The organism is Rhodococcus indonesiensis (assembly GCF_047782815.1).
Classification (GTDB): domain Bacteria; phylum Actinomycetota; class Actinomycetes; order Mycobacteriales; family Mycobacteriaceae; genus Rhodococcus; species Rhodococcus indonesiensis.
Window position 1 is genome coordinate 3,983,719 of record NZ_CP180630.1, and the last position, 55,598, is coordinate 4,039,316.

The window sequence follows — 55,598 nt, forward strand, 5'->3', positions numbered from 1 at the left end:
GACGAGGGTGACCTGCCCATCTCGAAGACGGACATCGCGGTTCTGATCACGAAGATCACCAACGAGATGCCGCTCGAAGAGGACATCGATCGGGTGCGCCGGCACCTCGAGACCGGAGGGTGGCCGCTCACCGGCCCCGCCTCGTGAACCTCGAGGTGTTGCCCGTCCCCTCCGGCGACGCGGTGCCGGAGGTGCTGCCCGCACTCCGTCGCATGCTCGACGGCGACGGACCGGCCCTGCTCCCGGTGCCGGCCGCCGACGACCGGGAGATCCGGCGACTGACCGGGGCCCTGCACCCCGGCGAACCCGTCGACGACGGCATCGGCCTCGTCGTGGCCACCTCGGGGACCACGGGCACCCCGAAGGGTGCCCAGTTGACCGCCGCAGCGTTGCGGGCCAGCGGTGACGCCACGCACGAACGTCTCGGCGGGCCCGGCTCGTGGCTGCTGGCGCTGCCCGCCCACCACATCGCCGGCATGCAGGTGTTGCTGCGAGGCCTGCTGGCGGGAACCGGACCCGTGGTGATCGACGTCGCCGACGGCTTCGATCCGGGCCGGTTGCCCGAGGCTGTCTCCGCGATGCCCGCCGGGCGGCGCTACACGTCGCTGGTGCCCACCCAGCTGATCAAGGCCCTCGATCACCCGGCTGCCGTCGCGGCCCTCGCCGACCTGGATGCGATCCTGCTGGGCGGTGCCGCCACTCCCGCCCCGGTCCTGCGCCGGGCGCAGGACGCCGGCATCACGGTGGTCCGCACCTACGGGATGAGCGAGACGTGCGGCGGGTGCGTGTACGACGGAGTCCCGCTGGCCGGGACGACGGTCCGGGTCGACGCGCAGTCCCGGGTGTGGCTCGGCGGGGCCACCCTCGCCCGCGGCTACCGCGGTCTGCCCGACCATCCGGCGTTCGCGGAGCCCGGCTGGTTCCGCACGGACGACGCGGGCGAACTCACCGACGGGGTCCTGCGTATCCTGGGGCGCCTGGACGAGGCCGTCACCACCGGCGGTCTCACCGTCGTGCCGCAGGTCGTCGAGGCCGTCCTGCTCGAGCACCCCGCGGTCCGCGAGTGCGCCGTGATCGGCCTGCCCGATCCCCGGCTCGGGCAGCGGGTGGCGGTCGTCGTCGTTCCGGAGGCCGGCGCCTCCCCCACGCTGGACGAACTGCGAACCTGGACGAGCGCATCGCTGGACGTCACCGCGGCACCGCGGGCGCTGTACGTCGTCCCCGCCCTGCCGTTGCGCGGCCCCGGCAAGGTGGACCGGCGGGCGCTGGTGGCCCGGTTCTCGTAGGTCGGCCCGTCGCGGCCGGGCGAGTGGATCGGTCATCTCCTCGGCCCGACGGGAGGGCACATTCGCTCGATGGCAGGATCGACGCATGGCAACCGCTGGTCAATGGCTCGAAGGCGCCCGTCCGCGCACACTTCCCAACGCGATCGCCCCGGTCGTCGCCGGCACCGGCGCCGCGGCCGCGCTCGACGGCGTGGTGTGGTGGAAGGCCCTCCTGGCGTTGGTGGTTGCCCTCGCGCTGATCGTCGGGGTCAACTACGCCAACGACTACTCCGACGGCATCCGCGGGACCGACGACGACCGGGTCGGCCCGCTGCGGCTGGTCGGCTCGGGCGCGGCGGCGCCGGCGGCGGTCAAGCGGGCCGCGTTCGCATGCTTCGGTGTGGGCGCGACCGCCGGGATCGTGCTGGCGATCACGAGCGCCTGGTGGCTGCTGCTGGTGGGTGCGGTGTGCATCGCCGGTGCCTGGTACTACACCGGGGGCCGGAGCCCCTACGGCTACAGCGGGTTCGGCGAGGTCGCGGTGTTCGTGTTCTTCGGGCTCGTCGCCGTGCTGGGCACGCAGTTCGTGCAGGCCGGCCGGATCGACTGGGTCGGGCTGGCGTGCGCAGTGGCGGTGGGCTCGTTCTCGAGTGCGGTGCTGGTGGCCAACAATCTGCGCGACATCCCCACCGACACCGTCTCGGGCAAGCGCACGCTTGCGGTGCGACTGGGCGATCCGCGGACCCGGACGCTGCACCTGATCCTGCTGGCCGTGCCGTTCGTGGCGTCGCTGGCCCTGGTGGCGCGCACGCCGTGGGCACTGGCGGGCCTGCTCGCGCTGCCGCTCGCGGTGCGCGCCCACGCACCCGTGCGGTCCGGTGGGCTCGGCATGCACCTGATCCCGGCGCTGCGGGATTCGGGTGTAGCGATGCTGGCGTGGGCCGTCGCGACCGCGGCGGCGCTGTTCGTCGCGTGAGCGGTCGTGCCCGGGAACGTCACTTCCGGTCGGGCACCAGCAGGCCGAGCGCCCAGTTGACGATCGAGATGATCAGGGCGCCCCAGAACGCGGTCCAGAAGCCCTCGACGGTCAGACCGTAGTCGGTGAACTCGCTCAGCCATGCGGTGAGCATGAGCATCAGCGCGTTCACGACGAGGGTGAACAGGCCCAGCGTCAGGATGAGCAGCGGGAGAGACAGCAGCTGCACCAGCGGCTTGACGAAGGCGTTGACGACGGTGAAGACGAGCGCGATCACCAGCAGCGCGATGATCTCGTTGGTGGCACCGGTGCCGGACCCCGTGAAGTCGATGCCGGAGACCCACTGGGCCGCCAGCCAGATGGCGACGGCGTTGAGGACCAGCCGGACCAGGAAGTTGATCATGCCGACACTGTTCCACATCCGGCTCCCGCGGCGCGGTCGCAGACTCGGACGTCAGGCCGCCCGGCCCCGGTAGTCGCGCAGACGGTCGCGCAGGACCTTGCGAGAGACGTGGGACTCGACCAGGGTGCAGGCACGTTCGTCGTCGGAACGCAGGATCCCGAGCAGCAGGTGCTCGCAGCCGATGACGCGGTCCCGGCGCGCGAGAGCTTCCCGCAGGGCGAGCTGCAAGGACTTCTTCGCGGCCGGATCGAACGGCATGTGCCGCGCGAACGGCCCCCGCCGGCCCCCGCCGGGTCCGCGGTCGAGGACGCCCTCGCCGAAGCTCTCCTCCAGTCTGGCCCGGACGGAATCGAGGTCGATACCGATGGCACCGAGGGCGGCGGCGTCCTCGTCGCCGAGCATCCCGGCGTCCCGCGCCAGTTCGCTGCGCACGGTCCCGGCGGTGAGCCCCAGGTCGGCGAGCAGGTCACGGAGCGTCACGTCCGCGGTGCCGAGGACGCCGAGCAGCAGGTGGGCCGGCGTGATTCGTCGGGCGTCCAGCTCCCGGGCCTCCTCCTGCGCGGTGACGACGGCGGCTCGCGCGCCGGCGGTGAATCGTTCGAACACGGCGGATCACCCACGCTTCCGGTTGTACTTCTGGTGGACGGCCTGCCTGCTCACCTCGAGTGCGTCGGCGATCGCCTGCCACGACCAGCCCTGTCGGCGGGCGTTGTCGACCTGGATCGCCTCGAGCCGCTCGAGCAACCGTCGCAGGGCGCGCACGGCCCGCAGCCCCTCTGCGGGGTCGGGGCTTCCGGCGGCGGCGGCGAGTGTGGTGGCCTCGGTCATGACGTCAATTTACGTTGACATCCGACGAACGTCAACAGAAGTTGACAGGCCGGGTCCGGCCGAGCTGATCAGTACCGTGCGACGGCAGCGTCCACGGCACGCTGCAGTTCGTCCTGCACCAGGCGCGTGACGTCGCGGACCTTGCCGTCGAGGTCGGTGACCGGGTCGGTGAGGAACACACTCGCCGGGCGCGACGGGTCCTTGCCCGGCCCGTACCCGATCCCGACGCACACCAGGGCGGGTCGCGCCCCCAGATCGCGCGCCCGGCGGACGATGTGGCCGATGCCGGTCCCGAGCGGCTGCAACCGCGTCGGGTCGCCCTCGTTGCAGGTGCCCTCCGGGAAGATCGCGACGCTGTCGCCGTGATGCAGCCGGGCGGCGGAGACGTCCATCATCCGGCGTCCGGCGTCGGAGACCGCCCGCAGGCCGTGATTCTTGGCCCGGAAGACCGGGATCCCGCCCATCATGTCGATCTTGCGGCGCTGCGACTCGTCGGCGAACAGCTCGTCCTTCGCCAGCACCCGCGTCCTGCCGATCACCGGGCGCAGCGGCGAGCGCCACGCCGTCGCCGCGAGGACGTACTGATCGCTGTGCGTCAGATGGTTGGCGACGATCAGGAGGGGCGTCCGAGCCCGGATGAGTTCCCGGAGGCGATCGCGGACGTCCCGGGCGTAGTGCACCCGGGGGCGATACCGGGCGGCGAGCAGGGCGTAGGCGGCCTGGGCGACGGGCCGGTTCTGCCGGTGCCCGAGGTAGAAGTCGTAGACGGCTTCGTAGTTGTCCAGGGACACGGCGGGACGTTCCATGTCCTCACGATACCGAACCTACGCAACCGTAGGCTACGGGCTCGTAAGGTCCGGATCGCGGGGTCACGCCCGCCATCTGCCGGTGGCCGTGAACTCCTCGAGCGTCGCAGCGGGGCCCGCCAGGTCCAGACCCTCCCCGGCCACCCAGTCGTCGTCGAAATAGGTGCCCGCGTAGCGCTCCCCGCCGTCGCACAGCAGGGTGACGACGCTGCCGCGCCGGCCGTCGGCGATCATCGCCGCGATCAGACCGAACGCACCCCAGAGATTGGTCCCGGTCGAGCCCCCGACGCGGCGGCCCAGGGCCTCGCTCGCGTGCCGCATCGCGGCGATCGACGCGGCGTCCGGCACCCGGATCATCCGATCCACCACCTGACCGACGAACGACGGCTCCACCCGGGGCCGGCCGATGCCCTCGATACGCGACGGCATGCCCGTCGTGTAGTCCACCGAGCCCGTCTCGTACCCGCCGTAGAACGCGGAATTCTCGGGGTCGACGACGGCCAGCCGGGTACGGTGCCGGCGATACCGGATGTACCGGCCGACCGTGGCGCTGGTGCCGCCGGTGCCGGCGCCGACGACGATCCACTCCGGGATCGGATGCTCCTCGAGCTGCAGCTGGGTGAAGATCGATTCGGCGATGTTGTTGTTGCCGCGCCAGTCGGTGGCTCGTTCCGCGTGCGTGAACTGGTCCATGTAGTGACCGCCCAGTTCGGCGGCGAGACGGCGCGCCTCGGTATAGATCTCCGGCGGCCGGTCGACGAAGTGGCACCGTCCACCCTGCGCCTCGATGAGTGCGACCTTCGCCGGGCTGGTACTCCGCGGCATCACCGCGACGAAGTCGAGGCCGAGCAGCTTGGCGAAGTACGCCTCGCTGACGGCAGTCGAGCCGGAAGATGCCTCGATGATCGGGGTGTCCGCGCGCACCCAGCCGTTGCAGATGGCGTAGAGGAACAGCGATCGCGCGAGCCGGTGCTTCAAGCTGCCGGTGATGTGCGTGGACTCGTCCTTGAGGTACAGCTGCACCCCCCACTCGGGGGGCAGCGGATAACGCAGGAGATGCGTGTCGGCGCTGCGCTGGGAGTCGGCTTCGATCAGCTGGACGGCACGATCCACCCACTCCCGCGACGCACTGCGGTCGACGACGCCTTCACTCACCTACGATCCTCGCCGCGCAGCCGGGACTGGAGGTCGGCCCGGTCGGCGCGGCGACGCGCGTCGACGGACGCGATGCCCGCGTTCACCCGGCGGCGCAGGGGCGCGAACACGACGAGCGAGAGCGGCAGCGCGATCAGCACCGCGAAGAGCGCAGCGACCAGCAGGGGGATCTCCACCCCGAACAGACGGGGAAGGTAGAGGATCACCACGGCGAGCACGAGGACGAGGAGCAGGCGGGCCAGCGAATAGAGGGCGACGTCCCGGGCCAAGGTGCCTCTGTCGGTGCCGGGATTTCCGGGCCGGCCGGGATTTCCGGGCTGGTCAGGGCGGTTCTGCGATGCTTCACTCACCTGTCCAGGGTAACCGCCGCGGGCAGCGGTCCATCTGGTCGACCGTCCGTTTTGTCTATTACTTCCGCTTTACCAACGGTAGACCGTTCGAGCAACCAGGGTATTCGGTGTCAACATGGCCACGACGATCCGAACGAGACGAAACACCCGGAAGGACCATCGATGAGCGCACCCGCATTCAACGGCGCGAAGGAATCCCTGCTGACCCCCGGCCAGGTCGCGGCCCTGTTCCACGTGGACCCGAAGACGGTCACCCGCTGGGCTCACGCCGGCCGGCTCGGCTCGCTGCGTACCCCGGGCGGTCATCGCCGCTTCCGGGAGTCCGAGGTGCTGGCGCTGCTGCGCTCCCTCACCACCGAAGCCACCACCCGCTGACCGGGCCGCACTCCTGATCGGGGACCGGGGGCGCACCGACACCCTCGCCGCTACGAATAGACTGAAAGAGCAGGCCCGGCCGGCCACGGAAAGGCCGGCAGACTGCTCGCGGCGAGGAGGTGCGTGGTGCTCTACCTGTTGGCCATAGTCGGTGCCCTCACGATTGCGGTGCTGCTGTGGAAGGCGTTCGGTCCCGGACTTCGCTCCCAGCCGACCCGCGTGATCGGCCCCGACGACGACCCGGACTTCCTGTGGGAGGTCGACCGGCAGTTCCGTCGCAATTCCACCGACGGCACCCCCGGCCCCGAGCAGGACCCCGGAGACTGACCCTCGGACCGCGGTGCCCGCTCCGTCGCTGCGCTCGCGGCGGAGCGAACCCGTCGCTGCGCTCGCCTGCGGTTTCGCTCCCGTCGCTGCGCTCGCCTGCGGTTCTCTCCCGTCGCTGCGCTCGCCTGCGGTTTCTCTCCCGTCGCTGCGCTCGCCCGGGGGTCATCTCCCGTCGCTGCGCTCGCCTGCGGTTTCTCTCCCGTCGCTGCGCTCGCCCGGGGGTCATCTCCCGCCGGCGGGCCGGCCCAGGTCACCTCGGCGCGGAAAGTCGGCGGCGACTCCCGCCGCCAGTTCCAGCAGCGCCCGCCGGGTGCGTGGCTGCAGCCGGGCCAGGTCGACCTCCGCGCCCTCCTCGAGGTGCGGATCGAACGGTAGTACGTGGACGCCGCGGCAGCGCCGGGCGAAGTGCTCGACCAGCCGGTCCACGTCCACCTTGCCGGACCGGGGCCGCACGGCGTTGACCACCGCCACCGAGCGGGCCACCAGGTCCCGGTAGCCGTGCGCGTCGAGCCAGTCCAGCGTCGCCGAGGCACTGCGCGCCCCGTCCACCGATCCGGAACTGACCACCACCAGCGTGTCCGCGTTCTCGAGGATCGCCCGCATCGCCGAGTGCATCAGTCCCGTGCCGCAGTCGGTGAGCACGATGGTGTGGAACCGTTCGAGGACGGCCAGCGTCCGCTCGTAGTCCCGCGCACTGAACGCTTCCGAGACGGCCGGATCGCTGTCCGAGGCCAGCACCTCGAGCCGGTGCCGATTCTGTGACGTATGGGCCCGCACATCGCTGTAGCGACGGATGCGCGCCTCGTCGCGCAGCAGGGTACGCACGGTTCCCGAGGCCCGGTCGGCGACCTTCTGGCTGAGCGTCCCCCGGTCGGGATTGGCGTCCACCGCGACCACCCGGTCGCCCCGCAGGGACGCGAATGTGGATCCGAGCGTGACCGTGACGGTGGTCTTTCCCACCCCGCCCTTCAGGCTCAGCAGCGCGATCCGGTAGCAGCCCCGGAGCGGTCCGCGCACCTGCTCTGTCAACTCACGCCGCTGACGGTCCCGTCGGCCGTCGCCGGGATCGATGCGCCCGCCGGTGCCGCGGTACACGGCCCGGCGCCACCCCCGCGCGGGCGCCGACTGCACCCGGTTCACGAGCAGCGACGCGTCCAGATCCCGCGCCGACGGTTGTGCTGTCCCCGCCCGCTCGCTCTCCTGCGGCACCACGCTGTCGTCCCCCGTCCCCGGTCCCCCACGGCCCGGCCGACGCGGACGATAACAGATCAGTTCAGGCCGGCGTACGAATGCAGACCGGAGACGACCATGTTGATGATGAAGAGGTTGAACAGCATGGCGACGAACCCGGCGACGTTGATCCAGGCCGCACGGGTGTTGCGCCAGCCCGACGTCGCACGGGCGTGCAGGTACGCCGCGTAGATCACCCAGGTGATGAAGGAGACGGTCTCCTTGGGATCCCAGCCCCAGAACCGGCCCCACGCGGCCTCGGCCCAGATCGCCCCCAGGATGATGCCGGCACCGAACAGCGGGAACCCGATGATGGTGGTGCGGTAGGCGAGACGGTCCAAAGTCTGCGCGTCGGGCAGGCGTTCGGCGATCCGGCCGAACACGCCGCGGCCTTCCTCGCCCTTCGGGAACCGGATGCGCAGCAGGAACAGCAGGCTGGCGACGCCGGAGACCAGGAAGATGCCGCTGCCGACGCTGATGATGGTCACGTGGATGGGCAGCCAGAACGACTGCAGGGCGGGCACGACGGGGGCGGCGTCGGCGTACAGCACGGTCGCCGCGAGGAACATCAGGATCAGCACCGGCACGAGCAGGTAGACCCACATGATCCGGTAGGCCGGCTTGCGCAGCACCACCAGCCCGAACAGCACCGCCGCGGCGGATGCCATGGCCACGAACTCGTACATGTTGCCGAGCGGGAAGCGCTCGGTGGACAGCCCGCGCAGCACGATCGACGTCACCTGCAGGGCAGCCACCACGACGACGAGCGCACGCCCCATGTTGCCGAGACGCTCGGACAGCGTCCGGCCCTGCACCTCCGCCACCCGGCCCGGTCCGGCCGGCTCCGACGGCGATTCGGCAGCGCCCACGGCGACGAGCTTGCGCTCGCGCTCGGCGACGAGGTCGGCCCGGTGCGACGCGTACTCGGCGATCAGCAGCACCAGCGCCAGCACCAGCACCGCGAACGCCGATTCGAACGCCCAGTCGCTGTACTGCGCGAGGGTCTCGTTGAGGGTCATGCCTTCTTCTCCTGTGCTGCCTTCGCACGTGCGGTCGTGTCGTCGCCGAGCAGTCGGCCGGTCAGACGCTCGAACTCGTCACCCCATCCGGCCTGATCGGTCCGGGCGAGACCACCGAGTTCTACTACGGTACGTCGTTCCCCGTCGGCCACTGTACCGGCCGGGTAGACCCGCACCCAGATCCGGCGGCGCTTGATCACCAGCGACACCAGCAGCCCCGCCATCATCGTGACGGCCGACAGCAGCACCCACGTCTGCGCCGGGTCGTGGGAGACCTGCAGGTTCACGAAGTCGGTCGCGCCGTCGAACCGGATCTGCGTCCCGTCGGCGAGCGTCACGCTCTCCCCCGCATACAGGTTCACACGGTCCTGCTTGACGAGCCGGCCCTGGTTGATCAGCTCGCCGTTCAGGGAGAACAGCGACTGCGGGGTGCCGGTGTCGAGACCCGTGTCGCCCTTGTAGATGTCGATCGCGACGGCGGGATCGGTCAGCGCCGGGTAGCCGGAGGACAACAGGTTGCCGTGGAACACCGCCGTGGGGGCGAACAGTCCCTCGATCGCGATCTGGTTGCGCCGCCGCTCGTCGGCATCCGGGTACATCCCGCCCGGCGGATCGAAGCGCATCGCGCCACTGCTGAGGAAGGTGGTCGCGTCGTCCGGTCGCCACTGCAGCTTCTCGGTGCGGGTCTCGCCGTCGGGCCATGTCACCGTGAAGGACGGCGCGAAGCCGTGGCCCTGCAGGTAGACGCGGTCGCTGCCGACCCGCAGCGGATGGTTCACCTTCAGCTGGGCCTCGCGCCAGGTGTTCGTCGCCAGGTCGGCCCCCGCCTGGTAGTCGATGTTCGAGGTGAACATCTCGGCCTGGCCGTTGTCGAGATAGTCCGCGGAGAAGTCCTTCACGCGGATGCACATCGGAGTCAGGCCCGTGCCGTCGAGGGTGTTGCCCGCGCGGAAGGAGTCGAACGCCGCCGGCGAGCTGGTGCAGAACTCCTCGCCGTCGGCGACCAGGATGCGCTGGCCCTCGTAGCCGAACAGCTTGCCCACCGCGACGGCGGCGAGCAGCCCCACCAGCGCGAGGTGGAACAGCAGGTTGCCGGCCTCGCGCAGGTATCCCTTCTCCGCCGAGAGGGTGAGTTCCCCGTCGCGCGCGCCGCGGCGGGCGCCCGGCTCGTCGCCGCGCTCGGCGATGCGCCAGCCCCGCAGCTGACCCCGTACCCGGGCGAGCACCTCCTCCGGGGTGCCGTCGACCGTGGCCTCGAGGTGGTGCGGCAGTCGCGACAGGTTGCGCGGCGCCGGCACGGGCCGGGTGCGCAGCGCCCGGTAGTACTCGGTGCAGCGCGGCAGGATGCAGCCGATCAGGGAGACGAACAGCAGCACGTAGATCGCGGTGAACCAGAAGCTGCCGAACACGTCGAACAGCTCCAGCCGGTCCATCAGCGGCCCGAGGGTCGGGCGCGCGGCGATGTACTCGTCGACCTTGCCGGCGTTGAGGCTGCGCTGCGGCAGCAGCGCGCCGGGGATCGCGGCCAGCGCGAGCAGGAACAGCAGCACCAGCGCGGTGCGCATCGACGTCAGGCCGCGCCAGGTGTTGCGGACGAACGCCGCGGCGCGGCCGGCCGGGCCCTGCCGCGGCGGGGTCGGTGACGGTGGGGCGGTGGGTGTGTCGGTGGCCGTCATATCGGGAGCGTGACCTCGGAGATGAAGGCGTCCCGGATCCAGGAGACGAACACGTCCCAGGCGCCGGTGACGAGGGCGATTCCGACGGCCACGAGCATGAAGCCGCCGACGAGCTGGACGGTGCGGGCGTGGGCGCGCAACCAGCCCACCCCGCGCAGGGCCCGGGCGGAGCCCAGCGCGAGAACGACGAAGGGCAGCCCGAGACCGAGGCAGTACGCCACGATGAGCGCGACGCCCCGGGCGGCGGTGGTGCCCTCGGTGCCGGCGGCCAGGGAGATCACCCCGGCGAGGGTGGGGCCGAGGCACGGCGTCCATCCCAGGGCGAAGACGCCGCCGAGCAGCGGCGCGCCGGCCAGCCCGGAGATTCGCCGGGGTTCGGGGCGGGTGTCGCGCTGCAGGGCCGGGATCAGGCCGACGAACACCAGCCCCATCACGATGGTGACCACCCCGCCGATCCGCATCAGCAGCTCGCGGTTGACGGAGAGCGCGGAGATCGCCCCGAACACCGACGCGGTGGCGAGGACGAACACCACCGTGAATCCGGCGACGAACAGCGCGGCGGCCCCGGCGACGCGTAGCCGGCCGTCGTCGCGGACGGTGGTGGTGCGTCCCCGCGCCTCGGCGGCGGTGACCGCCGGGGCCTCGGCGCCCACGACCCCGGCCAGATAGGACAGGTAGCCGGGCACGAGCGGCACCACGCAGGGCGAGGCGAAGGACACGAGCCCGGCCAGCAGGCACGCTCCGAGGGCCAGCAGCAGCGGGCCGGACGAGGCGACCGACTGGAAGGTGTCCCCGATGCCCGCGGCGAGGACGGCCTCGCTCACGAGCGGACTACTGCTCACGACTGCACCACCCATGTCACTGCTCGGCGGGGGTTTCCGCGGCGATCCGCTCGACGACCGGCTGCAGATCGCTCGCGAGCAGTTCGGTGAGGAAGACCGCCGCGACGCGATGGTCACGATCGAGGACGACCGTGGTGGGGACGACCGACGTCGGGTAGTTCGCCCCGAGCGCCAGCAGCGAGCGCATCGACGGGTCGTAGATCGACGGGTAACCGACCCGGTTGTCGACGACGAAGTCCTGGGCCTTGTCGCGCTGGTTGTCGCGGACGTTGATGCCGAGGAACTGCACGCCCTGGTCCTCGGTGGCCTCGTAGACCTGTTCGAGGTCGTCGGCCTCACTACGGCACGGGGCACACCACTGGCCCCACACGTTGAGCACCACCACCTGGCCGGCGTAGTCGTCGAGCGAGATCGTCTCACCCTCGTTCATCAGGTCCTCGCCCGTGAGCGTCCCGAGGGTGCCGCGTTCGGCGGGCGGGTCGTAGAAGATCCGGGTCTGACCGCCCGGCGAGACGAAGTCGAAGGTGCCGCCGGTGGCGACGGCGTCGTCGCCGGTCGCGCACGAGGTGAGGACGACACTACAGGCCAGCGCCGTCGCCGCCAGCGCCGCCCGTCGCGTGGCCCGGCGTCTCATGCGCCGTGGACGGTCGGGTCCGAGGCCCCGGCCGGTTCGGAGTAGACGATGTCGACGAGGGTGTCGCCCTGGTACACCAGCGAGGTCAGCGACGCCAGGCTGCACTGGCGGTGCTGCGGGTTGTGCCACAGCCGTTCCCCTTCGAGGAAGCGGCGCAGGGTCCACACCGGAAGCTGGTGGCTCACGCACACGGCTTCGCGTCCCACGGCTGCGACACGAGCGGCGTTGACCGCGGCCAGCATGCGGTGCGCGATCTGCAGGTAGGGCTCACCCCACGACGGGGTGAAGGGGTCGCGCAGCTTCCACCAGTGCCGCGGGCGGCGCAGCGCCCCGTCGCCGACGGCCACTCGCAGGCCCTCGAACTGGTTGCCCGCCTCGACGAGGTTCTCGTCCGTCGCCACGGGCAGGCCGTGCTTGTCCGCGATGGGCTGGGCGGTCTGCTGGGCCCGCTCGAGCGGGGAGGCGACGATGTGCGCGATGTCGTGGTCGGCGAGGGCCGAGGCCACCGACCGGGCCTGCGCCTCCCCGGTCACGGACAGCCGGAAACCGGGCAGCCGGCCGTAGAGGATGCCACTGGGGTTGTGCACCTCGCCGTGCCGGAGCACGTGCACGATGGTGCGGGTCTCGGACGGGGCAGGTTCGGTCACGTGGGAGTTCCTCGGGTGTGCGGCGGGTGTGGACGGCCTGGAAGAGGCGCGCTCAGGCGGTGGCGGCTGCCGCGGCCTTCGCGGCGTGCGGCAGTGCGTCGGCGATGCGGGAGAACGCGTCGTCGTCGAGCGCGGACGAGACGAACCACGTCTCGAACGCGCTCGGCGGGGCGTAGACGCCGTGGTCGAGCAGGGCATGGAAGAACGCGGGGAACCGCCACGTCTGCGCGGCCTTGGCCTGCGCGTAGTCGGTGACCGGCTCCTCGGTGAAGAACACGCTGAGCATGGTGCCGGCGAACTGGACCCGGTGGGCCACGCCCTCCGCCGTCAGTGCCTCACCGATCATCCGTCCGAGGGTGGTGGCGTTGCGGTCGAGCGCGGCGTAGGCGTCGCTGTCGGCGGCGCGCAGGCTGGCGAGGCCGGCCGCGACGGCGACCGGATTGCCCGACAGGGTGCCGGCCTGGTACACGGGCCCGGCCGGCGCGAGATGAGCCATCACGTCGGCGCGGCCACCGAATGCGGCCGCGGGCAGTCCGCCGCTCATCACCTTGCCGAACGTCATGAGGTCACCGGCGACGCCGTCGATGCCGTACCACCCGGCCGGTCCCGCCCGGAACCCGGTCATCACCTCGTCCATGATCAGCAGCGCGCCGTGCTCGCGGGTCAGCTCGCGCAGACCGGCGTTGAAGCCGGGCACCGGCGGGACGGTGCCCATGTTGCCGGCAGCGGCTTCGGTGATCACCGCCGCGATCTTCCCCGGTTCGGCCGCGAACGCCGCGCGCACCGCCTCGAGGTCGTTGTACGGCAGGACGATCGTGTCCTCGGCCTGAGCGCCCGTCACCCCCGGCGACGTCGGCAGCCCGAAGGTGGCGACGCCGGATCCGGCGTCGGCGAGCAGGGCGTCGACGTGACCGTGATAACAGCCCGCGAACTTGACGATCTTGGTCCGGCCGGTGAATCCGCGCGCCAGCCGCACCGCGCTCATCGTCGCCTCGGTACCGGAATTGACGAGCCGGACCTGCTCGACGGGCTCGACGCGGGCCACGATCTCCTCCGCGAGTTCCACCTCGCCGGCGGTCGGCGCGCCGAACGACAGTCCCGTCGTGGCGGCACTGCGCACCGCGTCGACGACGGCCGGGTGCGCATGGCCGAGGATCATCGGCCCCCACGAACACACCAGGTCGACATACGAATTGCCATCGACGTCGGTCAGCGTGCAGCCCGATGCGGAGGCGACGAAGCGCGGGGTGCCGCCGACCGATCCGAATGCGCGGACCGGAGAGTTCACACCCCCGGGAATCACCTTCGACGCCCGGTCGAACAGTGCGGTGGATACGGAGTCGCGGGCGCGAGATGCATCGGGGGTCGCAGTCACGACCTCCAGTGTCCCAGTTTCGCGGGATTTGCCAAAAGGCGCGGCCCCTGCAACGGCGGTCGTTGCGGTAGGAATGTGACCATGGTCTCGTTCGACGACGTCCGTACCGCCCTCGCCGACCGGTTCCGGGTCGTCACCGCCGCGTTGTCCGCCGACGGACGTGAGGTACTTCTCACCGGACCGGTGGACGTCGGCCTGGAGGTCGGCGGATTCGCGGTCGTCGAACTCGACGACGAGCGCCCTCTCGCCGTGCAGGTCCGCAGCGCGCGCATCGTCGAGCGCGAGGGCGCAGACGTCGACGTCGACGTGGACCAACCGGGTCTGCCGGTGCGCTCCGTGCGCGGCCGCGCCATGGTGCGGACGCTGGCGGGGTCCGCGAGTGTGCTCGGCGTGTTCGGCGACGGCCGGTTCGCCGCCACGCCGGAAGTCGCACCGTTCCCCGAGCGGCATGTGCGGCCGGCCACCGCGGCCGAGACCGCGACGCTCGCGGCCGCCCTGACCGGCACCCTCGACGTCGGCACCCTGCTGCACACCCCGGCCGTGGCCGCGCGGCTGCACCCGGCGGGCTTCGCCCGGCACACCTTCATGTGCGGCCAGTCCGGCTCCGGCAAGACGTACACCACCGGGGCGGTCCTCGAGCGGCTGCTCGCCGCGACGACCCTGCCGATCGTGGTGCTCGATCCCAACTCCGACCACGTGCACCTCGGCCGGCTGCGGGATCCGGAGGACGAGTCCCCCGTCGCGCAGCGGCATCGCCGGGCCGCCGCCGGCGTGCGGGTGGTACGGGCCCGCGGCACCGGCGCCGACCACCTGCTGTGCCTGGATCTGAGCGACCTCCCCCTCGTCGCGCAGGCCCTGCTGCTGCGTCTGGACCCGGTGCACGACCTCGACGAGTACTCGGCGCTGCGCCGCGTCACCGCCGCCCTCGACGCCCCCTACTCCGTCGCGGACGTGCGGTCCGCGGCGGCCGCGGACCCTGAGACGGGGCGTCTGGCGACCCGCATCGACAATCTGGGGATCGCGTCGTGGGATCTGTGGCGGCGGGGGGAGGAACGCTCGGCCGCCGAACTCGACGTGAGCGCGGGCCGGTGCTTCGTGATCGATCTCGGCAGCCTGAACACCCCCGGGGAGCGGGCCGCGGTGTCGCTCGGGCTGCTGGGCCGGGTGTGGATGCTGCGACGGCGCCGCCTGCCCATGCTCCTCGTGGTGGACGAGGCCCACAACATCCTGCCGTCGGTCACGGCGGATCCGTTGTTGTCGAGCACCGCGGACCTGGGGGTGCTCATCGCCGGTGAGGGACGCAAGTTCGGGCTGCACCTGTTCGTGGCGACGCAGCGTCCGGGGAAGGTGCATCCGAACGTCGTCTCCCAGTGCGACAACCTGCTCCTGATGCGCATGAACGGCAGCACCGACATCGAGGAGCTGTCCCACCTGTTCTCCCACGTCCCCCCGGCGATGCTGCGCCGCGCCACGACCTTCGGGCTCGGTCAGGCCCTGTTCGCCGGGCCGATCGCCCCGACTCCGCTGCTCGCGCGCGTGGGTACCCGGGTCAGTCCGGAAGGGGGCGCGGACGTCCCGACGGACTGGGCGCATGCCGCAGCCGATACCGACGTTCTCACATACCCACACGAAGGGCCCGAATCGTCCTAGTGTCGTTTCATGACGACCGCAGCTGAGCACATCCGCATCACCCTGGACGGCGCGTGGCGGCAGGCGCGCGAGCGGGCACGCACGGACCTGGACCGGCCCGAGTTCGCCCCGCACTACACCCCGGACCTGGACGAGGCCCGGGCGATCACGCTGAAGCAGATGCGGATGCTCGCGGAATCCGGCTACGCCCGGGCGGGCTTCGCGAAGGCGGTGGGCGGCGGCGGCGACGCCGGCGGCGCGGTGGCGTCGATCGAGATACTCGCCATGTCGGACCTGTCCCTGATGGTCAAGGCCGGGGTGCAGTGGGGCCTGTTCGGCGGCGCGATCGAGAATCTCGGCACGGCCCGCCACCACGACCGCTACATCAACCCCCTCATCGACCTCGACCTGCTCGGCTGCTTCGCGATGACCGAGACCGGCCACGGCTCCGACGTCCAGTCGCTCGAGACGACGGCCTCGTACGACCCGGGCACCGAGGAGTTCGTCATCCACTCCCCGACGCCGTCCTCGCGCAAGGACTACATCGGCGGGGCGGCGCAGCACGCGACGGTCGCCGCGGTGTTCGCACAGCTGATCACCGGGGGCAAGTCCCAGGGCGTGCACTGCTTCGTCGTGCCGATCCGCGACGAGAACGGCGACGACCTGCCCGGCGTCACCACCTCCGACTGCGGCCACAAGGGCGGCCTGCCGGGCGTGGACAACGGCCGGATCATGTTCGACCACGTGCGGATTCCGCGGGAGAACCTGCTCAACCGGTACGCCGACGTCGAGGCCGACGGCACCTACGTCTCGGCGATCGAGAATCCGAACCGCCGCTTCTTCACCATGGTGGGCACGCTCGTGCGGGGCCGGGTCACCGTCGGCGGCTCGGCGGGTGCCGCGGCCCGCGTCGCGCTGTCCGTCGCCACGCGATATGCGCTGCAGCGCCGCCAGTTCAGCGCTCCCGGTGACGAGAAGGAAGTGCTGCTGATGGACTATCTGGTTCATCAGCGTCGCCTGCTGCCGCTCATCGCCAGGTCGTACGCGCTGACCTTCGCGCAGAACGAGCTGATCTCCACCATGGACCGGATCCAGACCACGCCCGTCGAGGAGGTGGATCCGCAGGAGCAGCGTGAGCTCGAGGGTCGCGCGGCCGGGCTGAAGGTCGCCAACACCGCCCATGCGACGCGCGCCATCCAGGAGTGCCGTGAGGCCTGCGGCGGCGCCGGGTACATGGCCGAGAACCGGCTCACCGCGCTGAAGGCGGACACGGACGTGTTCACCACGTTCGAGGGCGACAACCACGTGCTGACCCAGCTCGTCGCCAAGGAACTGCTCACCGCCTACGCGGACGAGGTCCGTGGCATGAGCCCGGTGGAATGGATGAAGTTCGCCGCCGTCACGGTGTCGGACATCGTCAAGAAGCGCACCGCCGCGCAGCAGATCATCCAGACGCTCGTCGACACCCGGAAGGACAACGAGGAGGACGGCAGCCTCTTCGACCGGGGCACGCAGATGACGATGTTCGAGGACCGGGAACAGTACCTGCTCTCGACGGCGGCGCGGCGACTGCAGGCCGCGTCGAACCGCGAGGAGAACCTGTTCGACGCCTTCAACTTCGTGCAGGACCACGTGCTGCACGCGGCGCGTGCCCACATCGACCGGGTCGTGCTCGAGGCGTTCGTCGCCGGGATCGAGTCGTGTCCCGACGCGGAGGCCCGCGAGCTGCTGTCGGACCTGTGCGACCTCTACGCGCTCAGCGTCATCGACGAGGACAAGGCCTGGTACATGGAGCACCGGCAGCTGTCGGTGGAACGGGCGAAGGCGGTGCTGCGCGGCATCAACGAGCGCTGCCGGACCCTGCGTCCCCACGTGCCGGCCCTCGTCGAGGGCCTCGGCGTGCCGGAGCATCTGCTCGGGTCGGCGATGCTCGACGCCACGGACGCCGGTCGCCTCGGCTGACCGTGTCGGGCCGGGTGCCGGATTCAGACCAGCGCCAGTACCCGGCACGGCCCACCGGTGCCGCCGGCGTGCTTGGGCGCGCCGACGACGACGGTCGCGCCGCGCGGCGGCACGGTGGCGAGGTTCGCCATCGCCTCGATGCCGTAGCGGCCCGCGCCGAGCAGCTCCACGTGGGCGCCGACGTCGCCCGCCCGGTCGAGGCTCAGGGTGTCGACGCCGAGTCCCACGACGTTCCGTTCGTGCACGAGCATGCGCACCGCATCGCGGTCGAAGCCCGGTGCGTGCGGGATGCGGAGTGCGTCGGCGTTGACGAAGCGGGCGGGGTCGGCGAGGCGGGCCTCCCACCCCGAGTGCATCACGACGAGGGCGCCCGGCGGGATCGGGCCGTGTTGCCGTTCCCATGCCGCCACGTCGTCGACGGTGACCACCGCGTCGTCGTCCTGCGCGGCCTTGCCGGCGATGTCGACGACGGCGAGCGGGGCTACGAAGTCCCGCACCGGCAGCGCCTCGACGGTGGCGCCGCCGCGCACGATGTGGGCCGGGGCGTCGAGGTGGGTGCCGGTGTGCTCCCACAGCGACATCGCGTTGACGGCGAATCGCCCGGTGTCGAACGTGGCCACGGGACGCATCGCGAACTGTTCGTTGCCGGGCCATACCGGGAACTGCGGGGTCAGCGTGTGGGTCAGGTCGATCACCGTGTCGGCCCGCACGGCGGCGGTGTCCCCACCGGCTCGTGCCGGCGCCGCGGCGGCGGTCGCAGCGCCCAGACCCGCGGCGCTCACGCCGAGACCCGCGGCGCTCGCGCCGAGACCCGCGGCGCTCGCGCCGAGGGCCGCGAGGAAGGACCGGCGGCCGAATCGCGCCCGGCCGTCCTCGATTTCGCGGTACGCCCGGTCCAGCACGGCCGGTGAGCACATTCGTCTCGCCCTCTCAGTCGGCGGCGGGTTCCACCAGCAGGACCCGGTCGTCGCGGCCGTTGTCCGTCGTGACGAGCAGCGCGCCGTCGGGCCGTGCGGTCACCGACCGCAGCCTGCCGAACTGCCCTTCGAGCGCGGTCGCGGTCTCGTCCACCGACCGCCCGTCGGCGGTCAGTTCGAGGAACAGGAGTTTCTCCTGCTGCTGGCTCGTGATCACCAGCGCGCCGTCCCAGCCCTGCCAGCCGGCACCGGTGACGAAGGTGCCGCCGGGAGTCGCGAGGGTGGGGGCACCGGAACTCCACACGGCCCCGATCGCTCCCGGAACGCGGGCCGGATCGGTCATGGGCACCGACTCGTCGTAGACGAACGGGAAGCGGTCGGGGCGGTAGCCGTAGTTGCCGCCGGGCTGCAGGAGATTCACCTCGTCGTCGCGGACGGTGCCCTGTTCGACGGCATAGAGCTCGCCCGTACCGGGACGCAGCGCCAGCCCCTGCACGTTGCGGTGGCCGAAAGTGAACACGGGACTGTCCGGGTCGGGGTTTCCCGCCGCCGGGGTGCCGTCCGGATCGATGTGGAGCACCTTGCCGCCCAGGCTGTTCCGGTCCTGAGGCACCTGGGGGTGGGCGGTGTCGCCCGTCCCGACGAACAGCGACCCGTCGGGATGGGCGAACAGCCGGCACCCGCCGTGACGGCCGCCCTGCCCGACCGGGATGCCGGCGAGCACGGTGGCGCCACGGGTCAGTTCCGTCCATCCGGGATCGACCGTCCAGGACTGCACCCGAATGTCGGTGCCGTCGGGACCGCGGTGGCCCTGACAGCTGTAGAGGGTCCGGCTCGTCCTGAAATCCGCCGCCAGCGCCAGACCCATCAGGCCGGTCTCGCCCTCGGCGTACAGGTCGGACAGGTCGGCGCGCACCTCCCGGACGGCACCGTTCGGATCCCGGACCACGAAGCGGCCCCGGCGTTCTCCGGTGAGGATCGTGCCGTCCGGAGCGGCGACGACGTCCCACGGCTTGCTCAGCCCCTCCATCAGCGGCGTCACGGTCAGCTCGGGTAGCGCGCCGGCCTCGGGTGGCGCCGCATGGGCGCTCGACGTCCCGGCCGCGAGCAGGCCGACTGCGATCGCCGCCGCGCAGCTCCCCGAGATTCGCACGCGCATCTCCTCTTCGCCGGATCCCGGGGATGCTACGGACACGGGCCGCGCCGGACGGTGACGACACGCGCGGCGGCGTCAGATTCGTTCGGGTTCCGCTGCGGAAGCGTCCGCGGGTGCCGACCGGAGCCGCTCGCCGCGCGCCGGAACCGCCCGGCGGGCGGCGAGCATGCCGAGCACCGCCACGGCGGCGAACCCGAACAGCAGCAGCCGCGCCGAACGCACGCCGGACGGTTGTCCCGCGTTGACCAGGACTCCGGCCAGTGCTGCGCCGAACGCGTTCGCGATCAACTGGACGGTGTTGATCGCAGCGGACGCCTTGCCGCTCTCGCGCGGGTCGGGGACGGCGTTCATCGCGGCGACCGCAAGGTGCGGCCACGCGATGCCGATGCCCGCGCCCGTGACGACCAGTCCCGTGACCCACGCCGCGACTGCAGCCGGTCCGGCCTCGTCACGCACGGCGGCCGCCATGAGCGCGAGGCCGAGGCCGACGAGCACCGGAGCACTCACTACGATGCGGCGCACGGTCCGGGGCGCGGACGCCGAGGCGCTCGGCATCTCACCGAGCGTCCACCCCACCGCGAGGGTGGCACCGAGGAAGCCGGCGGCCAGCGGCGCGAGGCCGGCGAGGCGCTGCCCGAACAACGGAACGAACGTCTCGGCGGTCGAGACGACCGCCAGCCCTGCGATCGTCAGGTACACCCAGCGCAGCCTGGCGGTGGTGAATGTCGCCGCCGGCAGGATGCCGTGGGGGCTGCGACGGTCGACGGCGACGAACGCGACCACGGCAGCGGACGCGACCGCGAGCAGGGCGATCGTGGACGCACCGCCGGTCACGACGGCGGCCACGCTGACCGCCAGGGTCGCGGCGGTGAGGAGGGCCAGCGAACCGAGCGGAATCCTGCCGGCAGCGCGCGATCCGCGGGCGTGCGCCGCCAGGGTGAAGGGCACCGCGGTTGCGACCGCGAGCGTGCAGACCAGCAACGCGCCGAACGCCCATCGCCAGGCGTGGAACTGGGCGAACACGCCGCCGACGGCGGGTCCCGCGAAGGTCCCCACACCCCACATCGCCGACACGAGCGCCGCGCCGCGGCTCCAGAGGCGTTCGGGCAGAGCACTGTTCAGGACTGCGTAGCCGAGTCCGGCGAGCAGGCCGCCGCCGAGTCCTTGGACCGCCCGGCCCGCCAGCAGCGTCTCCATGGACGGGGCGAGCGCGCACACGAGGGTGCCGGCCGCGAAAGCCCCCAGCCCCAGGAGGTAGGCGCCCCGGGGTCCGCGTACGGCGAGGATCCGGGCCACGGTCGTCGAGGAGACCACCGAAGCGAGGAGGAACACCGTCGCCGTCCACGCGTAGTAGGCGTGACCGCCGATCTCCTCGACTGCGGTCGGCAGCAGGCTCGCGGTGAGGTACACGTTGGTGGCATAGAGGGCAACTCCACCAGCGAGAACCGCTGCCGTACCGAGGTATTCGCGCCCGAGAAGTTCCGACCAGGTGCCGGGACGAGTCGTGGATCCTTGCATGACGGTGACTGTAGAGTCTCAAGTGCACTCGAGATCAAGAGCGGGGAACGGAGTCGTGACGAGCCGCACGAGCGAAGAACTGCTGGCAATCGGTGAGGTCTCCCGGCGCACGGGAGCTGCCGTGTCTGCGATTCGCTACTACGAGTCGCTGGGACTCGTGACGGCACACCGCACCGCAGGCGGCACACGCCGCTTCCCCCGGCACACGATCCGGCGAATCTCGATCATCCAGTTGGCGACCCGCTTCGGCATTCCGCTGGTCGAGGTGGCCGAGGTGTTCTCGGCGTTGCCGGCCGAACGGCCCCCGACCCGGCGGGACTGGATGCGCATCTCGCGGGCATGGCACGAGCGACTCGAGGAACGCAAGCAGGCGATCGACCGGATGCAGCGCGAGCTGGCGGGGTGCATCGGCTGCGGCTGTCTGTCGCTGCAGGCCTGCACACTGTTCAATCCGGGTGATCGGCTGGGCGAGGACGGCGCGGGCGCGCGGCGCGTCGACCCGGGGGCGCGTTAGACGGGGGCGACCTGCAGCACCCTGTCGTCGGAGCCGTTGTCGGTGGTGACGAGGAGCGAACCGTCGGGCAGTGGGGTGAGCGACCGCAGGCGCCCGTACTCCCCCTCGAGCAGTTCGGCCGATTCGGTCACGCTGCGGCCGTCGTCGGACAGGCGCAGCAGCAGCAGCTTCTCGCCCTGCTGGCTGCTGACGACGAGTGCACCGGACCACGGGCCCCACTGCGGTCCGGCCGCGAACGCCAGCCCGGGGGTGGCGATGGTGGGCGATCCGGAACTCCACACCGCCGGGATCGCTCCGGGGACGCGCTCGGGATCGGTCATCGGCACCGACTCGTCGTACGTGCCGGGTTCCCGGTCGGGGCGCCAGCCGTAGTTGCCGCCCGGCACGAGCAGGTTGACCTCGTCGTCGCGGCTGCTGCCCTGCTCGACCGAGTAGAGCCGGCCGGTGCCGGGCTGCAGCGCCAGCCCCTGCACGTTGCGGTGGCCGAGGGTGAACACGACGCTGCCCGGGTCCGGGTTGCCGGGCGCCGGCGTCCCGTCGGGGTTCAGGTGCAGCACCTTGCCGCCGAGGCTGCCGGGATCCTGCGGCGCCGTCGGGCGGGTGGCGTCGCCCGTGCCGATGTACAGGGTGCCGTCGGGGTGCACGAGGATGCGGCAGCCGGCGTGGCGGCCGCCGCGGGCGACCGGCAGCCCCTCGACGACGGTGCGCTGCCGCGTCATGGTGGTCCAGCCGGGATCGACGGTCCAGGCGTAGACGCGGACGTCGTCGGGGTCGCGGTGCCCCTGGCACGTGTACACGGTGCGGCTGTCCTCGAAATCGAGGGCGAGCGCGACGCCCATGAGCCCGGTCTCCCCCACCGCGTACAGGTCCGACAGGTCGGCGCGCAGCTCCTCGACGCGCCCGTCGGGCCGGCGGACGACGAACCGGCCCGAGCGTTCACCGGTCAGCAACGTCCCGTCGGGGGCCTGCACCACGTCCCACGGATGGTCGAGACCGTCGACGACGGTGGTGACGGTGACCCGCGGCGGGGTTCCCGCGTCGGGGACCGGGGCGGGCGCGCCCGAGCGCACGGTCCGCGCGGGCTCCTCGGACGTACATGCGGTCAGGACGCAGGCCAGCGCCGCAGCGCACAGTGCGTGGGCGATCCGCATGCCGGTCGGGCTCCTCGGTGGTCAGGGTTTGAGGACGAGGCGCGCTATGGCGTCCGAGGCCTCCTGGATCTTCGCGTCGGCCTCCGGTCCGCCCTGCCGGGCGGCGTCGACGACGCAGCCGGCCAGGTGCGCGTCGAGCAGCTTGAGCGAGACCGTCTGCAGGGCCTTGGTGACGGCAGAGACCTGGGTCAGGACGTCGATGCAGTAGCGGTCGTCTTCGATCATCCGGGCGATGCCCGCTACCTGCCCCTCGATGCGGCGCAGGCGCTTGAGCAGGTCCTCCTGGTGCGGGGTGTATCCGGCCATACTCGTATCGTACCCCTAGGGGGTATTAGGGCAAGGGGGATCGGTGCGCTCGGCCAGCAAGGCCTCGAGTTCGGACCGTAGCCGCTCGTCGTCCCTGGCCCACGCCCGCACCAGAGCGCCACCCCGCAACCGCAGGCCGACGGCCGTCCGGCCCCGCGGCACGTTCGACAGCTCCCCCAGCGGCCGCGCGGTCTCCCAGCGCTCGGGATCCAGGGCCCGGGGATCGGCCGCGGGCAGCACCGCATCGATCTCCTCGACCGGCAGTTCCTCGGTCCCGAGGCGCAGCGTCTTCGCGGTCAGCTCCACGCTCACGTGCCGTCGGGCCGCGACGACCATCACGTACGCGAAGCCACTGAGCACCAGAGCGATCACCGGCAGCGCGACCCAGTGCACCACCGGCCCGGTCGCCAGTTCCACGACGAGCGCGACGGCGCACAGCACCGGCCCGAATGCCACGGTGCGCCAACGGGCACCGGGTTCGTGGAAGCGGGGCTCGGTCGGCTCGTTCACGTCGCGGTCAGGCGCTGAGCATGCCCGGAACGACGACCAGCACCAGCGTCACCACGCCCAGGACGGCGATGAGGCCGATCAGGACCAGCTCGCGACGACGACCGTACGGCCGGGGCTCCACCTGCATGAAAGTCCTCTTCGCTCGTCGGAAACGACCGCGCGGGCCGTGGGTCGTCAGACACCGTACTCCGTGCGCCCGTCGGGTCAGCTCGGGGGCAACCGGAGGAAGTACAGATTCGACTCGCGGCGGTGCATGAGCACGATCGCCCCGACGGAACACACCCCCTGCAGGATGCTCACCAGACCGATCACGAGGCCGGCACCGCCGCCCAGCGCACCCACGCCGAACACCGTCGGGATCGCCGTGACGGTCAGGAAGACACCGATCATCGTGAGCAGCATGCGCGCCCAGTTCCGGCCGCGGCGCATCGCGAAGGCCACGAGCAGGAACAGGCCGGTGAACACCAGACCCAGGACGGCGGTGATGCCGAATCCCAACGGCAGCAACGACTCCACCGTCTCCCGCGGCATGTCCACCGGGGGTGTCTGCCGGGCCAGTTCCGCCGTCATCTGATCGACGAACTCGTCCCTGCGCTCCCACATCAGCAGCACACTCGCGCCGAGGTACACCAACCCCAGGACCGCGACCGCGCACCACAACTGGAACGCGGTCTCGACGTCCACGGGCGTGGGGCGCCGCTGCGCCGGTGCCGGACCGGGCGGAGTGTCCGGCGGCCCGGGCCACTGCGACGGTTCGGGCGTGCTCACGAGAGCCGGCCCGCGACCTCGGCCGCCCAGTACGTGAGCACGATGTCGGCACCGGCGCGACGGATGCTCGTCAGCGACTCCAGGATCGCCGCGTCCCGGTCGATCCAGCCGTTCTGCGCGGCGGCGGTGATCATCGCGTACTCGCCCGAGATCTGATACGCCGCGACGGGCACGTCCGAACGGTCGGCGACCTCGCGCAGCACGTCGAGATACGCCATCGCGGGCTTGACCATCACCACGTCGGCGCCTTCGGCGAGGTCGAGATCGACCTCGCGCAGCGCCTCCCGGCGATTCGCCGGATCCTGCTGGTAGGTGCGCCGATCGCCCTCGAGCGAGGACCCCACCGCGTCCCGGAACGGTCCGTAGAACGCGGAGGCGTACTTCGCGGAATACGCGATCTGCCCCACGTCCTGATGCCCCGCGGCGTCGAGCGCCGCGCGGATGGACGCGACCTGACCGTCCATCATCCCGCTCGGACCGAGCAGATGCGCGCCGGCCTCGGCCTGGGCGACGGCCATCTCCGCGTACCGCTCGAGGGTGGCGTCGTTGTCCACCTCACCCGAGGCGCCCAGGACGCCGCAGTGACCGTGGTCGGTGAACTCGTCGAGGCACGTGTCGGCCATCAGGACCGTCGCATCGCCGAGTTCGGCGCGCAGGTCCCGCAGCGCACGGTTGAGCACGCCGTCCGGGTCGGTGCCGCCCGATCCGCGGGCGTCCTTGTCCTCGGCGCGCGGCACGCCGAAGAGCATCAGCCCACCCACGCCGGCCTCGACCGCCGCGGTCGCCGCGGCGGGCAGCGAATCGGGGGTGTGCTGGTACACGCCGGGCATCGACGGGATCTCCCGCGGCGCGTCGAGGCCGTCGGCGACGAACATCGGGAGCACCAGATGCCGCGGCTCGAGGGACGTTTCGGCCACCAGCCGGCGCATTGCCGGGGTGGTGCGCAGCCTGCGGGGACGGACATCGGGATACATCGGCGTACTCACCTTCCAGGCAGGCAAGCCGTGCGCGGTTCCGGTAGCGGTGGCTACCGGAACCGCGCACGGGGGGTCAGCGGCGGGCGCGGGACTTCTTGCGGGGCGGCGGCAGTGCGCCCTCGGCCCGCAACCGGGCGGCGTGCTCGGCGAGCGCCTCCACCAGGGGACCGATCTGCGCGGTCTCCGGCTGCACATCCACCCGCAGCCCGAACTCGATCGCGGTCTCCGCGGTCTTCGGCCCGATGCACGCGACGATGGTGCGCGCGTGCGGCTTACCCGCGATACCCACGAGGTTCCGGACCGTCGACGACGAGGTGAAGCACACCGCGTCGAACCCACCGGTCTTGATCATCTCGCGGGTCTCGGCCGGCGGCGGTGCCGCCCGCACCGTGCGGTAGGCGGTCACGTCGTCGATCTCCCAGCCTCGCTCGCGCAGACCCTCCGCGAGGGTTTCGGTGGCGATGTCGGCGCGCGGCAGCAGCACCCGGTTGACCGGATCGAAAACGTCGTCGTACGGCGCGAATTCGGCGAGCAGCCCCTCGCTGGACTGTTCACCGGAGGGCACCAGCTCGGGGGTGATCCCGAACGAGCGCACCTTGTCCGCCGTCGCCTGTCCGACACACGCGATCTTCACACCCGAGAAGGCGCGAGCGTCGAGTCCGAAGGCCTCGAACTTCTCCCACACCGCGCGCACCGCGTTCGTGGAGGTGAACACCACCCACTGGTAGCGGCCGTCCACGAGTCCCTTGACGGCCCGCTCCATCTGGGCCGGACTGCGGGGCGGCTCCACCGCGATGGTCGGCACCTCGATCGGGATCGCACCGTGCGTGACGAGCCGCTCGCTCATCTCCCCGGCCTGCTCCTTGGTGCGCGGCACCAGCACCGTCCAGCCGTACAGGGCGCGGGACTCCCACCACGAGAGCTTGCCGCGCTGCGCGACGATCTTGCCGACGGTGACGACGAGCGGGCCGACGAGTTCGGAGCCGGCGTCGTTGAGCGTGGCGAGGGTGGCTTCGACGGTGCGCTGCTGCCGTGTCGTGCCACGGACGGTGATCGCCGCCGGGGTCTGCGGCGCGAGCCCGTGCTCGACAAGGGCGCTGGCAGTCTCCGCGAGATGACCGGACGTGGCGTGCAGCACCAGCGGGCCGGGAGCGGCGGCGAGCGCCGCCCAGTCCACCTCGCCGCGCACGTCGACCTCGGTGTGGCACGAGCCCAGCGCCATGCCGGCGTAGCTCGGCACGGCCGAGCCGGGAGTCAGGCCCGGCAGGACCTCGAACACCACGTGGGTGCGGGCGACGGCGTTGACCTCGGCGATCACCGAGTCGGTGGTCAGCGGGTCGCCGGCGACGAGGCGCACGACATCGTGGCCGTTCTTCGCCTCCGCGACGAGGGTCTTGGCGACCTCGGTGGGCTCACCCAGTGCGGGACGCACCTCGGCGAGGGGCTCCCCGGTCTCCGCGTCCCGGCCGGCGGTGGTGCCCACGAGCGCCACCACCCCCCTGTCGACGTCGGGGTCGGTGAAGGCGATCGTCGCACCCGCGAGCACGTCGCGGGCGCGCACGGTCAGCAGAGCCGGGTCGCCCGGCCCAGCTCCCACGAACAGGATCCGTCCGGGATTGTGCTTACGGACTCGGCTCATCGGTCATTCTCCAGTGCGGTCGAATCTGCGGTAATGGGAAACCTGAGGTGCGGACGGAAGGCGTCAAACATCGGCCGTGCCCTGTTCCGGCGCGTCGTCCCCCCGGTCGGCCATCAGCTCGCGCGCACCGAGATCGAGCAACTCGCGAGCCACCGCCCGGCCCAGCTCCTCGGCGCGGCTGGTGGCACCGACGGCGCTGGCGCGCAGCACGTCCGAGCCGTCGAGCGCGGCGGCGCAGCCGCGCACGGACAGTTCCTCGATGACGCGGCCGTCGTCGTCGAGGGACTCGACGACCTCGGCAACGGCCCCGACGGGGGCGGTGCAGCCGGCCTCGAGCTCCGCGAGCAGCGCCCGTTCGGCGACGACCGCCGCGCGGCTGGCGCGGTCGTCGAGACCGGCGAGGATCTCGATCAGTGCGGTGTCCTCCGCGCGGCATTCGACCGCGAGGGCACCCTGGGAGGGCGCCGGTAGCATCTGCACCGGTTCGAGGGACTCGGTGATCCGGTCGAGTCGGCCGATACGCGAAAGTCCCGCGCGCGCAATGACGATGGCGTCCAGTTCGCCGGACGCAACCTTCCCGAGCCGGGTGTCGATGTTGCCGCGCAGCGGCCGGATGTCGAGGCCCAGGCCCATGGCGGCGAGCTGGGCACGCCGCCGCGGCGCGGAGGTGCCCACGCGCGAGCCCGGCGGCAGCTCGCCGAGGACCAGTCCGTCGCGGGCGACGAGCGCGTCGCGCGGATCCTCCCGCGGCGGCACGGCCGCGATCACCAGTCGCGGATCCTGCGCGGTCGGAAGGTCCTTGTACGAATGCACGGCCAGGTCGACGTCGCCGGCGAGCAGCGCCTCCCGCAGCTCGGCGGTGAAGACGCCGACACCGATCCGCTCGACCGGGCCCGCGGTGACGTCGCCCTTGGTGGTGATGACGACCAACTCGGCGGGATGGCCGGCGGCGATCAGCGCATCCCGGACGGTGCCCGCCTGCGTCGTCGCCAGCAGGCTGCCGCGCGTTCCGATCCGCAGCGTGCGGCTGCCGGTTCCGGTTTCGATCCGGGTATCCGATGCGACCTCGGCGCTCATGCCTGCCTTTCCTCTCGAGAAGCTCCCAGCGCCCCGGGCGACTGCTTCCGGGGCGACCGCAGTTCCGTGGTGACGGCCGGATCCAGCGCGGCCGACAGGTCGGTCGCGCCGGTCACGTCGGGGAGCGCGCCGAGTTCCTTCGCCACCGGGGTGGCGACGGCCTCGGCAGCACCCGGACGCAATTCGAACAGCTCGCGCAGCGCCTCGGCGTACTGGTCGCCGCCCGGAGTGGACGCCAGCTGCTTGACGCGCACCGTCGGTGCGTGCAGCAGCTTGTCGACGACGCGGCGCACCGTGCGGGCCACCTCGCCGCGCTGGCCGTCGTCGAGTCCCGGCAGCCGGGACTCGAGCCGCAGCAGCTCGCCCTCGACGACCTCGGCGGCGCGCTGACGCAGCGCGGTGACGGTGGGGGTGACCTCGGCCAGACGCTGGGAAGCGAGGTAGTCGGCAAGCTCGGCGGCCACGATCGAGCGAGCCGCGTCGGTGTCGGAGGCGGCGGCACCGGCCGCGGGATCGCGTTGCAGCGACTCCATGTCGAAGACGGTGACGCCGGGCAGACCCGAGACGGCCGGCTCCACGTCGCGCGGCAGGCCGAGATCGCAGATCACCAGCGGTCGGGTGCTCCGCTCGGGCTGCGCGAGGGCCCGGTGCGCGTCGGCGAGGGTGACGACCGTACCGACCGCACCCGTGCAGGTGACGGCCACGTCGGCCTGCGACAACGCGGCCGCGAGCCGGTCGAACGACAGCACATCTGCCTCGATGCCGTTGCCGCGGGCTGTCTCGGCGAGCCGCTCGGCGCGCTCACGGGTCCGGTTGACCACCACGATGCGCGCGATCCCGGCACGGGTGAGGTGCGCGACGGCGAGTCCGCCCATCGCGCCCGCACCGATCACGGCGGCGGTGCGGCCGGCCAGACCGTCGAGCACTGTCGCGGCCTTGTCCAGTGCCACCGACACCACGGACGCACCCGCCGCGTCGATGCCGGTCTCGCTGTGCACTCGCTTGCCCACGCGCAGCGCCTGCTGAGCCAGCTCGTGCAGGGCCCGGCCGGCAGCCTGCTGGGCGTCGGCGCTCGCGTAGGCGGTACGGATCTGGCCGAGGATCTGCTGCTCACCGACCACCATCGAGTCGAGGCCGCTGGCCACGGCGAACAGGTGCTCGGCGGCCGCCTCGCTGTAGCGCACGTACGCGTGCTTGTGCAGATCCACGAGGGTCAGGCCCGAGTGCTCGGCCATGAGCTCGCTCACGTCGGCCAGCGCGCCGTGGAACGCGTCGACCACCGCGTAGATCTCCACCCGGTTGCAGGTGGAGACGATCATCGCCTCCGAGATGTGGCCGGAGGCCATCATCTTGTCGGTGAGCTTGGGTCGGTCGGTGTCGGTGACGGCCACCTTTTCGAGCACCGAGACGGGCGCGGTCCTGTGCGAGACCCCGACGAGGAGAACACTCACGGCGCAATCACCGATCCGTTTCTTGTCGCTGCCGAGGCCACGGGGCTCGGCTTTCCTGATGCGGTGAACCCGGTTGCGCTCGCCTTCTGGGCGGTGAGCCGGGACGCGCCGGTCGCGGCCCGGCGCCCTTCGCCCGACGCGACCTGGCAGATATCGGGCAGGCCGGCACGACTGCCGTCCACCGGCGCGTCGTTGCGGGCACTGTGGAACGAGAGGACCTGCATTTCCACGGACAGATCGACTCGCCGGACCTCGACGTGGCCGGGCACCTCGAGCGGTGTCGCGGCGAAGCTCAGCACGGACCGGACGCCGGAACGCACCAGCCGGTCGCATACGCCCTGAGCAGCGTCGTCCGGGGTCGCGATGACACCGATCGTGGCAGCGAGTTCGCGGGCGGCCGCTTCGAGCCCGTCGACGTGCCGGATGGTCAGGTTCCCCACCCGGGTGCCCACCCGCGCCGGGTCGGCATCGAACAGTCCGGCCATCGTGAAGCCGCGGCGGTCGAACCCTGAGTACCCGGCCAGCGCGCGGCCGAGATTGCCGACGCCGACGAGGACCACGCGGTGCCCTCGGTCGAGGCCGAGTGCGTTCTCGATGCGGGCTTGCAGGCGCAGCACGTCGTACCCGACGCCACGCACCCCGTTGGGTCCGAGGAAGGACAGATCCTTGCGGAGTTTCGCGGAACCGACCCCGGATGCGGTGGCGAGTTCCTCGCTCGAGACGATGAGCGTGCCTTCGTCGGCGAGCATTCCGAGGACCCGCAGGTACGTCGCGAGACGCGTCACAGTAGCCTGGGGGATGTCCCGCACGGGGACACCGGGAGACGCACCCCCGTCGACTTCGGCGACGCCGCCGCGGGCGGCATCGCCCTGCGGGGGGTGCAGCTCTGTCACGTTCGTGGCTCCTCGTCCGGCCGACGGGTACACGTCGGTCCTCACGGTGATCCGGGGGATTCGTTCACACCACGGTAACCGCTTGTGAAGCCCTGCACAAAGTTGCTCGAACGGCCCCGAATGTGCTTCTCACCTGCACCACGGTTCCGCCCGGGGGCGCTCAACCGGCCAGATCGGCCCGCAATCGCGGCTCGTCGACCTCCCAGTAGCTGTGCTCCCGGCCGTCGAGCAGCACCACCGGCAGACGATCGCCGAATTCGGCACGCAGGTCGGGATCCGTCGAGGCGGCCCGATCGACATCGATGCACGTCAGGACCGCGCCGAGCTCGTCGCACAGTTGCTCGAGCAGCGTCAGGGCGGGAGCGCAGGCGCCGCAGCCGGCTCGGACGAGGAGGGTGATCTCGTGAGGGGCGCCGGGTGCGGCGGACGGCCCGGGCAGGTGTTCGCTCATGGGTCAACTGTGCGTCATACCCCGCCGAGACGAATGTCACACCCCCGGTCCACATGCGGCAATGCGCGGAGCGGGGCACCGCGCGGGCTAGGCTGAGGCGGTCTGCCACACACGACGGCCGGCCGCCGGCAAACCCGGCCGGCAGCACTCGACGGCGCGGCCGTCGCGCAACAGGGAGGTGCAGGTGCCGGAACGTCCAGTGCCACACGGCTGGGGATTCGGCGAGAACCTGGCCGGTCGCGTCAGCGAGACCCTGGCCGGCCTGATCCGGCCCGGCCGGCCCCGGCTGCTGAGCAAGTTCGGCCCCAGCGAGACCGAGGTTCGCGCGAACCTCGCCGGACAGGCGAGCGCCGACGCCGCGCTCGCCCTGCAGGAGGCTCGCACCGAGGCCGAGTCCGTCGACGTCTCGACGACCCCGGTTCCGCAGGACCTCACCGCGGCCGCGTTCTTCGACGTCGACAACACGATGGTGCAGGGCGCGTCGATCATCCACTTCGCGCGCGGACTTGCCGCCCGCGACTACTTCACCAAGTCCGACCTGGCCGAATTCGCCTGGCAGCAGGTCAAGTTCCGGGTCACCGGCAAGGAGAACTCGGACGACGTCGCCAGCGGCCGCGAGAAGGCGCTGTCGTTCGTCGCCGGCCGGTCCACGGCGGAGCTGGCCCGTCTCGGCGAGGAGATCTACGACGAGATCATCGCGGACAAGATCTGGCCCGGTACCCGTGCGCTGGCACAGATGCACCTCGACGCCGGGCAGCAGGTGTGGCTGGTGACAGCGACGCCGGTCGAACTGGCGAACGTCATCGCCGAGCGCCTCGGCCTGACCGGTGCCCTCGGAACCGTCGCCGAGTCGGAGGACGGCGTGTTCACCGGCCGTCTCGTCGGCGACATCCTGCACGGCCTGGGCAAGGCGCACGCGGTGCGGGCCCTGGCGATCCGCGAGGGCCTGAACCTCAAGCGCTGCACGGCATACTCCGACAGCCACAACGACGTCCCCATGCTCTCGCTCGTCGGCACGCCGGTCGCCGTCAATCCCGACGCCGACCTGCGGGAACTCGCGAAGACCCGGGGATGGGAGATCCGGGACTTCCGCACGGCCCGCAAGGCGGCGCGCATCGGAGTTCCGACGGCGCTGGCCCTCGGCGCCGCGGGGGTCGCGCTCGCCGCCGCTCTCGGCCGTCGCCGCGACTCGGCGGCGTGACGGCCGGGCTCAACCGAGGAACACGTTGCGCCGTTTGGTGAGCAACCGGTACAGCGTCTGCTGGATGGTCTCCCGCACGTGGTCGGTCACCTCGAACAACACCATCGGATCCTCCACCGCGGCATCGTCGTAGACGTCGGTGGCGATCGGCGTACCGAACTCGATGTACCACTTCGAGGGCAGCGGCACGATGCCCAGCGGGCCGAGAGCCGGGAACAGCGGGGTGATCGGGAAGTACGGAAGGCCGAGGAGCCGGGCGATGGACGTCAGGTCGGCGATCTTCGGGTAGATCTCCTCCGAACCGACGATCGAGCAGGGCACGATCGGTGCCTTGGTCTGGAGCGCGGCCGAGACGAAGCCCCCACGCCCGAACCGCTGCAGCTTGTAGCGTTCACTGAACGGCTTGCCGAGACCCTTGTACCCCTCGGGGAACACCGCGACCACCTGATCCTCGCGCAGGAGCCGCTCGGCATCCGGATGGCACGCGAGAGTGTGTCCCGCCTTGCGGGTGACGCTCCCGACGACCGGCATGCCGAAGGCGAGGTCGGCCGCGAGCATGCGCAGGGGACGGTGGGCGAGGTCGTGCACCGCAACGGAAGTCATCAATGCGTCCACCGGCAAGGTGCCGGCATGGTTGGCGACGATCAGCGCGCTCCCGTCGGCCGGGATGTTCTCGATGCCGCGCACTTCGACACGGAACCACTTCTCGAACAGCGGCCGCAGCGCCGGCAGCAGGACGTTGTCGGTGAAGTGCGGGTCGAAGCCGAAGTCGTCCACCTCGTAGTCGCCGGTGATCCGTCGCCGCAGGAACTCGGCGGTGCCGGTGATCTGTCCGACCAGTTTGTGCCGCAGGTCGTCGAGGAACCCGTCCGCCGCCGTCTCCTGCACCGGCGCTGCGGGCCGTTCGGGTGGGATCGGGGAGCCGTACGTCGACGGGTGACCGGAACCGGCGCCCGGGCGTGCACCCGCCCGTCGTGCCGACCCCGCTCCCCCGTGGAGTGGGATCACCTTGGCCACTTCTGTCATCGCGCCTCCATCCGCTCTCCGAGCGCCGAGAGCAGGATCGACTCGGTTCGATCGACCCATTCCGTCCTGACGACCTGCCGCAGCCCGACGCTGCGAGCGTAGTCGTCGAGAGCCTGCCTCGTGGTCCACCTCGGCTCGAAGCCGAGTTCGGTGCGCATCCGCGTGGTGTCCAGCCCGCGCCCGAAGTGGAAGTAGTCGAGTTCTTCCTTGTTGAACGACTTCATCACCGGCCCCATCAGCGCCTGCCCGACGGTGCGGAACAAGCCGTAGGGCATCGGCACGGTCAGTCCGCCGGCGCGCCGCACGGCCTGCGACATCATCACGATGCCGTCCCCGGCGACGTTGTAGGTCCCGGCCTGTCCGGCGACGGTGGCGCGTTCGAGCGCCGAGAGCGCATCCTCCTCGTGCAGCAGCTGCAACCGGGCATCGCGGCCGAGAATGGTGGGCACGATCGGCGAGGTGAGGTACCGCGAGACGGAGCCGGGCAGATGGTTGCCCACCGTCGGGGCGAGGCGCAGGATCGTCGCGGCGATGTCCGGTCGCCGGCGTGCCATCCCGCGCAGATAACCCTCCACCTCGATCATGTCGCGGGCGAAAGCGCCGGTCGGCCGGCGGCGCGCGCTCATCTCCTCGGTGAATTTCGCGGGGTCCTTCGCACTCGACCCGTACACCACCGACGAGGAGCGCAGCACGACGCGTCGCACGGACGGGGTCTTCTGGCACACGGCGAACAACTGCATCGCACCGAGGACGTTCATGTCCTTCATCGCGGCGCGACTGCCGGACTTCGGCGCCTTGGTGAGGGTGGAGGTGTGGACGACGGTGTCGACGTCCATGTTCCGGATGACCTTGCCGATGAGCGGGTTGCGGATGTCGGCGAGCACGAACTCGGCGCGGCCCATGCGCCGCAGCATGTCCTTGGTGGGCGATTGGGTGTCGACCGCGATGACGCGTTCGACGCCGGGGTGCTGGGCCAGACGGGTGACCAGGTACCCCCCGAGGAATCGGCTCGCGCCGGTGACCAGAGCCACCCTCGGCGGGTCGATTCCGTCGATCTCCGAACTCACCCACTCACCCCCTGCTGTCACTTCGGTCTCTCACGATACGGTGACTTTCGCAACAAAGCATTACACCGGAGTAACCGATCACCGGAAAGACTTCGATGCGGGACTTTCGTCCTCGGCCACCCGAACCCCGCGTACCACCCGGATCGGGCGTTCGGCGGGCGACCCTCGACGGCCCGCCGACCCAGACGCTCGATGCCCGCCACCACACGGGTGACGGGCATCGGGGAATCGATCTACTTGCCGAGTTTACGACGCTGCACTCGGGTGCGGCGGAGCAGCTTACGGTGCTTCTTCTTCGACATGCGCTTACGGCGCTTCTTGATCACAGAACCCATCAGGGTTTCCCTCACGTTCTCTCTAGCGTTCCTGCGCGCACGCCGGTGACGTACGCCTGTAGTCGACGCTGGGCCGCGTGGTGACGAGCTCAGCGCCTCACGACACCGGGTGGCCGGTACGACGACAAGCAATCGTACCGGGGCGGGTTTCGACTAGTGAAACCGAGGTCCGCTCCGGGCTCCGATTGCGGCCGACGACCGCTCAGCCGACGTCGAAGTAGGACGTTTCCAGGTAATCGTGCACGGCCTTGGCGTGCACACGGAACGAACGTCCCACTCGCACGGCGGGTAGTTCCCCGCTGTGCACCAGCCTGTACACGGTCATCTTCGACACCCGCATCAGCGCCGCCACTTCGGCGACGGTGAGGAACTGGGTGCCGGAGAGAACCGACTGACCGTCCTCGGGTTGGCCCTTCGACGGTTTGCTTCCAGATACCATTACACACCTCCGGCACGTCCCGCGCCGCCGGCTTCCCCTCCGGCGGAACAGACACGCACGTGCTCAATCGAGCTTAGCGTGACCAATGGTTCCCGTGCGACGATGCGCACGACCAATTTCCTCAATCAGCGGACGAACCGAGTGCGGCCGAGCGTTCCCGGGCCGCCGCGAGCGCCTCGTAGAACGCCGTCCGCACGCCGCCACGTTCCAGTTCCCGGATCGCCGCCGCGGTGGTTCCACCCGGCGATGTCACCGCCGCGCGCAGGTCGGCGGCGTTCTCCCCCGACCGGGCGAGCATGGCCGCCGAGCCGGTCATCGTCTGCACCACGAGCTCGGTGGTCGTCGCCCGCGTCAGACCGAGGGCGACGCCCGCGTCGATCATCGCCTCGGCGACGAGGAAGAAGTACGCCGGACCCGAACCGGACACAGCGGTCACCGCGTCGATCTGGGACTCGGGTACCACCGTCACGGTCCCCACCGACTCGAGAACCTGGCGTGCCAGCGCCAGATCGTCGGGCTTGACGTGCCGGCCGGCGGCGATCACGCTCGCGCCCTCCCCCACCAGCATCGGGGTGTTGGGCATGACGCGCACGACCGGCGATCCGGCCGGCAGCCGGTTCTCGTACCGCGACGTGGGCACGCCGGCGACCAGCGACATCAGCAGCTTCTCGCGTTCGCTGTCGAGGTCGGCCTTGCCCAGATCGGCGAGCACGACGTCGACGTCGCCCGGCTTGACCGCGATCACCAGCACGTCCGCGCCTTCGGCCGCGTCGGCGATCGAGTCGGTGACCCGGATCGAGTACTCGGCGGTGAGCTCCTCGCTCCGCGCCGGGAACTTCTCGACGACCACCAGATCCTTGGTCGCGAATCCACTGTGCAGCAGCCCCGAGACCAGCGCCTCACCGATCCTGCCGCCACCGATCACCGCAATTCTCGTCATGGGCAACAGCCTGCCACGGCCGCTGCCGGGGTCCGCACCCCCCTGACGATCAGCGCGGGACCATCGCGAGCTGACGACTCTGGACGACGACGGCGCCGGTGGCATCGACGACGGTGTGGTCCTCCTCGAACCAGGCGTTACCCAGGACCGTGCTGTCGGCCATGATCCGCAGCCAGCCGGGTGCCGGCAGTCGCCGCAGATACGCGGTGAGCTGCACCGTCGGCGCCCAGCCGAACAGGCCCCGATTCATGGTGACCGGCGCGGAGATGTCCCCGGCCATGAGCGCGAACAGCGCGGCGGTGTCGACGTCGGCCTCGTCCCCCGCCCACGGCCGCGCCCACATCCGCACGACCGGTTCACCCTGCTCTCCTGCGAGGAAGCGGGCACTGGTCTCGTCCACGACGAGGTCGGCGCCCGCGCACAGGTTCACCACCTGGGCCATCGGATGGCCGGGGCCGATGAGGGGCGCGCCGTCGGGTGGCTGCACCGACAGTGCGGCGACCGGATGGGCAGTGGCATACCGCGGCTCGCCCGCGTCGGGCCTGCCGAGCGTCACCGAGGCACGGACCGCGACCCGGTCCCCCTGCGAGAGCTCCACGTCGACGAGCCCGACCTGCTTCCCGAGCTTGCGGACGGTGGTGGTGAGCTGGACGTCGCCCGGGTCGGGGGCGGCGACGAACCCGGCACTGACCGCAAGAGGTTGCGCCGCCGGATCGGATCCCGCCGCCTGCGCCGCCGAGCGGGCCGCCGCGGCGCACACGGCGAGCATGCAGCCACCGTGCACCTTGGGGCCGATCGTCCAGATCGGGGCGATGTGGGCGAGCCAGCGGTCGTCGCCGGCGGCGTCGAGCGTCGTCAGGTCGCGGAACGGGTGGTTGCCGGAATCTGGCACGGTGTCGGTCACTGCTGCTCCTGTGAATCGGGGACGGATCCGTCCGGTGACTTCGCGTCGAGTCCATCCGGCGGCTCGGGGACGGGGCCGTCCCGTGGCTCTGGGACGGGTCCGTCCGGTGACTCGGGGACGGGTCCGTCCGGGGCGCCGGACTCGGTGAAGCGCCGAGCGGCAAGGTGCTGGTGTGCGAGCCGGCGCATCGCGGTGAGGACAGGTTCGTACAGGGCGGTGCCGAGGACCGCCGCCTCGACCGTCGCCTCCCGGGACCGGGTGGGCAGCAGGTCGATGTCGATCTCGGCGATGCCGAGCACGTGCCGTCCGTAGACGTCGATGCGCTCGTCGCTCATCGACAGGCCGGCGGAATCGAGGGCGGCGAGGGCCCGCTCGAGCTGGGCGACCGCGGCGAACCTCGGGTCGTAGAGCTGACCGAGCCGTTCGAGGACGCGCCGGGCGCGCGGATAGTCGTGGGATGCGGGCTCGTCGGGTGGGTAGGGCGGCAGCGCTGCGACGGCTCGGCCGAGGGCGACGAACAGCGACTCGTCGGTGCCGTCGAGGAGGCGGACGATCTCGCGGATGCGCGGCAGCGGCAGCCCCTGGGCGGCGAGTGCACGGATCAGAGCGAGGCGCCGGACGTGCCGCTCGTCGTACCGGGCCTGGGTGGCGCTGGTCGCCTCGCCCGGCATCAGCAGTCCCTCGCGCAGGTAGTACTTCACGGTCGCCAGGGGGACACCCGTCCGGTCCACCAGTTCCGAGATCCGCACCGCCACCTCCTCTTGACAACGGATAGTACAACTATCCAGTATTGGATACTGCAACTATCCAATACTCCGCGAGGAGGGTTCCGTGCATCCCGTACTCGTCATCGCTCTCGGCGCCACCCTGCTCACCGTCACCGGGATCGCCTTCGGCGGCACCTTCCTGCTGCGCGTCGCAGGCGGGCACGTGCCGGCCAACGATCTGCAGAAGTCCTTCTTCCGCGCCGGTCACGCCCACGCCGGCGTCCTCGTCACCCTGGGACTGCTGGTCGCCGTACTCACCGACGCCGTCGGCGCCTCACCCGGATGGGCCGCCGTGGGCGCGATCGCAGTGCTCGGCTCGGCAATCCTGATTCCCGCCGGGTTCTTCCTGTCCGTACTCGGCCGCGACCCCCAGCGGCCGGGCGCCATGATCGCCTGCGTGTGGCTCGGCGCCGCCGCCCTCGCCGCCGGCGTGACGATCTCAGGAGTCGTGGTTCTCGGCGCCGGAATCGGTGCTCTGGCCTGACGGGTGCACCTGCTCGATCGTCGTCGCACGCGGATGCTCGGGCCCGGTGGTGATCGCCAGGCGGGGGGCTCGGTGCAGATGCTCGCGCGCGAAGGCCAGCGACCGGGTCAGCGCGCCCGCCCGCGCGGACCGTGTGCGCGCCCCCTGGGTACTGACCTCCAGAACGACGTGCCCGGAGAAGTCGCTCTCGGCCAGCAGCCGGCACACCTGTTCGCACGGCTGACCACCGTCGCCCGGGAGCAGATGCTCGTCCGTCGACGCACCGTGACCGTCCGCGAGGTGCAGATGAGCCAGACCACTGCCCATCCGCTCGGCGAGAGCCATCGCGTCCATCCCCGCCGTGGCCGTGTGCGACAGGTCCAGTGTGTAGTGCGCGAAGCCGGTGTCGGTGGGATCGATCGACGGGCTGAAGGCCGATACCGCCCGGCCGGGCCCGCCCCGTCGTCTCATGCGCTGCGCGGTGCGGTCGCGGCCACCGAAGAACACGTCGGCGCGCATCGGGTACATGTTCTCCACCGCGACGACCACATGACTGCGGTCCTCGAGGTCCGCGACCTGATCCGCGAAGCCCTCCGCGTACCGGCGCTGCCACCGGAACGGCGGATGCACCACCACCGAGGCGGCCCCGAGCGCCTCCGCTGCTCGCACCGAACGCTCGAGCTTCGCGGCCGGGTCCGGACCCCACACGCGCTGCGAGATCAGCAGGCACGGCGCGTGCACCGCCAGCACCGGGATGCCGTACTTGCGCACCAGCGCCTGCACCGCACGCACGTCCTGGCTCACCGACTCCGCCCAGACCATCAGCTCCACGCCGTCGTAGCCGAGCTCGGCCGCGTAGCGGAAGGCCGCCTCGGTGTTCTCCGGGTACACCGAGGCGGTGGACAGTCCGACCAGGATCTCTCGCGACAGAGTGCTCATGACGACGGGCCGGTTCAGCCGGTGGGCAGCAGGAACAACAGCGGACCGAATGTCACGAAGGCACCCACGGCGAGGGCGATGAGCTGGCTCGCGATGTCGTCGGTGCGGCGGAGGATACGCACCATCGCCACGAGACCGACGATGACCAGCAGGGCAAGTGCGAACGCCACCCACGGCAACACATCCCACAGCTGCTCGAACCCCTTGAACAGCAGTGCGCCCGCGACGATCGCGACGATGCCCTCGCCGATCAGCCACGCCCACTGGGCGATCGCGCCGCGGGACTTTCCGGTGTCGGACGGGGCCTCTGCCGCGGCCGGGGTCTCCGCCGACGCGGCAGCGCCGCGACGAGAAGCGGGCTTCTCCCGCTGCTCCGCGTCCTGCTCGTCCGCGGCCACGGCCTTGCCGATCGTCTCGGTCTCGCCGTCGGCGGTGTCGTCGCTGCTGCCCCGCAGGTCGCTCGCGGGGCCGGACAGCAGCCTCGGTTCGGGCGTGTCGGCGGGCCGCGCCGGCGCATTCGCGGCCACCTCGGCGTGCGCCCGCGCCCGTCGCGGCAGGACGGCCGGACGGATGATCTCGGTCGGCGATTCGACCTTCACCGGCGGCACCGGCTCGGCCGCCGACTCCTCGCGCGTCCGGTGCAGGGACGTCGGGACCGGGGTCTCGGGCCCGGGCGACTCGGCCTCGGGGCGCCGGGATTCGCGGCGGTCCGCCTCGGCCGCCACCGGTGTCTGCGCCTTCGGCGGCTCCGGCGTCTGCGCCTTCGGCGGCTCCGGCGTCTGCGCCTTCGGCGGCTCCGGCGTCTGCGCCTTCGGCGGAGCGGACACGACCGGCGCTGCCTCCGGGACGCCGGCGCCGGAGTCCTCGGCCTCGGAGACGGCAGTCTCCGGGACAGCGGTTTCGGGCGCGGCAGTCTCGGAATCCTCGGTCTCGGGGACGCCCGCCTTCGACGTCTGGGCCGATTCCGGGACGGTGACGGGAATCTCCCCGGTCAGCTCCGCGACCGAGATGCCGCCGCTGACGCCGCGGCGGCGGCGTCCGCCGGCGCGGGAATTCACCTTCTGGCCGTTACGGGCCAGCAGCTCCGCGACGGAGATCTGCCCGGTGTCGGTGCTGTTGCCGTCCGTCATTGCGAAACCACCATCAGTTCGCCCCCCATCTCGGTGTCGAGCTTGCGGAGAATGAGCCCCTCTCTCAGGGCCCAGGGACAGATATCGAGCGTTTCCACTCCCAGCGCGCGCATGGCGGCCTCCGCGACGAGGGCACCGGCGACGATCTGCTGCGACCGGTCGGAGCTCACGCCCTCGAGCTCGGCACGGTCCGCGGCTGTCATGCGGGAGATGAATGCGATGAGCTGACGCAACCCGGCGGCGGTCAGGGTGCGCCGCACCCGGGGGCCCGCCGACGAGGGGGCGGCACCGGTCAGCCGTGCGAGGGTGCGGAAGGTCTTCGAGCTCCCCACGCACAGGTCGGGAACGCCGGCCGCCCGCAGTTCCTCGGCGGGCCGGACGAGCTCGGCGTCGAGCCAGTCCCGCAGCACCGCGACGCGCCGCTTGCCGGGCGGGTCCTCGCTCAGCCAGTCCCGGGTCAGGCGCCCGGCACCGAGCTGCAGTGAGAACGCGACGTCGGGGTCCTCGTCGCCCCCGAAGGTCAGCTCCAGGGAGCCGCCGCCGATGTCCAGGCACAGGATGCGTCCCGCGCTCCAGCCGTACCACCGCCGCACCGCGAGGAACGTCAGCCGGGCCTCGTCCACCCCCGAGAGCACCTCGAGTGCGACGCCGGTCTCGGCGCGGACGCGACTGAGCACCGCGTCGGAGTTAGTGGCATCGCGCACCGCCGAGGTTGCGAAGGCCATCAGCTCCTCGCACCCGGAGGTACGCGCGATGCCGGCGAAGTCGGCGACCGTCTCGACCAGCCGGTCGGCGCCCTGGGGGGTGATGTCACCGCGGTCGTCGATGTTCTCGGACAGGCGCAGGGTCGCCTTCGTCGAGCTCATGGGGGTGGGATGGCCACCGCGATGAGCATCCACCACGAGTAGGTGAACGGTGTTGCTTCCGACGTCGAGTACCCCTAGGCGCACATACATACGGTACTGGGTCTACCGTCGGGTCCTGTGACAGCAGGTATGCCCGGTGCCGCCCACAAGCAGGTCCCGGCCCCCGAAGTTCCCCTCGATTTCCCGCGCGAATGGGTCGAGTTCATCGACCCGGACAACAGCGAGCACGTCGTCGCCGCCGACCTGACGTGGCTGCTCTCCCGCTGGACCTGCGTGTTCGGCACGCCCGCGTGTCAGGGCATCATCGCCGGCCGGCCGGACGACGGATGCTGCTCGCACGGCGCGTTCCTGTCGGACGACGACGATCGCGCCAAGCTGGACGCCGCCGTGAGACATCTCACGCCCGAGGACTGGCAGTTGATGCCGAAGGGACTCGGCAAGAAGGGCTATCTCGAGGAGGACGATCTTGAGGACGAGCCGGCCCTGCGCACTCGCCGCTACAAGGGCGCGTGCATCTTCCTCAACCGGCCGGGCTTCGCCGGGGGCATCGGCTGCGCGCTGCACAAGATGGCACTGCGACGCGGCATCGAGCCCCTCGAGGTGAAGCCGGACGTGTGCTGGCAACTGCCGATCCGCCGCACCCAGGACTGGGTCGAGCGGCCCGACGGCACCGAGGTGCTACGCACCGTCGTCACCGAGTACGACCGGCGCGGCTGGGGCGAGGGCGGCCACGACCTGGACTGGTACTGCTCCGGCTCGCCGGACGCCCACGTGGGTGCCGCGCCGGTGTGGCAGTCGTACGCACCGGAGCTGCGTGAGCTGATCGGCGACGCCGCCTACGAGGAACTCGCGCGGCTGTGCCGTCGTCGCGAGGGGCTGGGCCTGATCGCCGTGCATCCCGCGACGACGGCCGCCGCCGAGCGCACCCCGTAGCCGGGCCCCTACCCTTCGAGCTTGTAGCCCAGGCCGCGGACCGTGACCAGGTGCTGCGGCTTGGCGGGGTCGGTCTCGATCTTCGAGCGCAGCCGCTTGACGTGGACGTCGAGGGTCTTGGTGTCGCCGACATAGTCGGCACCCCACACCCGGTCGATCAGCTGGCCGCGCGTGAGCACCCGGCCGGAGTTGCGCAGCAGGTACTCCAGCAGGTCGAACTCCTTGAGCGGCAGCGTGACGGGATTGCCGGCCACGTGCACGACGTGCCGGTCCACGTCCATCCGCACCGGCCCGGCCTCGAGGATCCCGTCGTCCTGCGTCGCCTCGGCGTCGCTCTCCCCGCCGCGGCGCAGCACCGCACGGATGCGGGCGATGAGTTCGCGCGCCGAGTACGGCTTGGTGACGTAGTCGTCCGCCCCCAGTTCGAGGCCGACCACCTTGTCGATCTCGCTGTCGCGCGCGGTCACCATGATCACCGGCACGCCGGACCGGGTGCGCAGCTGCTTGCAGACATCGGTGCCGCTCATGCCGGGCAGCATCAGGTCCAGCAGGACGATGTCCGCGCCGGCGCGGTCGAATTCGGCGAGCGCCGACGGTCCGTCGCCGACGACGGTGGTCTCGAAGCCCTCCTTGCGCAGCAGGAACGCGAGCGGATCCGCCAGCGATTCCTCGTCCTCCACGATCAGCACACGCGTCACTGCTGGTCCTCCGTACCCTTTGTCACCTGGTGCATCCGGCTCATTTCCGATTCTCGTCGTAGGTGTCGGCATGGTCGTCACGGCTCCCCCGTCATCGCTCCACCGTCAGTGCGGGCCCGCCCTCGTGGCGCGGGGAGGCACCGTGGGATTCGCGGGGATCGGCGGAACAGGCCGGGATGAGGAGGGTGAACGTCGACCCGGTTCCCGGCTGGCTCCACAACCGGATCTCCCCGTTGTGGTTGGCGGCGACGTGCTTGACGATCGCCAGCCCGAGACCGGTGCCACCGGTGGCGCGGGAGCGGGCCTTGTCGACCCGGAAGAACCGCTCGAAGACGCGCTCCTGGTCCTCCTTCTCGATCCCGATGCCGCGGTCGGTCACCGCGATCGCGACCTTGCCCGCGCGCAGGGACCGGCTGACCGATACCGGCGAACCCGGAGACGAGTAGGCGATCGCATTCTCGATCAGATTGGCCAGCGCGGTGACGAGCAGCGTCTGGTCGCCGAGGACCTCGTAGCCACTGGCGGCGTCGGTGGTGACGGTGATCTGCGCGTTCTCGGCGGTCAGGCGGGTGCGGCGCAGAGCCTCCTCGACGACGTCGTCGACCTCGACCACCTCGAGGTTCGGCAGCTTCTCGGCCCCCTGCAGGCGCGAGAGCGCGATCAGTTCGGTCACCATGTTGCCGAGCCGGTTGGCCTCGCTCTGTAGCCGGGTTCCGAAGTGCCGCACGGATTCCGGGTCGTCGGCGGATTCGAGCAGGGCTTCGGCGAGCAGGGCCATCGCGCCCACCGGGGTCTTGAGTTCGTGGCTGACGTTGGCGACGAAGTCCCGGCGCGTGGCCTCCATCCGGACCTGCTCCGAGTCGTCGTAGGCGTACAGGGCAACGAAGCGCGCGTCGTCGTCGAGCAGACGCCGCGCGACGCAGCGCACCGCCACGCGCTCACGACCGCGAGGGGTCTTCGCGGTGAGGTCGAGTTCGGTGGGCTCACCCGTCTCGAGGACGCGCGTGGCGGCCGCCCAGGCCGAGTCCTCCACGAGCCGGTTGCGGACCAGGCCGAGTTCCTCGGCACGCGGGTTGAACAGGATGACGTCGTGGAAACGGTCGACGACGGCGATGCCCGTGTCCGCGCCGAAGACCACGCGATCGAGGACCTGCGCCATGGTGAGGTCGGCGTCCGTGCGGTCGGCGGACCGGCGCCGAAGGAGCCGCATGAGCACGATCGCGGACACGGCACCGAGGACGGCGGCCCCGGCGAGCAGCACGGCCTGCGCAACAGTCACGTCTCGAATCGTACGTAGGCGCGGCGTGGTGGTGACAGCGGGTCGGGGCATTCCGCCGCACGTCACACCGCATGTTCACAGCATTTGCCGCGTGTTCACCGCCCGTTTCCCCGGGGCCGCGGGCAGCCGCCCGCGGCCCCCGGGAACTACCGGCCGCCCTGACCGGCGACGGCGGCGGCCCCCGCCGCGGCCGCCTCGGGATCGAGGTACGTGCCACCCGGGTTCAGCGGGCGCAGGTTCTCGTCGAGGTCGTAGCGCAGCGGGATGCCGGTGGGGATGTTCAACCCGGCGATCTCCTCGTCGGAGATCCCGTCGAGGTGCTTGACCAGAGCACGCAGCGAATTGCCGTGAGCCGTGATCAAAACGGTCCGGCCGGCCCGCACGTCCTGGGAGATGGTTTCCTCCCAGTACGGGATCAGGCGCTCGACGACGTCCTTCAGGCACTCGGTGAGCGGCACCTCGTCGACGTCCGCGTACCGGACGTCGCTGTCCTGGCTGTACTTGCTGCCGGCCTCGATCGGCGGGGGCGGGGTGTCGTAGCTGCGGCGCCACAGCATGAACTGCTCGTCGCCGAACTCCGCCTTGATCTCCGCCTTGTTCTTGCCCTGCAGCGCGCCGTAGTGCCGCTCGTTCAGGCGCCAGTCACGCACGACCGGGATCCAGTGCCGATCCGCGGCGTCGAGCGCGTAGTTGGCGGTGCTGATGGCGCGGCGCAGCAGCGACGTGTAGAGCACGTCCGGCAGGAGATCGTGCTCGGCGAGCAGTTCACCGGCCCGCTTGCCCTCGGCGATCCCCTTGTCGGTCAGGTGGACGTCCACCCACCCCGTGAAGAGGTTCATCGCGTTCCATTCGCTCTCGCCGTGGCGGAGCAACACAAGTGTTCCGTTGGTCATGGGCCAATCCTGGCACGCCCGCGTGGCGGTGCCACGTCCGCACTGTTCGGCGAATTCCCCCGCAGGAGACGCACGCATCGGATATATGTGACAACGGTTGTTTCCAGAATGTCGTCCGGATGGGGGCTTCTCGTGTTCGACACCCGATTTTCCCGCCGCACCTTCCTCACCGCCCTGGGCGCCCTCGCGGTCACGCCCGCCCCCGTCCACGCCGCCCCGCGCTCCCCGGCACTGCGGTCGACGGGCCGCCGCGTCGCCGTGCTCGGCGGCGGGGTGGCGGGCCTGACGGCCGCCCACGAACTGATCGAACGCAGTTTCGAGGTCACCGTCTTCGAACCGACCGCCCTCGGCGGCAAGGCCCGCAGCATCCCGTCGCCGGGCACCGCGGCCGGCGGCCGCGCCGACCTGCCCGGCGAGCACGGTTTCCGGTTCTTCCCGGGCTTCTATCAGCACATCCCCGACACGATGCGGCGGATCCCCTTCCCGGGCAACCCGAACGGCGTGTTCGACAATCTCGTCGCCGGCGCCGCCTTCCGGATGGCGATCCCCGGCGGGCCCGACCTCGTCGCCCCGGCGTCGATCGCCCCGCTGCCCCACGGTGCCCTCGATCCCGCCTCGCTGCAGGACTCCCTCGCCGCCGCCTTCTCCCTCGGCGGCGCGATCCCCCCGCACGAGCTGGCCGTCTTCACCCGCAAGCTGGTGATGTTCCTGACCAGCAGTCTCGAACGACGTAACGGGCAGTGGGAACACCGGACGTGGTCGCAGACACTCGAGGCCGACGGCAAGTCGGCGGCCTACCGCAACATCCTCGTCTCGGCCCTGACCCGTCAGCTGGTGGCCGCCCGGCCCACCGTCGCCTCCACCCGCACCATCGGCATCATGGGCCAGGCATTCGTATGGAACGCGATGGGCACCGTCCCCGCATACGGTCATCTCGACCGGGTCCTTGCCGGTCCCACCGACGAGGCGTGGATCGCCCCGTGGGCCGCGCACCTGCGCGACCTGGGGGTCGTATTCGAAATGGGCTGGGCAGCAGAGGGACTCGACATCGCGTCCGGCTCGATCACCGGAGTACGGCTGGTGGACGGCAACGGCACCCGGTCCGTCGCCGAAGCCGACTGGTACGTCGCGGCGATGCCCGTCGAACGGGCCACGCCCCTGTGGTCACCGCAGATCCTCGCCGCCGATCCTCGCCTCGAAGGCATGCGGAACCTGCACACGGACTGGATGGTGGGCATCCAGTACTTCCTGCGGCGGCCCACCCCGATCGCGGCCGGTCACGTCGCATACCTCGGCTCGCCGTGGGCACTGACCTCCATCAGCCAGGGCCAGTTCTGGCGCGGCGACTTCGCCACCCGCTACGGCGACGGCAGCGCCCACGACTGCCTGTCCGTGGACATCTCCGACTGGGACACCGCCGGCATCCTCCACGGCAAGACCGCGAAGGAGTGCACGGCCGAGGAGATCGCCCGGGAGACGTGGGCCCAGATGTCGGCGTGCCTCGACGACACCGGCACCGGTGTCCTCGACGCGGACGACATCGTCTCCTGGTTCCTCGATCCCGGCATCCGGTGGGATCCCGCGCAGGGCCGCAACACCAACGCCACTCCCCTGCTCGTCAACACCGCCGGCTCCCTGTCCGACCGGCCGGCCGCCCGCACCGCGATCCCGAACCTCTTCCTCGCCGGGGACTACGTCCGCACCGACATCGATCTCGCCACCATGGAGTCGGCCGGCGAATCCGCGCGCGCGGCCGTCACCGCACTGCTCGAGGCCGCAGACTCGCCCGCCGCGCCGCCGGCGCTGTACCGCCTGTACGAGCCGGCCGAACTCGAACCGGCGCGCCGCATCGACGCCGACCGCTACCGCGCGGGCCTGCCGCACCTGCTCGACGTGTGACGACGCGCGCTCCGGGCACCTGTCACCTCACGGCTCCGGATGCGGCGAACCGTCCCCGCACGGCCGCCGAATTCCGACATACTGCCCTCGAACGCGACGAAAGGGCATGCCCATGAGCGAGACCTCGGTACTCGTGGTCGGCGCCGGCCCGGTCGGACTGACCGCCGCGCTGGAACTGCGCCGCCGCGGCGTCGACGTCGTGATCGTCGACCGGCTGCCGGAACCGCCGCAGTACGCCAAGGCGGTCGGCATCCAGCCGCGCACCCTGGAGGTCTGGGACGCGATGGGCGTGGTCCGGCCGGCGCTCGACGTGTCCGCGCCGATGCACGGGCAGATCCTCTACGTCGACGGCCGGCAAGTGATGCGCCTCGAACTCGAACTGCCCGAGGACGTGCCGTACCGGTTCGTCTGCATGCCCCAGTACGCCACGGAGCGGGTGCTGACGCAGGCCCTGGCCGAGCACGGCACCGTCGTGCGCCGCGGCGTCGAGCTCACCGGGTTCGAGCGGACCGCGGACGGCGTGGTCGCCGCCCTGCGCGACGGCGACGACACCACGCGGCTGGTGGCCCGTTACCTGGTCGGCTGCGACGGTGCGCACAGCGCCGTCCGAAAAGGACTCGGGGTGTCCTTCGACGGCGACGCGTTTCCCGAGGAGTACATGCTCGCCGACGTCGAACTGGACTGGTCGATGCCGGGCGGCTACGGCATCCGCGCCTCGACGACGAGCGACGGGACGACCACGGACATGATGGTGTGCATCCCACTGCCCGGCACCGGCCGCTACCGCCTGTCGACCTTCGTGGCGCCGGACCTGGCGACCTCCGCCTCCGGCGCCGGAGCCGTGGCCCACGGGCTCGAGGGCGGACGCCGGCCCACCCTCGGCCACATCCAGGCCGTGCTCGACCGGCTGGCACCCGAACCGACACGGGCCGATGCCCTGCGCTGGTCGTCGGTGTTCCGGATCAGCCACCGCCTCGCCGGCAGCTACGGCGGGGGCCGGGTGTTCCTGGCCGGGGACGCCGCGCACATCCATCCCCCGACCGGGGCACAGGGCATGAACACCGGTATCCAGGACGCCTACAACCTCGGCTGGAAGCTTGCGCTGGCAGTGCAGGGACGCGCCGCCGACGGCCTGCTCGACAGCTACGACGCCGAGCGCCGGCCCGTCGGGGAGGAGGTGGTGGGCCGCACCGTGCGGCACGCCCGGCAGGGCCTCGGGGCCGGGGAGACGGACGCCGCGACCGCGATCGCACGCGAGGCCCAGCTGCTGCTCGGCTACCGGGACAGCACGCTCGTGGGTAGCGCCGGGCCGCACGGCGGCGGCCCGGCTCCGGGCGATCGTGCCCCCGATGCGACGGGGTTGCGGCAGGACGCCGTCGCCTCGCCGCTGCGGCTGCACGACCTGCTGCGCCACCCCGGCCACACCGTGCTGCTGTGGGCGCCGACGGCGCAGGCGCTGCAGGCACAGCGACAGCTCGCCGAGCACGCGACGGACCGCTTCGGGGACGCGCTGCGGGCGTACGTGCTCGTGGCGGGAAGCACCGGGAGCCCGGCGGACGGGCGGGTACTGCGCGACGACGCGGGCCGCGCCGCGCGGGCATACGGTTTCGACGGTGCCGTCGCGGCCGTGGTGGTGCGGCCGGACGGCTATGTCGGGTTCCGGGCGCAGGATCCGACGCTCGAGGCGCTCGCGGCGCATCTCGGCCGGATCCTGCGACCCGGGTGGTGACCGGCTACGACGTCGGCGTGCGCAGATCCTTACGGAGGATCTTGCCGGCTGCGGACTTCGGGACGGTGTCGATGAACTGCACCTGCCGCACCTTCTTGTGCGGCGAGACCCGCTCGGCGACGAACGCGACGACCTCCTCCTCGGTGAGTTCGGCGTCCGGCTGGCGCACGACGAACGCCTTGGGCACCTCCTCGCCTTCGTCGTCGAGCACGCCGATCACCGCGACGTCGGCGATCTTCGGGTGGGTCAGCAGCAGCGCCTCGAGTTCGGCGGGCGGCACCTGGTAGCCCTTGTACTTGATCAGTTCCTTGAGCCGATCGACGATGGTGACGTTGCCGGCCGCGTCGACGGTGGCGATGTCGCCGGTGTGCAGGAACCCGTCGGCGTCGAGGGTCTCCGCGGTGGCCTGCGGGTTGCCCAGGTAACCGACCATGACGTTGGGGCCCTTGCACCACAGCTCACCCGGCTCGGAGACCCCCTCGCCCGTGGGGTACTCGACCTCTTCGCCGGTGGTCGGGTCGACGAGCTTGCACTCCATGTTGGCGATCGTCGGGCCTACCGAGTCGAGCGGCACGTCGTCGCCGTCGAACGGAATGGCATGGCTGACCGGGCTCATCTCGGACATGCCGTAGCCCTGGCGGACCGTCCATCCGAGTCGCGCGGACACTGCGTTCCCGAGCGCCCTGTCCAGCGGCGCCGCGCCGGAGAACACGGTGTGCACGCTCGAGAGGTCGTACTGGTCCACGAGCGGGTGCTTGGCCAGGGCAACGGCGACGGGCGGCGCGATGAACACGTAGGTGCACTTCTGCTCGGAGACGATCCGCAGGAACTCCGGCAGGTCGAACTTCGGCATCGTCACCAGCGACGCGCGGTTGACCAGGGCGGCGTTCAGAAGAACGGTCATGCCGTAGATGTGGAAGAACGGCAGGACGGCGAGGATCCGGTCGTCGGGTTCGATCCTGATCGGGGACTTGATCTGGCACACGTTCGCCACCAGGTTGGTGTGCGTGAGCATCACGCCCTTGGGGCGACCGGTGGTGCCGGACGAGTACGGCAGCACCGCCAGATGGGTGGCCGGGTCGAACGACACCTCGGGGGCGGGGGCGTTCTCGGCGAGCAGGTCGCGCAGGGAGGGATGCCCCTCGGCGCCGTCGAGCACGACGAGACGGTCGTCGGGGATGCCGACCGCGGCCGCAGCCTCCTTCGCGTGCGGCAGCAGCGGCGAGACGGTGAAGAAGAACGTCGCCTTGGAATCCTCGAGTTGCTTGGCGATGTCCTCGGCGGTGTAGAGGGCATTGACGGTGGTCGCGGTGGCCCCCGCCCGCAGGATGCCGTGGAACACGGCCGCGAAGGCGGGCACGTTCGGCGAGAGCAGGCCGACGACGTCACCGACTCCCACCCCGCGCGCCGCGAGCGCACCGGCGATGGCGTCGATCTGCCCGATCAGGGTCCGGTAGTCGGTGACGGCTCCGGTCGCGCCCTCGATCAACGCCGGGCGATCGAGGTCCGATTCCGCGATCGAACCGAACAGGAAGTCGTAGACACTCAGTGCCGGGATCTCGACGTCGGGAAAGGGACTGCGAAAGCTCATTGGTTCTCCTCGGGGGCAGGAATCTCTGGCACGCCGTGCCAGACGTGCCGGGAGTACGGTATCCGACGGCTGTGAAGGCAGTCACAGGCATGCCGGACACTACCGGGTCGAGGACCGTCGCGTGCCCGGTCGCGTGCCCCCGAGCCCGGCCGATCGGGCAGTGTCGGCGTCCGGTCCGGCACCCTAGGCTCGACCGGATGACGGACGTCGTGCACTCGCTGGACCCGTTCTCCGGTCGCGGCTCCTCGCCCGCGACGGTCTCGACCGACTGGGACGAGATCCGGGCGTGGTCGGACCGGGTGTACATGCCCTATCGCGTGCGGCCGAGCGGACGCCTGCTGCACCCGCGATCGAGCATGTTCTCCGCGTCGATCGGCGAGATCGTGCTCACCCGGTTCCGCTACGGAATTCCGGTGACCGTCGATCGGCTCTCGGCCGAGGCCGGCAACATCCTCGTGCTCACGACGATCCGTGGTCACGCGCGGCACCGGGTCGGAGCGGGCGCGGTGGAGGTCGATTCCGGCGCCACGTTCGTGGCCGACTGCAGCCGCATCGAGCATCGCGTCGACTTCGACGACGACCATCTGCAGCTGAATCTGACTGTGCCGCATCGGCTCATCGCCGACCTCGCCGACCGCTGGTTCGGTGTCGTCCCCGACGACCGCCTGTGGCAGCACAAGTGCGTCGTCGGGACCGAGTCGGGCTGGAACACGCTGCTCGCCTATGCGGTCCGCGCGATCCGGGCCGATCCGGTGCGGATCGCGCAGGGCCGGCCGGGCGCCCACCTGCAGGAGCTGCTCCTCGGTCACCTCGTCACCGAGTGGGCCGCCGCGGCGGGCGTCGCGCTCGACTGCGACGAACCGCCGGCCGCCCCGGCATACGTCCGGCACGCGGAGCGCTACATTCGCGAGCACGCCGCGGACCTGCCCACGGTCTCCGAGGTCGCCGCCGCCGTGGGTGTCAGCGTGCGCGCCCTGTCGGGGGCGTTCCGCCGTCATCTGGACACCACGCCGAACCGGTATCTCACCGACGTGCGATTGCGGCACATCCGCGACGAGCTCTCCACCCCGTCGGCCGAGTGCACCGTCTCGGCGGTGGCGGCCCGCTGGGGCTACGTCAACATGGGGGTCTTCGCCGCCGCCTACCGTCGCCGATTCGGCGAGAACCCGTCGCGCACGCTCGCCCGGGCCCGCGGACGCTGACTGCCGGAATCCGACGACGCGCGTGCCGATCCGAGGTGGCCCGCGTCACAACGCCGTCCGTAGCGTCCACCTCCGACGCCGGTCTGCGGCGGACCGCACACAGGAGGAACCGTGACAGACGACTTCGCGACCACGATGGACGCAGCCCTGCGAGAACTCACCCACCGCCCGACGGGCCTACCGGGTGTGGTGGCCATGCTCACCGACCGGGAGGGCGTCGTGTACGAAGGGGTGGCCGGGGAACGGGCAGCAGGCTCCGGCTCGGCGATGACGACGGACACCGTGTTCGCCGCCTTCTCCACGACCAAGGCGATCACCGGCACCGCCGCACTCCAGTGCGTCGAGGAGGGCCTGCTCGACCTCGACGCCCCCGCCGCCCGCTACGTCCCGGAAATCGGGGACCTCCAGGTTCTCGAGGGTTTCGGAGCGGACGGAGCGCCCCTGCTGCGCGCACCGAAGCGCGACGTCACCACCCGCATGCTGCTGCTCCACACAGCCGGCTTCGGGTACGACTTCTTCGACGAGAACTACCGGCGCCTGGCCGAGGAGCACGGTCAGCCCAGCGTGATCACGGGATCGAAGGCCGCGCTGACGACACCGCTGCTGTTCGATCCCGGCGAGCGGTGGATGTACGGCTCGAACATCGACTGGTGTGGTCTCGTGGTGGAAACCGTGCGGGGCCGGCGCCTCGGCGAGGTCATGCACGAGCGGATCTTCGAGCCGCTCGAGATGGACGACACGGCGTTCGCGCTCACCGACGACATGCGCGCGCGGCTGGCCGTCGTCCACCAGCGCAACGGGGACGGAGCACTCGCCCCGATGCCGGAGATGGTGCTGCCCCAGGACCCCGAGATCCACATGGGCGGCCACGGGCTCTACACCACTGTGCCGGACTACCTGAAGTTCATCCGGATGTGGCTGCGCGACGGCGCGGCCCCCGGCGGTGACCGGGTTCTCTCGCCTGCGACGGTCGCCGATGCCGTGCGCGGCGGCCTGGACGGGCAGCAGGTGACCGCGCTCCCGGGGGTCGTCCCGGCCCTGTCGAACGATGCGGAGTTCTTCCCCGGCCTGGCCAAGAACTGGGCGTACACATTCCTGGTGAACGAGGAGCCGGCGCCGACGGGCCGTCCGGCCGGCGCGCTCGGCTGGGCGGGTCTGGCGAATCTCTACTACTGGATCGACCGGGAGAACGGGCTCGGCGGCTTCTGGGCCACGCAGATCCTGCCGTTCGCGGACGCCGTCTCGTTCCAGGGCTACCTCGACTTCGAGACCGCCGCCTACCGACGTGTGGCGAGCCGGTGAGATGCGACGAGCCCCGCGTGCGGTGCACGCGGGGCTCGTTCGGCTGCTACGGGCGCGAGCCGGGTGTGTGGGATCAGAGGTACTGACCGCACACCGGCCATGCGCCGCGTCCCTGGCCGGCCAGGACGTTCTCGGCGATGGCGATCTGCTGCTCGCGGGTCGCCTGGTCGGCGGTGGGGGCGTACTGCTGGCCGCCGTAGGCGTTCCAGGTGCTCGGAGCGAACTGCAGGCCGCCGTGGTAGCCGTTGCCGTTGTTGATCGCCCAGTTGCCGCTGCTCTCGCACTGTGCGACGGCGTCCCAGTTGCCGGACGCGGCGTTCGCGGTGCCGGTGCCGAGGGCGAACGGGGTGACGGCCAGGGCCGCGGTGGCGGCGACGGTGCCGAGGGCGCGCTTGAAGGTGAAGTTAGCCATGATGCGGTTGAATTCCTCTCGCGTCTGCTGGCGAGGCACTGCGGCGGCCGACGATGTCGATCCCGCTGCCCGGATTCGGATCTGTGCCTCGTCCCTGCCCCTCGATCTGGTATCGAGTTCCGGTCCCGCGGGGCAGAGTCAGCGGCGACGGGCCGGTCTTGCTTGCCCGGTGGTATCGGGCTGATTACGACGCTAGAGAGTCATCACGGATCGGTCACGCGCTGTTTTCCGGCACGCGCGTCTCACATTCCAAGATCGGGCTGCGGCGTTTTCCCAGGTGACATCCGAGATATCGCCGTTTCGAAACCGCGTAGTTACACGGCCGTTATGTGACCAGCCTCACAGTACTATTGTGGGACGGGTCACCGATATCGCGCCGTTACGGCTGCGCGTCCTCCACCACGAAGGGCCGGCCGTCCTCGATCAGGTGGCGGAAGGGTTCGAGGTTGCGAAGCGACTCGCCTCGCGAGACCCGCCACTCCCACTCCCGCTTGATGGAGGCGAGGAAACCGAGTCCGAGAATGACGTTGAAGTCGTGGTCGGCAGCTTCGAGCACCTGGCCGAGCACCGCGTCCAGTTCGTCCGGAGTGACCGATGCCTCCGACATCCGGCCTACGAGGTAGATGTCCCCGATCTTGTCGAGGGTGTACGCCACCCCGTACAGCCGCCGATTGCGCCGGAGCAGGAACCGGTACACGCCCTCGAAGTTCTCGTCGGGCTTGCGGCACACGAACGCCTCGACCCGCAGGCCGTGGTTGCCGAGGGAGAGCAGGGTCGTCGTCTTGAGCTTGTTCTCCCCCGGGAGGTCGACGACGAAGTGCCCACCCTCCTTGCGGGAGAATTCGAGGCCGCGATCGCGCAGCGTCGCCTCGATCGTCTCGCTCAGTCGCTCGCTCACGCCCGCACCCCCGTCGTCCGCCGGATCTTCCACACTCCGCGCTGCCGTCGCAGCGGGAACTCGCCGCTCCCGAGAGAGCGGTTCCGCAGCGCACCGGCCTTACGGTAACTGGCGAGCAGCCCGTCCGCCGTGTGCTCCCACGAGAAGTTCTCCGCGTGCAGCGGCGCTGCCGCCGCCAGCACTGCCCGCCGACCCGGATCCGTGACCAGCGAGCGCAGCGCGGCCGCCCAGTCGCTCGTGCGATGCCCGTCGACGAGCAGCCCGGTCTCGCCGTCGCGCACCGCGACGCCGAGGCCGCCGACGTTCGCCGCCAGCACCGGGGTCCCGCACGCCTGCGCCTCGATCGCCACCAGGCCGAACGATTCGGAGTAGCTCGGCACCGCCACCACGTCCGACGCGCGATAGACCTGCACCAGGCGCTCGGGAGGCTGCGGGGGCAGGAACGTCACCCGGGCGGCGATCCCGAGCTCGGCGGCCAGGTCGATCAGCGAGTGCGGGCGCTCGAGCCCGGTGCCCGAGGGCCCGCCCACCACCAGCACCCGCAGGGGCACCTCCGGGTCGGCGGCCATCGCCGCCGCGGCGGCGCGCAGCAGCACGTCGGGCGCCTTGAGCGGCTGGATACGGCCGACGAACGTCACGATCGTCTCGTTCGGATCCAGTCCCAGCTCGGCACGGGCGAGTGCCCGGTCCCCCGGCCGGTAGCGGGACAGGTCCGCGCCCGGTGCCACCACGTCGATCCGCGACGGGTCGGCACCGTAGCTGCGCTCGAGCTGCGCCGCCTCGTCGACCGTGTTGGCGACGAGACGGTCGGACTCGGCGACCACCTGCTGCTCGCCGATCTGCCGGGCCGCCGGTTCGGGCACGTCACCGTCGGCGAGCGAGGCGTTCTTCACGGCGGCGAGGGTGTGGGCGGTGTGCACGAGCGGGACACCCCACCGGTCGCGGGCGAGCCAGCCCACCTGGCCGGACAGCCAGTAGTGCGAGTGCACCAGGTCGTAGTAGCCCTGCGGATGCCGGGCCTCCTCCCGCAGCACCCCGGCGGCGAAGGCGCACAACTGTGTGGGCAGGTCGTGCTTGTCGAGCCCCTCGTAGGGACCGGCGGCGACGTTGCGCACGAGCACGCCGGGTGCCGCCTCCTGCACGACGGGGTCGGCCGAGGAGGTCGCCCGGGTGAAGATCTCCACCTCCACCCCGCGGCGCGCGAGTTGCACCGCGGTCTGCAGAACGTAGACGTTCATACCGCCGGCGTCCCCCGTACCGGGCTGCGCGAGTGGCGAGGTGTGGACCGACAGGACGGCCACGCGGCGGGGACGGCTGTTCGACTTCGACGTCACTTCTCCATACTGCCCTGCCGGGCATCCCCGCCCGGTTCCGCCCCCGACCGGTTCGTCTGCGCGACGTCGCACCCGACCGGTCAGGAACCCCCGGAGCCCGTGACTGCGCGGCGCACCGCCGCGTGGAACGGGCTCCACAGGAACCAGACGCCGAACCCGCGCACCAGCGCGGCCGGGCCGTGCACTCGCACGCTGCCGTCGTCGAGCGCCTCGGTCAGCGTCCGGGTGCCGGCGAACACGCGCATCAGGGCCACCGGTTCCGCGGTCACGTAGACGTCGACGTCGAAGCCCGGATGCTTCCGGCACACCGACGGCTCGCCCCGGTCCAGGACGATCCACAACCGGATCGGGGCGGGACCGGTGTAGTCGAACTCGATCACCACCCGCTGCGGGGGCACCCGGTCCCGGTCCACCCGGCGGTGCATCCACCAGGTCAGTGTCACGGGGTCGACCTCGGCGGGCAGCGGCTCGGAGAACAACCACTTCACCGCCCACTCCCCGATCGCGACGAGGATCGGGGCGAG

General features: G+C 71.2%; 59 protein-coding genes (2 of these 59 only partly in view). 15 read left to right on the forward strand and 44 right to left on the reverse strand.

All coding sequences use genetic code 11. The features are described 5' to 3' along the window. The 3 genes from ACM26Y_RS18190 to ACM26Y_RS18200 all read left to right on the forward strand — a co-directional run. A protein-coding gene (locus ACM26Y_RS18190; protein WP_003937588.1) for a DUF3349 domain-containing protein crosses the window boundary here: on the forward strand, nucleotides 1–147 show its final stretch. Its footprint begins 153 nt before the window's first position; only the last 147 of its 300 coding nucleotides appear in the window; its start codon lies beyond the left edge, outside the window; the stop codon is at nucleotides 145–147. Beyond that, nucleotides 144–1,286 carry an o-succinylbenzoate--CoA ligase gene (gene menE, locus ACM26Y_RS18195; RefSeq protein WP_416061519.1) on the forward strand — a complete coding sequence of 381 codons (1,143 nt, stop codon included), beginning with the start codon at nucleotides 144–146 and terminating at the stop codon, nucleotides 1,284–1,286. The genes ACM26Y_RS18190 and menE overlap by 4 nt, the downstream gene beginning before the upstream one ends. 85 nt (nucleotides 1,287–1,371) lie before the next feature. Beyond that, nucleotides 1,372–2,241 (forward strand): 1,4-dihydroxy-2-naphthoate polyprenyltransferase, encoded by an 870-nt coding sequence (locus ACM26Y_RS18200; RefSeq protein ID WP_289379466.1) that lies wholly within the window; start codon nucleotides 1,372–1,374, stop codon nucleotides 2,239–2,241. A gap of 19 nt (nucleotides 2,242–2,260) precedes the next feature. On the opposite strand, the gene ACM26Y_RS18205 is transcribed toward ACM26Y_RS18200, so the two are convergent. The 6 genes from ACM26Y_RS18205 to ACM26Y_RS18230 form a co-directional block, all read right to left on the reverse strand. Beyond that, nucleotides 2,261–2,644 carry a phage holin family protein gene (locus ACM26Y_RS18205; protein ID WP_003937585.1) on the reverse strand — a complete coding sequence of 128 codons (384 nt, stop codon included), beginning with the start codon at nucleotides 2,642–2,644 and terminating at the stop codon, nucleotides 2,261–2,263. 51 nt (nucleotides 2,645–2,695) lie between these two features. Beyond that, the gene (locus tag ACM26Y_RS18210) at nucleotides 2,696–3,250 is read right to left on the reverse strand and encodes a Clp protease N-terminal domain-containing protein (protein ID WP_054373169.1); all 555 of its coding nucleotides are present in this window, start codon (nucleotides 3,248–3,250) and stop codon (nucleotides 2,696–2,698) included. Nucleotides 3,251–3,256: 6 nt separating this feature from the next. After that, nucleotides 3,257–3,472 (reverse strand): hypothetical protein, encoded by a 216-nt coding sequence (locus ACM26Y_RS18215; RefSeq protein ID WP_003937583.1) that lies wholly within the window; start codon nucleotides 3,470–3,472, stop codon nucleotides 3,257–3,259. Nucleotides 3,473–3,540: 68 nt separating this feature from the next. After that, entirely contained in the window at nucleotides 3,541–4,278 is a 738-nt protein-coding gene (locus ACM26Y_RS18220) for a lysophospholipid acyltransferase family protein (RefSeq protein ID WP_054373168.1), read from the reverse strand. A gap of 63 nt (nucleotides 4,279–4,341) precedes the next feature. Then, complete coding sequence (locus tag ACM26Y_RS18225) at nucleotides 4,342–5,433, reverse strand: PLP-dependent cysteine synthase family protein (protein WP_003937581.1); 1,092 nt, start codon at nucleotides 5,431–5,433, stop codon at nucleotides 4,342–4,344. Further along, on the reverse strand, nucleotides 5,430–5,783 hold the full coding sequence (locus ACM26Y_RS18230) for a DUF4229 domain-containing protein (protein ID WP_416061520.1): 354 nt from the start codon (nucleotides 5,781–5,783) through the stop codon (nucleotides 5,430–5,432). The genes ACM26Y_RS18225 and ACM26Y_RS18230 overlap by 4 nt, the downstream gene beginning before the upstream one ends. A gap of 162 nt (nucleotides 5,784–5,945) precedes the next feature. Between ACM26Y_RS18230 and ACM26Y_RS18235 the strand changes: the two genes are divergently transcribed. Next, nucleotides 5,946–6,158 (forward strand): BldC family transcriptional regulator, encoded by a 213-nt coding sequence (locus tag ACM26Y_RS18235; RefSeq protein ID WP_003937579.1) that lies wholly within the window; start codon nucleotides 5,946–5,948, stop codon nucleotides 6,156–6,158. 123 nt (nucleotides 6,159–6,281) lie between these two features. After that, nucleotides 6,282–6,485, forward strand: a complete 204-nt coding sequence (locus ACM26Y_RS18240; protein WP_003937578.1) for a hypothetical protein — start codon at nucleotides 6,282–6,284, stop codon at nucleotides 6,483–6,485. 222 nt (nucleotides 6,486–6,707) lie between these two features. Here the strand turns inward: ACM26Y_RS18240 and ACM26Y_RS18245 are convergent, their stop codons facing one another. From ACM26Y_RS18245 to hemL, 7 genes are read right to left on the reverse strand one after another with little or no spacing between them, the layout of a single operon-like run. Continuing rightward, nucleotides 6,708–7,757 (reverse strand): MinD/ParA family protein, encoded by a 1,050-nt coding sequence (locus ACM26Y_RS18245; protein ID WP_371383509.1) that lies wholly within the window; start codon nucleotides 7,755–7,757, stop codon nucleotides 6,708–6,710. Beyond that, nucleotides 7,754–8,734 (reverse strand): c-type cytochrome biogenesis protein CcsB, encoded by a 981-nt coding sequence (gene ccsB, locus ACM26Y_RS18250; protein WP_416061521.1) that lies wholly within the window; start codon nucleotides 8,732–8,734, stop codon nucleotides 7,754–7,756. Before ccsB ends, ACM26Y_RS18245 begins: the two co-directional genes overlap by 4 nt. Beyond that, complete coding sequence (locus tag ACM26Y_RS18255; protein WP_003937575.1) at nucleotides 8,731–10,410, reverse strand: cytochrome c biogenesis protein ResB; 1,680 nt, start codon at nucleotides 10,408–10,410, stop codon at nucleotides 8,731–8,733. Before ACM26Y_RS18255 ends, ccsB begins: the two co-directional genes overlap by 4 nt. Further along, nucleotides 10,407–11,267, reverse strand: coding sequence for a cytochrome c biogenesis CcdA family protein (locus ACM26Y_RS18260; RefSeq protein WP_052033990.1), 861 nt, complete (start codon nucleotides 11,265–11,267; stop codon nucleotides 10,407–10,409). Before ACM26Y_RS18260 ends, ACM26Y_RS18255 begins: the two co-directional genes overlap by 4 nt. A gap of 1 nt (nucleotide 11,268) precedes the next feature. After that, nucleotides 11,269–11,886, reverse strand: coding sequence for a TlpA disulfide reductase family protein (locus ACM26Y_RS18265; RefSeq protein ID WP_003937573.1), 618 nt, complete (start codon nucleotides 11,884–11,886; stop codon nucleotides 11,269–11,271). Further along, complete coding sequence (locus ACM26Y_RS18270; RefSeq protein ID WP_003937572.1) at nucleotides 11,883–12,533, reverse strand: histidine phosphatase family protein; 651 nt, start codon at nucleotides 12,531–12,533, stop codon at nucleotides 11,883–11,885. Before ACM26Y_RS18270 ends, ACM26Y_RS18265 begins: the two co-directional genes overlap by 4 nt. A gap of 52 nt (nucleotides 12,534–12,585) precedes the next feature. Then, the gene (hemL, locus tag ACM26Y_RS18275; protein ID WP_054375244.1) at nucleotides 12,586–13,908 is read right to left on the reverse strand and encodes a glutamate-1-semialdehyde 2,1-aminomutase; all 1,323 of its coding nucleotides are present in this window, start codon (nucleotides 13,906–13,908) and stop codon (nucleotides 12,586–12,588) included. Nucleotides 13,909–13,989: 81 nt separating this feature from the next. Between hemL and ACM26Y_RS18280 the strand changes: the two genes are divergently transcribed. Then, complete coding sequence (locus ACM26Y_RS18280; RefSeq protein ID WP_416061522.1) at nucleotides 13,990–15,558, forward strand: ATP-binding protein; 1,569 nt, start codon at nucleotides 13,990–13,992, stop codon at nucleotides 15,556–15,558. 9 nt (nucleotides 15,559–15,567) lie between these two features. After that, complete coding sequence (locus ACM26Y_RS18285; RefSeq protein WP_416061523.1) at nucleotides 15,568–17,499, forward strand: acyl-CoA dehydrogenase; 1,932 nt, start codon at nucleotides 15,568–15,570, stop codon at nucleotides 17,497–17,499. Between the two features lie 23 nt (nucleotides 17,500–17,522). Here the strand turns inward: ACM26Y_RS18285 and ACM26Y_RS18290 are convergent, their stop codons facing one another. The 3 genes from ACM26Y_RS18290 to ACM26Y_RS18300 form a co-directional block, all read right to left on the reverse strand. Then, nucleotides 17,523–18,416: a cyclase family protein gene (locus ACM26Y_RS18290; RefSeq protein ID WP_416061524.1), complete on the reverse strand. Its 894-nt coding sequence runs from the start codon at nucleotides 18,414–18,416 to the stop codon at nucleotides 17,523–17,525. A gap of 13 nt (nucleotides 18,417–18,429) precedes the next feature. Next, nucleotides 18,430–19,575, reverse strand: a complete 1,146-nt coding sequence (locus tag ACM26Y_RS18295) for a PQQ-dependent sugar dehydrogenase (protein ID WP_416061525.1) — start codon at nucleotides 19,573–19,575, stop codon at nucleotides 18,430–18,432. A 72-nt stretch (nucleotides 19,576–19,647) separates the two neighbouring features. After that, on the reverse strand, nucleotides 19,648–21,090 hold the full coding sequence (locus ACM26Y_RS18300; RefSeq protein ID WP_416061526.1) for an MFS transporter: 1,443 nt from the start codon (nucleotides 21,088–21,090) through the stop codon (nucleotides 19,648–19,650). A gap of 55 nt (nucleotides 21,091–21,145) precedes the next feature. On the opposite strand from ACM26Y_RS18300, the gene soxR reads away from it, so the two are divergent. Beyond that, nucleotides 21,146–21,604 (forward strand): redox-sensitive transcriptional activator SoxR, encoded by a 459-nt coding sequence (gene soxR, locus ACM26Y_RS18305; RefSeq protein ID WP_289377858.1) that lies wholly within the window; start codon nucleotides 21,146–21,148, stop codon nucleotides 21,602–21,604. Here the strand turns inward: soxR and ACM26Y_RS18310 are convergent. From ACM26Y_RS18310 to ACM26Y_RS18355, 10 genes are all read right to left on the reverse strand, one after another. Then, nucleotides 21,601–22,755 (reverse strand): PQQ-dependent sugar dehydrogenase, encoded by a 1,155-nt coding sequence (locus tag ACM26Y_RS18310; RefSeq protein ID WP_289377857.1) that lies wholly within the window; start codon nucleotides 22,753–22,755, stop codon nucleotides 21,601–21,603. The two genes, soxR and ACM26Y_RS18310, sit on opposite strands and share 4 nt — an antisense overlap. 21 nt (nucleotides 22,756–22,776) lie before the next feature. Further along, nucleotides 22,777–23,061, reverse strand: a complete 285-nt coding sequence (locus ACM26Y_RS18315; protein ID WP_003937563.1) for a metal-sensitive transcriptional regulator — start codon at nucleotides 23,059–23,061, stop codon at nucleotides 22,777–22,779. 15 nt (nucleotides 23,062–23,076) lie between these two features. After that, nucleotides 23,077–23,571, reverse strand: a complete 495-nt coding sequence (locus ACM26Y_RS18320) for a hypothetical protein (protein WP_416061527.1) — start codon at nucleotides 23,569–23,571, stop codon at nucleotides 23,077–23,079. Between the two features lie 204 nt (nucleotides 23,572–23,775). After that, nucleotides 23,776–24,339, reverse strand: coding sequence for a hypothetical protein (locus tag ACM26Y_RS18325; protein ID WP_081005231.1), 564 nt, complete (start codon nucleotides 24,337–24,339; stop codon nucleotides 23,776–23,778). Beyond that, on the reverse strand, nucleotides 24,336–25,313 hold the full coding sequence (gene hemB, locus ACM26Y_RS18330; protein ID WP_371383469.1) for a porphobilinogen synthase: 978 nt from the start codon (nucleotides 25,311–25,313) through the stop codon (nucleotides 24,336–24,338). The genes ACM26Y_RS18325 and hemB overlap by 4 nt, the downstream gene beginning before the upstream one ends. A gap of 76 nt (nucleotides 25,314–25,389) precedes the next feature. Beyond that, nucleotides 25,390–26,955 carry a uroporphyrinogen-III synthase gene (locus tag ACM26Y_RS18335; RefSeq protein ID WP_003937559.1) on the reverse strand — a complete coding sequence of 522 codons (1,566 nt, stop codon included), beginning with the start codon at nucleotides 26,953–26,955 and terminating at the stop codon, nucleotides 25,390–25,392. A 63-nt stretch (nucleotides 26,956–27,018) separates the two neighbouring features. Then, nucleotides 27,019–28,032 carry a hydroxymethylbilane synthase gene (hemC, locus tag ACM26Y_RS18340; RefSeq protein ID WP_289377853.1) on the reverse strand — a complete coding sequence of 338 codons (1,014 nt, stop codon included), beginning with the start codon at nucleotides 28,030–28,032 and terminating at the stop codon, nucleotides 27,019–27,021. Further along, entirely contained in the window at nucleotides 28,029–29,483 is a 1,455-nt protein-coding gene (locus ACM26Y_RS18345) for a glutamyl-tRNA reductase (RefSeq protein ID WP_003937557.1), read from the reverse strand. The genes hemC and ACM26Y_RS18345 overlap by 4 nt, the downstream gene beginning before the upstream one ends. Then, the gene (locus ACM26Y_RS18350; protein WP_193788768.1) at nucleotides 29,480–30,376 is read right to left on the reverse strand and encodes a redox-sensing transcriptional repressor Rex; all 897 of its coding nucleotides are present in this window, start codon (nucleotides 30,374–30,376) and stop codon (nucleotides 29,480–29,482) included. The genes ACM26Y_RS18345 and ACM26Y_RS18350 overlap by 4 nt, the downstream gene beginning before the upstream one ends. Nucleotides 30,377–30,536: 160 nt before the next feature. Continuing rightward, on the reverse strand, nucleotides 30,537–30,827 hold the full coding sequence (locus ACM26Y_RS18355) for a glutaredoxin family protein (RefSeq protein WP_416061528.1): 291 nt from the start codon (nucleotides 30,825–30,827) through the stop codon (nucleotides 30,537–30,539). Nucleotides 30,828–31,011: 184 nt separating this feature from the next. On the opposite strand from ACM26Y_RS18355, the gene ACM26Y_RS18360 reads away from it, so the two are divergent. Further along, nucleotides 31,012–32,028 (forward strand): HAD family hydrolase, encoded by a 1,017-nt coding sequence (locus ACM26Y_RS18360; protein ID WP_416061529.1) that lies wholly within the window; start codon nucleotides 31,012–31,014, stop codon nucleotides 32,026–32,028. Nucleotides 32,029–32,037: 9 nt separating this feature from the next. Here ACM26Y_RS18360 and ACM26Y_RS18365 read toward each other — a convergent pair whose 3' ends face one another. From ACM26Y_RS18365 to ACM26Y_RS18395, 7 genes are all read right to left on the reverse strand, one after another. Next, on the reverse strand, nucleotides 32,038–33,054 hold the full coding sequence (locus tag ACM26Y_RS18365; RefSeq protein ID WP_040782987.1) for a lysophospholipid acyltransferase family protein: 1,017 nt from the start codon (nucleotides 33,052–33,054) through the stop codon (nucleotides 32,038–32,040). Continuing rightward, the gene (locus ACM26Y_RS18370; protein ID WP_054373339.1) at nucleotides 33,051–34,121 is read right to left on the reverse strand and encodes an NAD-dependent epimerase/dehydratase family protein; all 1,071 of its coding nucleotides are present in this window, start codon (nucleotides 34,119–34,121) and stop codon (nucleotides 33,051–33,053) included. Before ACM26Y_RS18370 ends, ACM26Y_RS18365 begins: the two co-directional genes overlap by 4 nt. A 233-nt stretch (nucleotides 34,122–34,354) precedes the next feature. Beyond that, a complete protein-coding gene (locus ACM26Y_RS18375; protein ID WP_003402602.1) occupies nucleotides 34,355–34,456 on the reverse strand; it encodes a 30S ribosomal protein bS22 in 102 nt (33 codons plus the stop codon). Between the two features lie 202 nt (nucleotides 34,457–34,658). After that, nucleotides 34,659–34,895 (reverse strand): helix-turn-helix domain-containing protein, encoded by a 237-nt coding sequence (locus ACM26Y_RS18380; protein ID WP_003937551.1) that lies wholly within the window; start codon nucleotides 34,893–34,895, stop codon nucleotides 34,659–34,661. Between the two features lie 121 nt (nucleotides 34,896–35,016). Beyond that, nucleotides 35,017–35,835: a pyrroline-5-carboxylate reductase gene (gene proC / locus ACM26Y_RS18385; RefSeq protein WP_289377850.1), complete on the reverse strand. Its 819-nt coding sequence runs from the start codon at nucleotides 35,833–35,835 to the stop codon at nucleotides 35,017–35,019. A 49-nt stretch (nucleotides 35,836–35,884) separates the two neighbouring features. Beyond that, entirely contained in the window at nucleotides 35,885–36,739 is an 855-nt protein-coding gene (locus ACM26Y_RS18390; RefSeq protein WP_289377849.1) for a thioesterase family protein, read from the reverse strand. After that, nucleotides 36,736–37,488, reverse strand: a complete 753-nt coding sequence (locus tag ACM26Y_RS18395; protein ID WP_416061530.1) for a MerR family transcriptional regulator — start codon at nucleotides 37,486–37,488, stop codon at nucleotides 36,736–36,738. Before ACM26Y_RS18395 ends, ACM26Y_RS18390 begins: the two co-directional genes overlap by 4 nt. A gap of 82 nt (nucleotides 37,489–37,570) precedes the next feature. Between ACM26Y_RS18395 and ACM26Y_RS18400 the strand changes: the two genes are divergently transcribed. Beyond that, nucleotides 37,571–37,990 carry a hypothetical protein gene (locus ACM26Y_RS18400; protein ID WP_416061531.1) on the forward strand — a complete coding sequence of 140 codons (420 nt, stop codon included), beginning with the start codon at nucleotides 37,571–37,573 and terminating at the stop codon, nucleotides 37,988–37,990. Here ACM26Y_RS18400 and ACM26Y_RS18405 read toward each other — a convergent pair. The 3 genes from ACM26Y_RS18405 to ACM26Y_RS18415 are packed head-to-tail and all read right to left on the reverse strand — an operon-like array spanning nucleotide 37,946 to nucleotide 40,988. Further along, entirely contained in the window at nucleotides 37,946–38,908 is a 963-nt protein-coding gene (locus ACM26Y_RS18405) for a sugar phosphate isomerase/epimerase family protein (protein WP_003937546.1), read from the reverse strand. The genes ACM26Y_RS18400 and ACM26Y_RS18405 overlap by 45 nt on opposite strands. A 14-nt stretch (nucleotides 38,909–38,922) precedes the next feature. Beyond that, nucleotides 38,923–40,038, reverse strand: coding sequence for a hypothetical protein (locus ACM26Y_RS18410; protein WP_416061532.1), 1,116 nt, complete (start codon nucleotides 40,036–40,038; stop codon nucleotides 38,923–38,925). Next, nucleotides 40,035–40,988: a Ppx/GppA phosphatase family protein gene (locus ACM26Y_RS18415; RefSeq protein ID WP_081608759.1), complete on the reverse strand. Its 954-nt coding sequence runs from the start codon at nucleotides 40,986–40,988 to the stop codon at nucleotides 40,035–40,037. Before ACM26Y_RS18415 ends, ACM26Y_RS18410 begins: the two co-directional genes overlap by 4 nt. A gap of 45 nt (nucleotides 40,989–41,033) precedes the next feature. Between ACM26Y_RS18415 and ACM26Y_RS18420 the strand changes: the two genes are divergently transcribed. After that, nucleotides 41,034–41,837 carry a hypothetical protein gene (locus ACM26Y_RS18420; RefSeq protein WP_003937543.1) on the forward strand — a complete coding sequence of 268 codons (804 nt, stop codon included), beginning with the start codon at nucleotides 41,034–41,036 and terminating at the stop codon, nucleotides 41,835–41,837. A gap of 8 nt (nucleotides 41,838–41,845) precedes the next feature. Here ACM26Y_RS18420 and ACM26Y_RS18425 read toward each other — a convergent pair whose 3' ends face one another. From ACM26Y_RS18425 to ACM26Y_RS18435, 3 genes are all read right to left on the reverse strand, one after another. After that, nucleotides 41,846–42,535, reverse strand: a complete 690-nt coding sequence (locus tag ACM26Y_RS18425) for a response regulator transcription factor (RefSeq protein WP_003937542.1) — start codon at nucleotides 42,533–42,535, stop codon at nucleotides 41,846–41,848. Nucleotides 42,536–42,626: 91 nt separating this feature from the next. Next, nucleotides 42,627–43,814: a sensor histidine kinase gene (locus ACM26Y_RS18430; RefSeq protein WP_003937541.1), complete on the reverse strand. Its 1,188-nt coding sequence runs from the start codon at nucleotides 43,812–43,814 to the stop codon at nucleotides 42,627–42,629. Between the two features lie 146 nt (nucleotides 43,815–43,960). Then, nucleotides 43,961–44,707: a phosphoglyceromutase gene (locus ACM26Y_RS18435; RefSeq protein WP_003937540.1), complete on the reverse strand. Its 747-nt coding sequence runs from the start codon at nucleotides 44,705–44,707 to the stop codon at nucleotides 43,961–43,963. 108 nt (nucleotides 44,708–44,815) lie between these two features. On the opposite strand from ACM26Y_RS18435, the gene ACM26Y_RS18440 reads away from it, so the two are divergent. Further along, nucleotides 44,816–46,606 carry an FAD-dependent oxidoreductase gene (locus tag ACM26Y_RS18440; RefSeq protein ID WP_416061533.1) on the forward strand — a complete coding sequence of 597 codons (1,791 nt, stop codon included), beginning with the start codon at nucleotides 44,816–44,818 and terminating at the stop codon, nucleotides 46,604–46,606. A gap of 112 nt (nucleotides 46,607–46,718) precedes the next feature. After that, entirely contained in the window at nucleotides 46,719–48,335 is a 1,617-nt protein-coding gene (locus ACM26Y_RS18445) for an FAD-dependent oxidoreductase (protein ID WP_416061534.1), read from the forward strand. Nucleotides 48,336–48,339: 4 nt separating this feature from the next. Here the strand turns inward: ACM26Y_RS18445 and ACM26Y_RS18450 are convergent, their stop codons facing one another. After that, a complete protein-coding gene (locus ACM26Y_RS18450; protein WP_371383460.1) occupies nucleotides 48,340–49,926 on the reverse strand; it encodes an AMP-binding protein in 1,587 nt (528 codons plus the stop codon). 197 nt (nucleotides 49,927–50,123) lie between these two features. Between ACM26Y_RS18450 and ACM26Y_RS18455 the strand changes: the two genes are divergently transcribed. Continuing rightward, complete coding sequence (locus tag ACM26Y_RS18455; RefSeq protein ID WP_416061535.1) at nucleotides 50,124–51,128, forward strand: AraC family transcriptional regulator; 1,005 nt, start codon at nucleotides 50,124–50,126, stop codon at nucleotides 51,126–51,128. Nucleotides 51,129–51,263: 135 nt separating this feature from the next. Next, a complete protein-coding gene (locus tag ACM26Y_RS18460) occupies nucleotides 51,264–52,430 on the forward strand; it encodes a serine hydrolase domain-containing protein (RefSeq protein WP_416063706.1) in 1,167 nt (388 codons plus the stop codon). A gap of 73 nt (nucleotides 52,431–52,503) precedes the next feature. On the opposite strand, the gene ACM26Y_RS18465 is transcribed toward ACM26Y_RS18460, so the two are convergent. The 4 genes from ACM26Y_RS18465 to ACM26Y_RS18480 all read right to left on the reverse strand — a co-directional run. Further along, a complete protein-coding gene (locus ACM26Y_RS18465) occupies nucleotides 52,504–52,842 on the reverse strand; it encodes a transglycosylase family protein (protein ID WP_003937534.1) in 339 nt (112 codons plus the stop codon). Between the two features lie 379 nt (nucleotides 52,843–53,221). Beyond that, a complete protein-coding gene (locus ACM26Y_RS18470) occupies nucleotides 53,222–53,740 on the reverse strand; it encodes a YbjN domain-containing protein (protein WP_026138013.1) in 519 nt (172 codons plus the stop codon). Further along, nucleotides 53,737–55,074: a D-inositol-3-phosphate glycosyltransferase gene (gene mshA, locus ACM26Y_RS18475; protein ID WP_003937532.1), complete on the reverse strand. Its 1,338-nt coding sequence runs from the start codon at nucleotides 55,072–55,074 to the stop codon at nucleotides 53,737–53,739. The genes ACM26Y_RS18470 and mshA overlap by 4 nt, the downstream gene beginning before the upstream one ends. An 80-nt stretch (nucleotides 55,075–55,154) precedes the next feature. Next, a protein-coding gene (locus ACM26Y_RS18480) for a winged helix-turn-helix transcriptional regulator (protein ID WP_054373328.1) crosses the window boundary here: on the reverse strand, nucleotides 55,155–55,598 show its 3' portion. Its footprint extends 249 nt past the window's final position; 444 of the gene's 693 nt are visible here — the last part of the coding sequence; the start codon falls outside the window, past its right edge — the gene reads right to left on this strand; it ends in the stop codon at nucleotides 55,155–55,157.

Coding starts and splice junctions, on each gene's coding strand:
- ACM26Y_RS18200 (WP_289379466.1), top strand. CDS start 1,372: ATGGCAACCGCTGGTCAATGGCTCGAAGGCGCCCGTCCGCGCACACTT.
- ACM26Y_RS18205 (WP_003937585.1), bottom strand. CDS start 2,644: ATGATCAACTTCCTGGTCCGGCTGGTCCTCAACGCCGTCGCCATCTGG.
- ACM26Y_RS18215 (WP_003937583.1), bottom strand. CDS start 3,472: ATGACCGAGGCCACCACACTCGCCGCCGCCGCCGGAAGCCCCGACCCC.
- ACM26Y_RS18220 (WP_054373168.1), bottom strand. CDS start 4,278: ATGGAACGTCCCGCCGTGTCCCTGGACAACTACGAAGCCGTCTACGAC.
- ACM26Y_RS18235 (WP_003937579.1), top strand. CDS start 5,946: ATGAGCGCACCCGCATTCAACGGCGCGAAGGAATCCCTGCTGACCCCC.
- ccsB (WP_416061521.1), bottom strand. CDS start 8,734: ATGACCCTCAACGAGACCCTCGCGCAGTACAGCGACTGGGCGTTCGAA.
- ACM26Y_RS18255 (WP_003937575.1), bottom strand. CDS start 10,410: ATGACGGCCACCGACACACCCACCGCCCCACCGTCACCGACCCCGCCG.
- ACM26Y_RS18260 (WP_052033990.1), bottom strand. CDS start 11,267: ATGGGTGGTGCAGTCGTGAGCAGTAGTCCGCTCGTGAGCGAGGCCGTC.
- ACM26Y_RS18265 (WP_003937573.1), bottom strand. CDS start 11,886: ATGAGACGCCGGGCCACGCGACGGGCGGCGCTGGCGGCGACGGCGCTG.
- ACM26Y_RS18280 (WP_416061522.1), top strand. CDS start 13,990: ATGGTCTCGTTCGACGACGTCCGTACCGCCCTCGCCGACCGGTTCCGG.
- ACM26Y_RS18285 (WP_416061523.1), top strand. CDS start 15,568: ATGACGACCGCAGCTGAGCACATCCGCATCACCCTGGACGGCGCGTGG.
- ACM26Y_RS18290 (WP_416061524.1), bottom strand. CDS start 18,416: ATGTGCTCACCGGCCGTGCTGGACCGGGCGTACCGCGAAATCGAGGAC.
- ACM26Y_RS18295 (WP_416061525.1), bottom strand. CDS start 19,575: ATGCGCGTGCGAATCTCGGGGAGCTGCGCGGCGGCGATCGCAGTCGGC.
- ACM26Y_RS18300 (WP_416061526.1), bottom strand. CDS start 21,090: ATGCAAGGATCCACGACTCGTCCCGGCACCTGGTCGGAACTTCTCGGG.
- ACM26Y_RS18310 (WP_289377857.1), bottom strand. CDS start 22,755: ATGCGGATCGCCCACGCACTGTGCGCTGCGGCGCTGGCCTGCGTCCTG.
- ACM26Y_RS18315 (WP_003937563.1), bottom strand. CDS start 23,061: ATGGCCGGATACACCCCGCACCAGGAGGACCTGCTCAAGCGCCTGCGC.
- hemB (WP_371383469.1), bottom strand. CDS start 25,313: ATGTATCCCGATGTCCGTCCCCGCAGGCTGCGCACCACCCCGGCAATG.
- ACM26Y_RS18335 (WP_003937559.1), bottom strand. CDS start 26,955: ATGAGCCGAGTCCGTAAGCACAATCCCGGACGGATCCTGTTCGTGGGA.
- hemC (WP_289377853.1), bottom strand. CDS start 28,032: ATGAGCGCCGAGGTCGCATCGGATACCCGGATCGAAACCGGAACCGGC.
- ACM26Y_RS18355 (WP_416061528.1), bottom strand. CDS start 30,827: ATGAGCGAACACCTGCCCGGGCCGTCCGCCGCACCCGGCGCCCCTCAC.
- ACM26Y_RS18365 (WP_040782987.1), bottom strand. CDS start 33,054: ATGACAGAAGTGGCCAAGGTGATCCCACTCCACGGGGGAGCGGGGTCG.
- ACM26Y_RS18375 (WP_003402602.1), bottom strand. CDS start 34,456: ATGGGTTCTGTGATCAAGAAGCGCCGTAAGCGCATGTCGAAGAAGAAG.
- ACM26Y_RS18380 (WP_003937551.1), bottom strand. CDS start 34,895: ATGGTATCTGGAAGCAAACCGTCGAAGGGCCAACCCGAGGACGGTCAG.
- proC (WP_289377850.1), bottom strand. CDS start 35,835: ATGACGAGAATTGCGGTGATCGGTGGCGGCAGGATCGGTGAGGCGCTG.
- ACM26Y_RS18405 (WP_003937546.1), bottom strand. CDS start 38,908: ATGAGCACTCTGTCGCGAGAGATCCTGGTCGGACTGTCCACCGCCTCG.
- ACM26Y_RS18410 (WP_416061532.1), bottom strand. CDS start 40,038: ATGACGGACGGCAACAGCACCGACACCGGGCAGATCTCCGTCGCGGAG.
- ACM26Y_RS18420 (WP_003937543.1), top strand. CDS start 41,034: ATGCCCGGTGCCGCCCACAAGCAGGTCCCGGCCCCCGAAGTTCCCCTC.
- ACM26Y_RS18435 (WP_003937540.1), bottom strand. CDS start 44,707: ATGACCAACGGAACACTTGTGTTGCTCCGCCACGGCGAGAGCGAATGG.
- ACM26Y_RS18440 (WP_416061533.1), top strand. CDS start 44,816: ATGTCGTCCGGATGGGGGCTTCTCGTGTTCGACACCCGATTTTCCCGC.
- ACM26Y_RS18445 (WP_416061534.1), top strand. CDS start 46,719: ATGAGCGAGACCTCGGTACTCGTGGTCGGCGCCGGCCCGGTCGGACTG.
- ACM26Y_RS18450 (WP_371383460.1), bottom strand. CDS start 49,926: ATGAGCTTTCGCAGTCCCTTTCCCGACGTCGAGATCCCGGCACTGAGT.
- ACM26Y_RS18455 (WP_416061535.1), top strand. CDS start 50,124: ATGACGGACGTCGTGCACTCGCTGGACCCGTTCTCCGGTCGCGGCTCC.
- ACM26Y_RS18460 (WP_416063706.1), top strand. CDS start 51,264: ATGGACGCAGCCCTGCGAGAACTCACCCACCGCCCGACGGGCCTACCG.
- ACM26Y_RS18465 (WP_003937534.1), bottom strand. CDS start 52,842: ATGGCTAACTTCACCTTCAAGCGCGCCCTCGGCACCGTCGCCGCCACC.